This is a genomic window from Streptomyces sp. NRRL S-87 (assembly GCF_000719335.1).
Lineage (GTDB): Bacteria > Actinomycetota > Actinomycetes > Streptomycetales > Streptomycetaceae > Streptomyces.
In genome coordinates this window covers 1-42000 of record NZ_JOGB01000080.1, presented here as the reverse complement: position 1 = coordinate 42000, position 42000 = coordinate 1, and the positions used below count along the sequence as shown (strand labels likewise).

Sequence of the window (42000 nt, the reverse complement as noted above, 5' to 3'; positions counted from 1 at the left end):
GGGCTTCGCCCTGGCCTGCGGCCACCCCTGGCCCGGGCCTGCCTCCGGTCCAGCCTGCCACCCCTGTCAAGCGCCTCCCCCACACACCACGGGACGGCCGACTCCCGTGCACATCGCGACCCGGGTCGGGGCGGTAGATCCAGCCTCGCCGGCGTTTGAGGCGCGGGGTCCGGGGCGGAGCCCCGGATTCGGGAAGGGGCGGGGTGGGGGAAATGCGGAAGCGGCGCCCGCCCCGTGTGGGGGTGGGCGCCGCTTCGGGGCCAGTGGCCGGAAGCCGGAGACCAGGGGCCGGGGGCCGGGGGCCTTACGCCTTGCGGAGGCGGAAGGTCAGGCCGAGGGACTCGTCGGTGAACGGGTCGCCGTAGGAGCCGTCCGCGTCGCCGGAGGCGAAGTCCGTGGCGAGGACCTCGTCGGCGATCAGCGCTGCGTGGTCCGTGAGGGCCGTGGTGACCTCGGCGTCGGAGGAGGACCACCGCAGTGCGATGCGGTCCGCCACGTCGAGACCGGAGTTCTTGCGGGCCTCCTGGATCAGCCGGATCGCGTCGCGGGCGAGGCCCGCCAGCCGCAGCTCCGGGGTGATCTCCAGGTCCAGGGCGACCGTCGCGCCGGAGTCCGAGGCCACGGACCAGCCCTCGCGCGGGGTCTCCGTGATGATGACCTCCTCGGGGGAGAGGTCCACCGGCTCGCCGTTGACCTCCACCGTCGCCGTGCCCGACCGCAGGGCCAGGGAAAGCGCGGCCGCGTCGGCGGCGGCAACGGCCTTGGCGACGTCCTGCACGCCCTTGCCGAAGCGCTTGCCGAGGGCGCGGAAGTTCGCCTTGGCGGTGGTGTCCACCAGCGAGCCGCCGACCTCGGACAGGGAGGCCAGGGAGGAGACGTTCAGCTCCTCCGTGATCTGCGCCTGGAGCTCCGCCGACAGGGCGTCGAAGCCCGTGGCGCCGATCAGGGCGCGGGAGAGCGGCTGGCGGGTCTTGACGCCCGACTCGGCGCGCGTGGCGCGGCCCAGCTCGACGAGGCGGCGTACCAGGACCATCTGCTGGGACAGGGCCGGGTCCACCAGGGACGCGTCCCGCTCCGGCCAGGTCGACAGGTGCACGGACTCGGGGGCCTCCGGGGTGACCGGGACGACCATGTCCTGCCAGACCCGCTCGGTGATGAACGGCGTCAGCGGGGCCAGCAGGCGCGTGACGGTCTCCACGACCTCGTGCAGGGTCCGCAGCGCGGCCTTGTCGCCCTGCCAGAACCGGCGGCGCGAGCGGCGCACGTACCAGTTCGACAGGTCGTCGACGAAAGCGGACAGCAGCTTGCCGGCGCGCTGGGTGTCGTACGCCTCCATCGCCTCGGTGACGTCACCGACCAGCGCGTTCAGCTCGGACAGCAGCCAGCGGTCGAGGACCGTGCGGTCGGCCGGCGCCGGGTCGGCGGCGGACGGCGCCCACTGCGACGTACGGGCGTAGAGGGCCTGGAAGGCCACCGTGTTCCAGTACGTGAGGAGCGTCTTGCGGACGACCTCCTGGATGGTGCCGTGGCCGACGCGGCGGGCCGCCCACGGGGAGCCGCCGGCCGCCATGAACCAGCGCACGGCGTCGGCGCCGTGCTGGTCCATGAGCGGGATCGGCTGCAGGATGTTGCCCAGGTGCTTGGACATCTTGCGGCCGTCCTCGGCGAGGATGTGGCCCAGGCAGACCACGTTCTCGTACGAGGACTTGTCGAAGACCAGCGTGCCGACCGCCATCAGGGTGTAGAACCACCCGCGGGTCTGGTCGATCGCCTCCGAGATGAACTGCGCCGGGTAGCGCTTCTCGAAGAGCTCCTTGTTCTTGTACGGGTAGCCGTACTGCGCGAACGGCATCGAGCCCGAGTCGTACCAGGCGTCGATGACCTCGGGCACGCGGACGGCGGTGCGGTCGCAGCCCTCCGCGGTGCAGGTGAAGGTCACGTCGTCGATGAACGGCCGGTGCGGGTCCAGGCCGGAGTGGTCGGTGCCGGACAGCTCCGACAGCTCCGCGCGCGAGCCGACGCAGGTGAGGTGGCCCTCCTCGCAGCGCCAGATCGGCAGCGGGGTGCCCCAGTAGCGGTTGCGGGAGAGCGCCCAGTCGATGTTGTTGTTCAGCCAGTCGCCGAAGCGGCCCTGCTTGACCGACTCGGGGAACCAGTTGGTCTTCTCGTTCTCCCGCAGCATCGCGTCCTTGACCGCGGTGGTGCGGATGTACCAGGACGGCTGCGCGTAGTAGAGCAGCGCGGTGTGGCAGCGCCAGCAGTGCGGGTAGCTGTGCTCGTACGCGATGTGCTTGAAGAGCAGGCCGCGGGCGTCGAGGTCGGCGGTGAGCTGCTCGTCGGCCTTCTTGAAGAAGACGCCGCCGACCAGCGGGACGTCCTCGGCGAAGGTGCCGTCGGGGCGGACCGGGTTCACGACCGGCAGGCCGTACGCGCGGCAGACCGCGAGGTCGTCGGCGCCGAAGGCCGGGGCCTGGTGGACCAGACCCGTACCGTCCTCGGTGGTGACGTACTCGGCGTTCACGACGAAGTGGGCCGGGGCGTCGAAGGGCACCAGCTCGAACGGGCGCCGGTAGGTCCAGCGCTCCATGTCCTTGCCGGTGAAGGTCTCGCCGGTGGCCTCCCAGCCCTCGCCGAGCGCCTTCTCCAGCAGCGGCTGGGCGACGACCAGCTTCTCGGTGCCGTTCGTGGCGACGACGTACGTGACGTCGGGGTGGGCGGCGACCGCGGTGTTGGACACCAGGGTCCACGGGGTGGTCGTCCACACCAGCAGCGCCGCCTCGCCCGCGAGCGGGCCGGAGGTCAGCGGGAAGCGCACGAAGACGGACGGGTCGACGACCGTCTCGTAGCCCTGGGCCAGCTCGTGGTCGGACAGGCCGGTGCCGCAGCGCGGGCACCAGGGGGCGACGCGGTGGTCCTGGACCAGCAGGCCCTTGTTGAAGATCTCCTTGAGCGACCACCACACGGACTCGACGTACTCGGGGTCCATGGTCCGGTAGGCGTCGTCGAGGTCGACCCAGTAGCCCATGCGGGTGGTGAGCTCGGCGAAGGCGTCGGTGTGGCGGGTCACCGACTCGCGGCACTTGGCGTTGAACTCGGCGATGCCGTACGCCTCGATGTCCTGCTTGCCGTTGAAGCCGAGCTCCTTCTCGACGGCGAGCTCGACCGGCAGGCCGTGGCAGTCCCAGCCGGCCTTGCGGGCCACGTGGTAGCCGCGCATGGTGCGGAAGCGGGGGAAGACGTCCTTGAAGACGCGGGCCTCGATGTGGTGCGCGCCGGGCATGCCGTTCGCGGTCGGCGGCCCCTCGTAGAAGACCCACTCGGGGCGGCCCTCGGACTGGGCGAGGGTCTTGGCGAACGTCTTGTTGTCCTGCCAGAACTCCAGGACTGCGTGCTCGAGGGCGGGCAGGTCGACCTGGGCGGGTACCGGGCGGTACTGCGGCGGTGTGCTCATGAGGCTGGCTCTTCCTCCAACGGCTTGTCACTTCCGTCGGAGGGACGAGAGGCCGCCGATCCGGCGCGGCTCCCGCGGTACCACCCTCCTTGGCCGCCGGGCGCACTGCCGGTGGCCCCCTCATTAGGGGCGCGAGCCGGTTCTACTGACCCGGGCCGTGCGGCCCGGGCGTTCTTCCGGCGGCTCCGGGGTGATCCTTCACGTCGCGCTCGCCCCCGGGCTCGCACCGTCCCCGGGTCGCTCCTGGCTGCGTACGACGCTACTCGTCCCCATCCATGCCTTTCGCTGGGCCCAGTGTACGGGCCGGGGGGCGGCTCGGCAGACCGGTTTCGCGGGGGGTCCGGGGGCGGCGCCGGCATGACCCGGATGGGCCTACGCGCCGGTAGCGGGGCCGCGGGGTCGCGAAGGGCGGATTACCGGGGGCTGAGCGGGGCACAACGGATGCAGGTTGGCCTCGGAGGACGCGTGCCCCGTTGCCGTGGGGTTTGGGGCGATTTATCGTCCCAGCACGATGCGCGCGCAAGATCACAATATGTGAAGGGGCCGCGGCCATGGTGGCGAAGAAGACGGCGTCCGCCGGGAAGAAGGCGGCGGCCACGGCTGCCGGGGCGGCGGCCGGGAAGGCCGTGCCCAAGAGGGCGGACGGGGCGAAGAAGACCGCGGTGGGCGGCGGGACCGCCGCGAGGACCACCGCGACGAAGAGCACGGCGAAGACCGCGACGAAGGCCAGCCCGAAGACCGCCGCCACCAGGACCGCGACTGCCAAGTCCGCCGCCACCAGGACCGCGACTGCCAAGTCCGCCGCCACCAAGACCTCGCCCACCAAGACCTCGACCACCAAGACCTCGACCGCCAAGACCACCGCCACCACCAGGACCACCGCCGTCAAGGCCACCGGAAAGGCCGCGGCCGCGAGGACCACCACAGCGAAGAGGGCCGCCACGAAGACCACCACCGCGAAGACCACCACCGCGAAGACGGCGGTCGGGAAGGCGGCCGCGAAGCCGGCCACCAGGAAGGCGGCCGTCGAGAAGGCCGCCGCGACGGCGCCGGCCAAGAAGGCCGCCGCGAAGAAGGCGAAGCACGAGCACGCCCCGGCCGCACGCGCCGGGGCCCAGGGGGCGGCCCAGGCCGCGGAAGAGACGGGAGCCGGGACAGTGGTTGCCAAGAAGACCAGCGGCAGCGGCAAGGGCAGGACCTCGACGGCCAGGGCGAGCGCCGCCGCGGCCACCAGCGGGCTCCCCAAGACCCGCGCGGTCGCGGCGCCCGGTGAGCTGGCGGTCCGCCCCGGCGAGGAGCCGTGGACCCCCGCCGAGGTGGCTGAGGCACGCACGCTGCTGACGGACGAGGCCGACCGGCTCCGGGCCGAGCTGCACCACTCGGAGGAGGCCATCACCGGCATGATGCGCGACTCCGGTGACGGAGCCGGCGACGACCAGGCCGACACGGGTGCGAAGAACATCACGCGCGAACACGAGCTCTCCCTCGCCGCGAACGCCCGCGAGATGCTGGAGCAGACCGAGCACGCCCTCGAACGGCTCGACGACGGCACCTACGGCATCTGCGAGAACTGCGGCAACGCCATCGGCAAGGCCCGCATGCAGGCCTTCCCCCGCGCCACCCTGTGCGTGGAGTGCAAGCAGAAGCAGGAGCGCCGCCACTGAGGAACCGCCCCTGCAGGTCGCACCGGCGGCGCCCCCGGGGCCACGGGCGCGCCGCCGGTGTGACGTACCCTCGTGTTCTGGTCGGGCAGCTCGTGGCAGGGCGCCCCCGTGGCACCTACATTCGAGGGATTCACGTGGCAGAGGCGGAGGGCGTCATCGGTACGCCAGATGTTGGTCGGGCCGAGCCGGAGGCCGCGCAGCCCAAGGGGCGGCGCCGGATCCTCGCGCTGCTCGTGGTCGCCGTGCTCGTCTACCTGCTCGACCTCGGCAGCAAGATGCTCGTGGTCGCCAGGCTGGAGCACCACGCGCCGATCGAGATCATCGGCGACCTGCTGAAGTTCGAGGCGGTGCGCAACCCGGGAGCCGCCTTCGGCTTCGGCGAGGCCTTCACGATCATCTTCACGCTCATCGCCGCGACCGTCATCGTCGTCATCGTCCGGATCTCCCGGAAGCTCTACAGCCTGCCCTGGGCGATCGCGCTGGGCGGCCTGCTGGGCGGCGCGCTGGGCAACCTCACCGACCGGATCTTCCGCTCGCCGGGCGTGTTCCGCGGCGCGGTGGTGGACTTCATCGCCCCCACCCACTTCGCGGTCTTCAACCTGGCCGACTCCGCGATCGTGTGCGGCGGCATCCTGATCGTGCTGCTGTCCTTCCGGGGCATCGACCCGGACGGCACCGTCCACAAGGACTGAGCCCGGCTTCCGCGCGGTCGGGCGGGTCGGCCGCGTCCGGCATACTCGACGGGTGAGCACGATTCCCGAGATCCGTACCCTGCCCGTCCCCGATGGCCTCGAAGGCGAGCGCGTCGACGCCGCGATCGCCCGCATGTTCGGCTTCTCCCGGACCAAGGCGGCCGAGCTGGCCGCCGCCGGCAAGGTGTCGGTCGACGGCAACGTCGTCGGGAAGTCCGAGCGCGTCAGCGGCGGCGCCTGGCTCGAGGTCGAGATGCCCGCCCCGCCGCGCCCCGTCGAGATCGTCGCCGAGCCCGTCGAGGGCATGGAGATCGTCCACGACGACGACGACATCGTCGTGATCATGAAGCCGGTCGGCGTGGCCGCGCACCCCAGCCCCGGCTGGACCGGCACCACCGTCATCGGCGGCCTGGCCGCGGCCGGCTACCGGATCTCCACCTCCGGTGCCGCCGAGCGCCAGGGCATCGTGCACCGCCTCGACGTCGGCACCTCCGGCCTGATGGTCGTGGCCAAGTCCGAGCGGGCGTACACCTCCCTCAAGAACCAGTTCCGCGAGCGCGTCGTGGACAAGCGCTACCACACGCTCGTCCAGGGCCACCCGGACCCGATGAGCGGCACCATCGACGCGCCCATCGGCCGCCACCCCAGCGCCGACTACAAGTGGGCCGTGACCTCCGACGGCAAGGCCTCGGTCACCCACTACGACCTCATCGAGGCCTTCCGCTCCGCCTCGCTGCTCGACATCAAGCTCGAGACGGGCCGCACGCACCAGATCCGCGTGCACATGTCCGCCCACCGGCACCCGTGCGTCGGCGACCTCACCTACGGCGCCGACCCCACCATCGCCAAGCGGCTGAAGCTCACCCGCCAGTGGCTGCACGCCGTGCGCCTCGGCTTCGAGCACCCGGCCGACGGCCAGTGGGTGGAGTTCGCCAGCACCTACCCGGCCGACCTGCAGCACGCGCTGGACGTGATCCGCGCGGAGAGCGAGTGACCGCCCCCGTCGCGGCCCCGCCCTTCCAGCTGCGGGTCGACGAGGCCGGCATCCCGCACCGGTCGATGCGGCGCCCGCTGCGCTAGTCCGGCGCCCGCCGCGGGTGCGGGGCAATGAGCACGTTCGGCCGGGGCGGCTGCGAGGCTGGGGGAGTGGACCAGCTCGCGCTCCTCTTCGTCCTGCTCCTCGGGGCGATCGTGACCGTGCCGCTCGGCGACCGGCTGGGCCTGCCCGCCCCGGTGCTGATGACCCTCGGCGGGGTCGCGCTCGCGCTCGTGCCGTTCGTGCCGAACGTCGAAGTCCAGCCCGACTACATCCTCCCCCTGGTGCTGCCGCCCCTGCTGTACGCCTCCGTGCAGCGGACCTCCTGGCGGCAGTTCGCCGCCAACGTCCGGCCCATCCTGCTGCTCGCCGTGGCCCTGGTCTTCGTCACCACCGCCGCCGTCGGGGCCGTGGCCCACAGCGTGGTGCCCGGCCTGCCGCTGGCCGCCGCCGTCGCGCTCGGCGCGCTGGTGGCCCCGCCGGACCCGGTGGCCGCCACCGCCGTCGCGGGCTCGCTGGGGCTGCCGCGCCGACTGGTGTCGATCCTGGAGGGCGAGGGGCTCTTCAACGACGTCACCGCCATCGTGCTCTACCACGTGGCCGTGGCCGCCGCGGTCAGCGGCGAATTCTCCTGGGCCGAGGCGGGCCTGGCGTTCGTGGTCTCGGCCGTCGTCGCCGTGGCCGTGGGGCTCGCCCTCGGCTGGCTCGCGCACCGGCTGATGAGCCGGCTCGGCGACGCCACCCTGCAGATCGGGCTCACGCTGCTGGTGCCGTTCGTGTCGTACGTGGTGGCGGAGGAGCTGAAGGGCTCGGGCGTACTCGCCGTCCTGAGCACCGCCCTCTTCCTCGCCGAGTACGCCACGGACGCCGACGACGTGCTCGGCCGGCTGGCCGGCCACACCTTCTGGGAGATCGTGGACACGCTCGTCACCGGCGTGGCCTTCGGCCTCATCGGGTTGGAGCTGCACCAGGTGTTCGGGGTGGCGGCCGGTCGGGCGGCGGACATGGCCGGATGGGCCGCCGCCGTGGTCGCGGTCGTGATCGGCGTACGGCTGCTGTGGCTGCTGCCGGCCGCCTGGGCGGCCAGGAAGCTGCACAACCGGCTGCGCGACTACGACGAGGAGATCCCGGTCAACTGGCGCGAGAGCGTCATCATGTGGTGGGCCGGCATGCGCGGGGTGGCCTCCGTCGCGCTGGCCCTGGCGATCCCGCTGCGGACCGACGACGGAGCGCCCTTCCCGATGCGGGACGAGATCATCTTCATCGCGTTCGCGGTCATCATGACCACCCTCGTCGTCCAAGGGCTCACGCTGCCCGCACTGGTGAGGAAGCTGGGCGTGCAGGCCGACAGCGACGCGGCGCGGGAGTACGAGCGGACCCTCGCCGTCCGGGCCGCGAGGGCCGCCCGGCGCCGGCTCAAGGAGATCGAGGAGGTCGAGGAGCTCCCCGAGGAGCTGCTCGAGCAGCTCCAGCGGCGCGCGTACGACGTGGGCGCGCGCATCAGCCCCGACATGGTCGACGAGGAGCGGCGGGAGGCCTACGCGAAGCGGGTCGAGCGGCTCCGGTCGGTGCAGCGCATCCAGCGGGAGATGATGTCCGCCGCCCGGCACGAGGTGCTGGCGGCGCGCAGCGAACCGGGGGCGGATCCGGAGATCGTCGACCGGGTGCTGCGGCACCTGGACGTCAGGAGCCTGCGGTAGCCGGCTGTCGGCTGCGCTTCGGCGGCCCGTTGTCGGCGGCGGCTGGCACGATGTCCCCATGAACATCATGCTCTTCCACTCGACATACGGACTCCGGCCGGCCGTGCACGCGGCCGCCGAGCGGCTGCGCGCCGCGGGGCACGAGGTGGTCGTGCCCGACCTCTTCGAGGGGCGGGTCTTCGACACCGTCGAGGAGGGCATGGCCTTCAACGAGGAGCTGGGCCGGGACGAGATCCTGAAGCGGGCGATCCTGGCGGCGGCCCCGCACTCCGCGCGCGGACTGGTGTACGCGGGCTTCTCGCTGGGCGCCTCGGTGGCCCAGCAGTTGGCGCTCGGCGACGAGAAGGCCCGCGGGCTGCTGCTCCTGCACGGCACCTCGGACGTGCCCGAGGGCGCTTCCGTGGACGACCTGCCGGTCCAGCTGCACGTGGCGGACCCGGACGCGTTCGAGACCCACGACTGGCTGACGGCCTGGTACCTGCGCATGCAGCGGGCCGGCGCGGACATCGAGGTGCACCGCTACCCGGGCGCCGGGCACCTCTACACCGACCCGGAGCTGCCGGACTACGACGAGGAGTCCGCCGAGCGCACCTGGGCGACGGCGCTGGCCTTCCTGGAGAGCATCTGAGCTGCCGGTTCTTTGGCTCCCGCCGCGGGCGGTCATGACGAGAGGGCCCGGACCGGCATCGTGCCGGTCCGGGCCCTCCCCCCGTTCCCGGGGTGCTACCGGATGCGGTGCATCAGCGGTGCATCAGCGGTGCGTCGCGGTGTTCAGGCGCGGTAGGACGTCCACATGCTCTTCATGCGCGCCACCTGACCAGAGGTGAACTGGTACATGCAGGAGTCGTAGGTGTAGTCCATGAAGTTGTGGATCGGGTCCACACCCGCCTTGCTGGCGCAGGTGTCACGACCGGTCGGGCACTGGTAGGCGGCGCTCTTCTCGGCCGGGGTGTCCGAGACGTAGTCGCCGTTGCCCGTGCAGCCGCCCTGGAAGGTGTGGTAAAGGCCCAGCCAGTGGCCGACCTCGTGCGTGGCGGTGTCACCCTCGTTGTAGTTGGTGGCCGAGCCGCCCGGCAGCGAGGTGTCGAGCAGGACCACGCCGTCCATCTTGGGCGCCGAGGTGTAGTCGCTCGGGAAGGTCGCCCAGCCGAGCAGGCCGCCGCCCAGGTTGGCCGAGTACAGGTTCAGCGCGTTGGCGCCGCCCTTGCGCAGGGCGTTCTTCATGTCCTTCTCGGCCTGGGTGCCGTCGCTGACGTTGTACCAGGTGGCGTTGTCCGTGTAGTCGGTGCTGACCAGCTGGAACTGGAAGCCCGAGTCGACGTTGCCGGTGCCCTGGCCCGCGTAGGCGGCGTTCAGGACGTTGATCTGGTTCTGGATGGACGTCGCGCTCAGCTTGCCCGTCGTACCGCTGTGGATGACGTGGAAGTAGACCGGGATCGTCGCGGTCGCCGCGGCCAGCTGCTGCTGCGTCGACTTCGAGATCTTGGCGAGCTTGGCCTTCATGTCGGCGTCCATGGCCTTGGCCTTGGCGTCCGAAATGGCGCTGGGGTCGTGGGCCTGGCCGGTCTTCGGCTTGGCGACACGGGCGTTGGCGGCCGTCGCGTCCTCGGCACACTTCTCGGCGCCGGTCTTGGGGGCGGCGGCGAGGGTCGTGGGGGCGGAAAGCGGGGAGAGAGCCAGCGCTCCGGCGAGTACGGCGGTACCCAGGATGCGTCGGCGCAGAGTGGGGGATATGCGGGCAGAAGCGCGCACGTGTGCTCCTCGCGAACAAAGTTAACGGAGGGATCTCCTCACGATGGCGTGAAGCTTACGTGTCCATGTCACCGTCTCGTCAAGGATTTCTTGTCGAAACAAAGTTGAGAGGTCCGCGTAACGCGCGGACCCCTCAACTGGCCGAAAAAATGCGACGGATCGTCAGTTCAGGCCGACGATCCTGGTGACGGTCAACGCACCGGCTGGTAGACCCGCTCGACCTTCTGCGTGCCGGTCAGCGTCCGGTACGAGCGCGTCCAGGAGGAGGTCGCGTCCTGACGGCGCTTGTCGGACAGGACGTAGTAGTCCATCTGCGACTGCTGGGCGGTGATGTCCAGCACTCCGTAGCCGTGCGAGTCCATGTCGACCCACTTCACGTGCCGGTTGGCCAGCTTGACGGCGGCGGCAGCGGCCAGCGACAGGGTCTGCGGGGCCACGTGCAGCATCTCGTCGATGTTGTCCGAGGTCACCGACGTGACCACGAACTCGGTGGCGGCCGACTTCGACAGCGGGTACGTCGCGGCGGTCACCGGCACGTCGTTCGCCCAGGCCATGTGGATGTCGCCGGTCAGGAACACCGTGTTGGTGATGTTCCGCTGCGTCAGGTGGTTCAGCAGCTCCTTGCGGTCGTCCGTGTAGCCGTCCCACTGGTCCACGTTGACCGCGAGGCCGCCGCCGGGCAGGCCCAGCAGCTCGGTGAGCGGCTCCAGCAGGTGGGCGGGCAGGGACCCGAAGGCGACCGGCGAGATCATCACCGAGGTGCCGACCAGCTTCCAGGTGGCGTCCGAGGCGGCCAGGCCGGACTTCAGCCAGTCCAGCTGGGCGCGGCCGGTGATGGTGCGCTCGGGGTCGTCGACCTTGCCGCTGCCCACCTTGACCTGCTCCGAGCGGAACGAGCGCAGGTCGAGCAGGTGCAGGTCGGCCAGCGAGCCGAAGCGCAGCCTGCGGTAGGTGGTGCCGGCGATGGAGGGGCGTACCGGCATCCACTCGAAGTAGGCCTGCTTGGCGGCCGCGACGCGGGCCGCCCAGTCGCCCTCGGTGCCCGGGGTGTGGTTCTCCGCGCCGCCGGACCAGGCGTCGTTGGCGAACTCGTGGTCGTCCCAGATCGCCACGACCGGGTGGGCGGCGTGCAGGGCCTGGAGGTCCTGGTCCGTCTTGTACTTGCCGTGCCGGGTGCGGTAGTCCGCGAGCGAGGTGATCTCGTGCTTCGGCTCGTGCTCCCGGACGACGTACTTGGCCTCGGGGTAGCCGCCGGAGGCGTACTCGTAGATGTAGTCGCCGAGGTGGAGGACCGCGTCCAGGTCGGTACGGGCCGCCAGGTGGCGGTAGGCGGAGAAATAGCCCGCCTCCCAGTTGGCGCAGGAGACCACGCCGAAGCGGACGCCGGAGGCGCGCTCGTCGTGGGCGGGCGCGGTGCGGGTACGGCCGACGGGGGAGACCGTGCCACCGGCCGAGAAGCGGAACCAGTAGGCGGTGGCCGGGCGCAGGCCGCGGACGTCGGCCTTGACCGTGTGGTCGGAGGCGGCGCTCGCGGTGGCGGTCCCGGAGGACACGACGGAGGTGAACCCCCTGTCCTCGGCCACCTCCCAGGAGACGTCCGTGTCGGGGCCGAGACCCGAACCGGGGGCGGCGTCGGGGGTGGGGGTGACGCGGGTCCAGAGCAGGACCCCGTCGGGCAGCGGGTCGCCGGAGGCGACGCCGTGCAGGAAGGCGGGGGCGGCCTCGGCCGCACGGGCGGTCGCCGTTCCCAGGGCGGCCGTTCCCGCGAGCGGGGCGAGGGCGGCGCCGGCGGCGACGGTCTTGAGGACCGAGCGGCGGCGCGTGGCCCCGTCAGAAGAAGGGAGAAGACTGGTCACGGCCGGTCATATTACTGGCTGGTATTTGACTCTGGACAGACAAAGGACGGGCCAACTCGGAGAGTTCGCCCGCCCTTTGCCCCTACGTTTCCCGGATGTCGGGTCGCGCGGGTCAGCCCTTGAGGGCCTTGTCGATCGCCGCGTTGAAGGCCTCGACCGTCTGCGGGGTCTCGATCTTCTTGCCGTCCATCTTCAGCGTGGGCGTACCGGTGACGCCGCTCTTGTCGAAGACCGCGGACATCTCCAGCGCCCAGCGGCGGAATGTGCCGTCGTTGACGTCCTTCTTGAACTCGGCGCTGTTCTTCAGCGCCGGCACCTCGTCGGCGATCTTGAGCAGGTAGTCCGTCTTGGCGAACTTGTCCTGCGTCTCCTCCGGGTGGTTCGCCTTGGAGTAGAGGGCGCTCTTGTACTCCAGGAACGCGTCCGGGCTGACGTTCAGCGCGGCGCCCAGCGCGGCCAGCGCCTCCTTCGAGCCGGAGCCGCTGAAGGAGCGGTCGAGGAACGTGGCGCCGAAGTACCGGAGCTTGTACTTGCCGGCGTCGAGGTCCTTCTTGATCTGGGCGCCCGCGGTCTGCTCGAACACGGCGCAGACGGGGCAGCGGCCGTCCTCGTACAGCTCCAGGGTCTTCTTGGCGTCCTTCTTGCCGAGCACGACGGTGGTGCCGTCGGTGCCCTCGGTGTTCTTCGGGGCGACCAGCTTGGCGTCCTTCGCCGCCTCCCACGTGCCGGGCTTGTTGGCCTGCATCACGGCGAAGCCGATGCCGCCGGCGAGGGCGAGGACCGCGACCACGCCCCCGGCGACGAATATCTGGCGGCGGACCTTGTCCTTCTTCGCCTGGCGCTCGCGCTCGGCGCGCATCCGCTCGCGGGCCGCGTCCTTGTTCGCCTTGCTGTTGCGGTTGCTCATGGTGGAACTCCGTGGATGGGAAAGGGTGATGGGGGGTGCCGCGTGGGATCAGGCGCCGCAGGGCGCCGTGCGGGGCGGCCCCCGCCGGCCCACGGAGTGCGCGGGGAAACGGGTACGGGCGACCGCCCGCGACCGCCCGGCCCGGACGGTGCGCAGCGCCGGGGCCGCCACTGTCCGCGCCGCCGCCACGGCCAGCCGGAGCGGCCGGAATGCCGCCGCGGCCGTGGCCTCGACCAGGCCGGCCAGGGCCCGCTCGCCGCGGCGCAGCCACACGGAGGCCAGCAGGCCCACCGAGACGTGGGCGGCCAGCAGCAGCCAGGGCGTCGCCGGGGCCGGGGAGGCCAGCAGCGCCGCGGGGTCGCCCGCGGTGCCGGCGACCCGGGCCAGCGGCGCGCCCACGGGCGGGCCGCCGCACAGCACGTCGAGGCCCATGGCCTTGAGCGGGCCGGAGACCGGGCCGCCGGACGGGCCGTAGCAGACGTCCTGACCGGAGGTCAGGACGGTGTCGGCGGCCAGCTCCAGCGGGACCAGGAGGCCCGCGATGCGCCAGAAGCCGCGTTCGCGCCCGGCGAGCGCGAACGCGATGGCGAAGACGGCGGCGTACGCGCCCCCGACGAGGGCCGGGGGCAGCGGGACGCGGGACACCAGGACGTGGGTGGCCGTCGAGAGCACGACGACGACGGCGCTGAACAGCGCCGCCCGCAGTGCCCGAAGCCGTACTCCTGAAATGTCCATCGCGCCTGAGTGTGCCATGAGTTCCTGTGTGCCGGGCCTCCGGTCAGGGGCGCAGGTTGGCCAGGCTGCCGGGCGGGAGGTGGCGGGCCAGGACCGCCAGGGCCTCGGTGACCTCGTGGAGGCGGGCGGGGTCGTCCGTGCCGAGCGCGGTGGCGAGGGCGGAGTCGATGCGGGTGGCGCGGACCCGGGCGACGCGCTCGGAGACGGCCTCGGCCACGTGCACCAGCAGGCGCCGGCCGTCGGCCGGGTCGGGGGAGGTGACCACGGAGCCGGTCTGCTTCAGGCGCGCGACCGCCGTGGAGACCTGGCTCTGCGGGAGGCCGGTGCGGCGGGAGATCTCGCCGACCGCGCTGCCGGGGTGGGCGGTGACGTCGCTGAGGGTGATGAGCACGGCGCGGGTGCCCTGCGCGGCGGGGCCCCCGGCGGGCTCCTCGGGCGCGGGGAGGGCCTCCTCGCCGATCTTCATCAGCGTCCGGCCGAGGAGGAAGAGCTCGACCGGGGTCATGGCCGGGTCCGGGTCCGAGGTCGGGGCGGAGGTCGAGGCGGGGGCCGGGTCCGAGGTCGGGGCGGGGGTCCAGGCGGGGGCGGGGGTCGAGGCGGGGGCCGGGTCCGGGTCGGCGGCGGTGTGGTGGTCGCTCACGGGGTCACGGTACATCGGGATGGATCCATCGCCCGCGATTCATCCCGACAGATGTATCGCTATTGATGCATCGAGATGGATGGGTTATGGTGAGGGCACCGGGTCGGCAAAGGCTCGGGACGACCTGTGGTGGAGGGGGAGATCACGATGGAGATGCGGGTGACGGCGCACGCGATCGCGACCGGGACGGGTGCAGAGCGGCGGACGGGAGCGCAGGAGGCGCCGTCGGGCGGCGCGCGACGGAGCGGCGTGCTGCCGGTGCCGGGGGCCGAGCTGTACTACGAGGTGCGGGGGGACGGGCCGCTGCTGCTGGTCGCCCAGAGCGGAGAAGGGGGAGCGGGGCGCAGCGTCGACCTCGTCGACCGGCTGGTCCGGGACCACACGGTGGTGACCTACGACCGGCGGGGGCTGTCCCGCAGTGCCCTCGAGCCCGGACGGGGCGTCACGATGGAGCAGCACGCGGACGACGTCCACCGACTGCTCGCCGCCCTGACCGACGAGCCCGCGCGCATGCTGGGGCTCAGCCTCGGGGCCTCCATCGGCCTGCACCTGGCGGTCCGACACCCCGAGCAGCTCTCGGTCCTCGTGGCGCACGAGCCGGTGTCGCCCCGGCTGCTGCCCGTCGCGGAGCGGGAGGCCCACGAGCGGGAGCTCGTGGAGATAGCGGACCTCTACCGCAGGGAGGGGCTCGGGGTCGCGCTCCGGGAGGTGGCGCGCGTGCTCGGCATCGACCCGGCGAGCCCGGACCGCGAGCCCGGGCTGAGCCCGCAGCCGCCCATGGCCGAGCGGACGGCCGACTTCGACTTCTTCATCACCCGCGACTTCACCGCCGTCGTCGAGGACACCCTCGACACGGCGGCCCTGGCGGGACTGCGGGAGGGCGGCCCCCGGATCGTGCCCGTGACCGGGCGTGCCACGCCGCGCACCGTCTTCGACTACCGCTGCGCCGAGGAGCTCGCCGTGCTCCTCGGTACGGACGCGGTGGAGTTCCCCGGCGGGCACAACGGCAACCTCACGCACCCGGCGGCGTACGCCGCGCGGCTGCGCGAGGTGCTCGTGGCGACGGAGGGAGGCCGTTACTAGGGGGCCGTGGTGGGGGGACCCCGTCGACCGGGCCGGATCGGCCCGGCCGGGGCGTCCTGGCGGGGGCGTCCCGGCGGGGGCGTCCCGGCGGGGGCGTCCCGGCGGGTCAGCGGATGAGGCGGCCGTTGCGGAAGAGGTCCACGAAGATCTGGTGGTCGGCCCGGGCCCGGGCGCCGTACACGTGGGCGAACTCCACCAGGAGGTCCGCGAAGCCCTCCTCGTCGGCGGCGATCGCCGCGTCGATGGCCCGCTCGGTGGAGAACGGCACCAGCGACTGGCCGCTCTCGGCCTCGTCCGCGGAGGCGTGCATGGTCGCCGTGGCCCGACCCAGGTCGGCGACCACGCCCGCGATCTCCGCCGGGTCGTCGATGTCGGACCAGTCCAGGTCCACCGCGTACGGGGAGACCTCGGCCACCAGCTGTCCGGCGCCGTCGAGCTCGGTCCAGCCCAGCCACGGGTCGGCGTGCGCCTGCAGTGCGCGCTGCGAGATCACCGTGCGGTGGCCCTCGTGCTGGAAGTACTCGCGCACCGCGCGGTCCGTGACGTGCCGCGAGACCGCCGGGGTCTGGGCCTGCTTGAGGTAGATCACGACGTCGTTCTCCAGGGCGTCGCTGTGGCCCTCCAGCAGGATGTTGTACGAGGGCAGGCCGGCCGAGCCGATGCCCACGCCGCGCCGGCCCACCACGTCCTTGACGCGGTAGGAGTCGGGGCGGACGAGGCTCGACTCGGGCAGGGTCTCCAGGTACCCGTCGAAGGCCGCCAGCACCTTGTAGCGGGTGGCGGCGTCCAGCTCGATGGCGCCGCCGCCGGAGGAGAAGCGCCGCTCGTGGTCCCGGATCTCCGTCATCGAGTCCAGCAGCGCGAAACGGGTGCGCGCGCGGGCGTCGCGCAGCGCGTCCAGCAGCGGGCCCACGGACGTGTCGAGGGTGAACGAAGGCGCCTCGTCGCTCTTCGTCCCCGTGGCCAGCTGGTGGATCCGCTCCCGGTAGGCGTTGGCGTAGATCCGCACCAGCTCGCTGATCTGCTCGTCGCTGAGGGCCTTGGTGTAGCCGATCAGGGCGACCGAGGCGGCGAAGCGCTTGAGGTCCCATGTGAAAGGCCCCACATAGGCCTCGTCGAAGTCGTTGACGTTGAAGACCAGCCGGCCGTTGGCGTCCATGTACGTGCCGAAGTTCTCGGCGTGCAGGTCGCCGTGGATCCACACGCGTCCCGTGCGCTCGTCCACGAACGGGCCGCCGTGCCGCTCGTGCTCCAGGTCGGCGTAGAAGAGGCAGGCCGTGCCCCGGTAGAAGGCGAACGCCGAGGCCGCCATCTTCCGGAACTTGACCTGGAAGGCGGTGGGGTCGGCGGCGAGAAGCTCGCCGAAGGCGGTGTCGAAGACGTCGAGGATCTGCTCGGCGCGCTGCTCGGTCGTCGTCTCGGGGACCGCCATGGGGATGCCTCCTGGTGCAAGGGCTGGTAGGGCTCGATCCGGCAGACGCTCGGACATGTGTTCCTGGTTTCCAACGGTCGGCCGGACCTCCGAGTGCCCGCACCGTGCGGAGCGGGCACACCGGTGGGAGCTTCGCGCGCTCCGCCCTCCCCTGTCACCGGGTCGACGTAGACTTCATCGCTGTCCCCCCAACCCGCCCGTCACCCGACCACCCCCCGTCACCGGGGTGCCGTGCACCGCCCCTTTTGACCCGTTTCCCGGAGGTCCCGCGCCGTGGCCAAGACGCCGTTCACGCACCTGCACGTCCACACCCAGTACTCGCTGCTGGACGGTGCCGCGCGGCTCAAGGACATGTTCGCGGCCTGCAATGAAATGGGCATGTCGCACATCGCCATGTCCGACCACGGCAACCTGCACGGGGCGTACGACTTCTTCCACTCGGCGCAGAAGGCGGGCATCACCCCGATCATCGGCATCGAGGCGTACGTCGCCCCCGAGTCCCGGCGGAACAAGCGCAGGATCCAGTGGGGCCAGCCGCACCAGAAGCGGGACGACGTCTCCGGTTCCGGTGGTTACACCCACAAGACGATCTGGGCGGCGAACAGCACCGGCCTCCACAACCTGTTCCGGCTGTCTTCCGACGCCTACGCCGAGGGCTGGCTGACCAAGTGGCCCCGGATGGACAAGGAGACCATCGCCCAGTGGTCGGAGGGGCTGATCGCGTCCACCGGCTGCCCCTCGGGCGAGGTGCAGACGCGACTGCGCCTGGGCCAGTTCGACGAGGCGATCAAGGCGGCTTCGGACTACAAGGACATCTTCGGGGAGGGCCGCTACTTCCTGGAGCTGATGGACCACGGCATCGAGATCGAGCGCCGGGTCCGCGACGGTCTCCTGGAGATCGGCAAGAAGCTCGGCATCCCGCCGCTGGTCACCAACGACTCCCACTACACGTACGCGCACGAGGCCGGCGCGCACGACGCCCTGCTCTGCATCCAGACCGGCAAGAACCTCTCCGACCCCGACCGCTTCAAGTTCGACGGCACCGGCTACTACCTGAAGTCCACGGACGAGATGTACGCCATCGACTCCTCGGACGCCTGGCAGGAGGGCTGCGCCAACACGCGGCTGGTGGCCGAGCAGGTCGACACCGAGGGCATGTTCACCTTCCGGAACCTGATGCCGAAGTTCGACATCCCCGAGGGCTACACCGAGGTCACGTGGTTCCGCGAGGAGACCATGCGGGGCATGCACCGCCGCTTCCCCGGCGGCATCCCCGAGGACCGCATGAAGCAGGTCGAGTACGAGATGGACACGATCATCTCGATGGGCTTCCCGGGCTACTTCCTCGTGGTCGCCGACTTCATCATGTGGGCCAAGAACCAGGGCATCGCGGTGGGCCCCGGCCGAGGATCCGCGGCTGGCTCGATCGTCGCCTACGCCATGGGCATCACCGACCTCGACCCCATCCCGCACGGCCTGATCTTCGAGCGCTTCCTCAACCCCGAGCGCGTCTCCATGCCCGATGTCGACATCGACTTCGACGAGCGTCGGCGCGTCGAGGTGATCAGGTACGTGACCGAGAAGTACGGCGCCGACAAGGTCGCCATGATCGGCACCTACGGCACCATCAAGGCCAAGAACGCCATCAAGGACTCCGCGCGCGTCCTGGGTTACCCGTACGCCATGGGCGACCGCCTCACCAAGGCCATGCCCGCGGACGTCCTCGGCAAGGGCATCCCGCTCTCCGGCATCCTCGACCCGCAGCACCCCCGGTACAGCGAGGCCGGCGAGATCCGCGCGATGTACGAGAACGAGCCCGACGTGAAGAAGGTCATCGACACCGCCCGCGGTGTCGAGGGCCTGGTGCGCCAGATGGGCGTGCACGCCGCCGGCGTCATCATGTCCAGCGAGAAGATCACCGACCACGTACCGGTCTGGGTCCGGCACACCGACGGCGTGACCATCACCCAGTGGGACTACCCGAGCTGCGAGGCGCTCGGCCTGCTGAAGATGGACTTCCTCGGCCTGCGCAACCTCACGATCATGGACGACGCCGTCAAGATGGTGAAGGCCAACAAGGGGATCGACATCGACCTCCTGGCCCTCCCGCTCGACGACCCCAAGACCTTCGAGCTGCTCCAGCGCGGTGACACCCTCGGCGTCTTCCAGTTCGACGGCGGACCCATGCGGTCGCTGCTGCGCCTGATGAAGCCCGACAACTTCGAAGACATCTCCGCCGTGTCCGCCCTGTACCGGCCGGGCCCGATGGGCATGAACTCGCACACCAACTACGCGCTGCGCAAGAACAAGCAGCAGGAGATCACCCCGATCCACCCCGAGCTGGAAGCCCCGCTCGAAGAGGTGCTCGCGGTCACCTACGGCCTGATCGTCTACCAGGAGCAGGTGCAGAAGGCCGCCCAGATCATCGCCGGCTACTCGCTCGGCGAGGCCGACATCCTCCGTCGCGTCATGGGCAAGAAGAAGCCCGAGGAGCTGGCGAAGAACTTCACGATCTTCCAGGCCGGCGCCCGCAAGAACGGCTACAGCGACGAGGCCATCCAGGCCCTCTGGGACGTGCTGGTGCCGTTCGCCGGCTACGCGTTCAACAAGGCCCACTCCGCCGCGTACGGCCTCGTCTCCTACTGGACCGCCTACCTCAAGGCCAACCACCCCGCCGAGTACATGGCGGGCCTGCTCACCTCGGTCAAGGACGACAAGGACAAGTCCGCGGTCTACCTGAACGAGTGCCGCCGCATGGGCATCAAGGTGCTCCCGCCGAACGTGAACGAGTCCGAGTCGAACTTCGCCGCCCAAGGCGACGACGTGATCCTCTTCGGCCTCACCGCGGTGCGCAACGTCGGCCAGAACGTGGTGGACTCGATCATCAAGACCCGCAAGTCGAAGGGGAAGTACTCCTCCTTCCCCGACTTCCTCGACAAGGTCGAGGCCGTGGTGTGCAACAAGCGCACCGTCGAGTCCCTGATCAAGGCCGGCGCCTTCGACGAGATGGGCCACACCCGCAAGGGCCTGGTCGCCCACCACGAGCCGATGATCGACAACGTGGTGGCGGTCAAGCGCAAGGAGGCCGAGGGGCAGTTCGACCTCTTCGGAGGCATGGGCGACGAGGAGAGCAACGAGCCCGGCTTCGGCCTGGACGTCGAGTTCTCCGACGTGGAGTGGGAGAAGGCCTACCTGCTCGCCCAGGAGCGGGAGATGCTCGGCCTGTACGTCTCCGACCACCCGCTCTTCGGTCTGGAGCACGTGCTGTCGGACAAGACCGACGCCGGCATCTCCCAGCTGACCGGCGGCGAGCACGCCGACGGTGCCGTGGTGACCATCGGCGGCATCATCTCCGGTCTCCAGCGCAAGATGACCAAGCAGGGCAACGCCTGGGCCATCGCCACGGTCGAGGACCTGGCCGGCTCCATCGAGTGCATGTTCTTCCCCGCCACGTACCAGCTCGTCTCCACCCAGCTGGTCGAGGACGCGGTCGTGTTCGTGAAGGGCCGCCTCGACAAGCGCGAGGACGTGCCCCGGCTGGTCGCGATGGAGCTGATGGTCCCGGACCTGTCCTCCGCGGGCACCAACGCCCCGGTGGTCCTCACCATCCCGGCCCTGAAGGTCACCCCGCCCATGGTCACCCGGCTCGGCGAGATCCTCAGGCACCACAAGGGCAACACCGAGGTGCGGATCAAGCTCCAGGGGCCCCGCTCGACCACCGTGCTGCGGTTGGACCGGCACCGGGTGCAGCCCGACCCCGCCCTCTTCGGAGACCTGAAGGTGCTGCTGGGTCCGTCCTGCCTGGCGGGCTGACCGGATCCGGGCGGCGGCCCCGGCCGGGGCCGCCTCCGCCGGGCCGGGCCTCTCCGGTAGGGGCGGCCTAGCCCATCGGTATAGGTTTCGGCCGAGTTGCGCGGCTTATACGAGAAACACCACCGACGCACCCGATAGGACGCTTCCTGTCCCCTCGGGTGCGTCCGGCTGTCCGGCAGTGCGGAGCCCCTCGGTAACGAGCAGGAGGAATCCGCATGATGACGCGCCTCGTCCTGGCCGGCTCCGCCGTGGCGGCAGGCCTCGCCCTGTCGGCCCCGTCGGCGACCGCCGCAGTGCCGGCGACGGCCGCAGTGCCGGCGACGGCCGCCGTGCCGGTGGCGGCCGCCGTGCCGGTGGCGGCCGCCGCGCCGCTGCGGCTGACCGTGCGCTGCGGCGACGTCGCCGGGCTGCGCGACGCCGTCCAGCGGGTCAACCGCCACCCGGGCGGCGGCACGATTGCCCTCGCGGAGCACTGCGCCTACCGCTTCACCCAGGCCTTCGGCACCACCGACGCCGCTCTTCCGCGCATCACCGGTGACCTCACGGTGGTGGGCCACGACGCCACGCTGATCCGCAGCGCCGGTACGGGCGACCGGTTCCGGATCCTCGACGTGCGGGAGCGCGGCCGCCTCACGCTCAGGAACCTCACCGTGGCCGGCGGCAGCACCGCCGGCGACGGCGGGGGAATCGCCGTGCACGGGGGCACCGTGCGCCTGGAGGACACCACGCTCGCCGGCAACCTCGCCCGCGGGCGCGGTGGCGGCCTCGCCAACGACGGCGGCAACGTCACCCTGGCCGACAGCCTCGTCCAGACGAACACCGCCTCGGACCGCAACGGCGAACCCGGCGCCGGCGGCGGCCTCTTCAACAGTTCCTCCGGCACGCTCACACTGCTCAGGACCACCGTCTCGGGCAATGCGGCGGACGCGAACGGCGGCGGCGTGCAGAACCGCGGGACCCTCGTCGTCCGGCACGGACGCCTGGAGAACGACGCCGCCCGCGACGGCGACGGCGGCGCCGTGGACAACCTCGGCACGTTCTTCGCCGAGGACACCGAGTTCACCGAGAACTGGGCCGGCCGGGACGGCGGCGCCGTGAACAACGAGGAGCGGGGCACGCTGCGGGTCACCCGCTCCTCCTTCACGTTCAACAAGGCGGGGCGTGACGGCGGCGCGATCCACAACGAGGGCGAGGCCACGGTCGAGCGGAGCCGGTTCGCGAAGAACCAGGCCGGCCGGGACGGCGGCGCCCTCGACAACCGCCGGTCGGAGAGTGCGGCCCGGGCGGGCGGGAACGACCGCGACACCGCCGAGCTGACGCTGCGCCACAGCTCGGTCCTGGAGAACCGCGCCGCCCGCCGCGGCGGCGGCATCAACAACGGCAGGGACGGCGTCGTCCGCCTCACCGGCGGGGAGATCCAGCGCAACCGGCCCACCAACTGCTCCGGCCGGGTGCCAGGCTGCTCGGACCGCTGACCCGCCGCACCACTGACCCGCCGGATCCGCCGGACCGTCGGCTCGGCGGCGCGCGCGGTCGGCGGTGCGCCCGATCGGTGGCGCGCGCGGTCGCGTTGCGCTCGGTCGGTGGTGCGACCGGTCGGTGGTGCGTTCGTCCGTACGGGACGACGCGCGGCCCAACGCCCAAGGGGCGCGCCCGGATCACCCGGACGCGCCCCTGCGCGCTACAGCACTACCGACCGCGGCGGAGTCAGTTGTGGCCGAACTTCTTCTGCCTGCCCTTGCGCGCCATGTCCATGGGGCTGGGTGCGGAGGAAGCCGGCTCCGACAGCGACTCCTGCGTGCTCCGGCCCGTATCGGACTGGGGGGAGCGGGTCTGCTTGGCCGGCTGCTTCTGGTTCTTGTTCTTGGCCATGGTGAAAGCCTCCTGTGAGGGTCTAGGGGCCAGGGCCGCCTTCACACTCACACACCACCATAACCCGCGCATTTTGGATCATTACTGCGCGTAGTCTCCGGAACGTCAGCTTCCGCCACGCCGATGATCGAGTTCCGGCCGTCAACGCCCGTACGGTCGGGCAGACTCGGGGAAAGGCCGAACCCGACACCCCCGCCCCCGAGCGGGGGACCCCCGAAAGGCGGGTGTTACGCGTGGACCGCTGCGTCGTCCTGGTGGACGCCGGCTACCTGCTGGGTGCCGCCGCGAGCCTCCTGGCGGGGGAGCCGTCCCGCTCCCGCATCACCGTCGACCATGCCGCCCTCATCCAGGGCCTGCGCGAACGGGCCGAGGCCGACACCGAGCGCCCGCTGCTGCGGATCTACTGGTTCGACGGCGCGCCCGACCGGGTTCCGCAGCCCGAGCACCGGCGACTGCGCGTGATGCCCCGGGTCACCGTCCGCCTGGGCGCGCTCACCCGCAGCGACGGCCGCTGGGCCCAGAAGGGGGTCGATGCGGCCATGCACGCCGAGCTCACCGAGCTGGCCAGAAACCGCGCCTGCTCCGACGTGGTCCTGGTGACCGGCGACGGGGACCTGCTGCCCGGCCTGATGTCGGCCAAGGAGCACGGAGTGGCCGTCCACCTGTGGGCCGTACAGGCGGCGGACGGCGACTACAACCAGTCCGAGGACCTGGTCGCCGAGGCCGACGAGCGGCGGGTGCTCGACCGGGCCTGGATCACGGGGGCCGTCCGGGCGAAGGAGATGACGGGGATCTGCGCCCCGGCCCCCGCGCCCCGCCCCGAGATCGCCGCGATCCTCTCCGCCCCCCTGCCCGAGGCCGCGCTGGCCGAAGCCGCCCGCAACGGCACCGCGCCCGCACCCTCCGGGCCCGGCGAGCGACTGGCCGCGGCCGCGGACCGCCTCGGCGCGGCCCGCGTGCCCGGGGACCGGTTGGGCGCCGGGGGACCGGGGGCGGGCCGGTTGGACGCGGACCGGCTGGGGCCGGACCGGCTCGGTGCGGCGGACCTGGGCCCCGCGGGCCTGGGAGCCGGACGCCTCGTCGGCGCGGACCCGGACGGCAATCCGGTCCACGACCAGGACCGGGACCGCGACGGTGGCCACGACCGCGACGGTGGGCACGGGGGTGACGCCGGCCCCGTCCCGGCCGCCGCCGGCAAGGTGCCCACCCCCAAGGACCTCGCCGGTCTGCGCGCCCCGGCCCACGGCCCCGGCCCGCAGGTCGTGCCGCCCGCCCCGGCGCCCGCCGGCGCCACCCTGCGGTGGTCCTCCGACAGGGGCTGGATCGACCGCGGCGGCCCCCTCGGCGAGCCCGCCGAGACCGCCTCCCTGCCCACCCTCGCCCAGCTCACCTCCGCCGAGCAGCGCTGGGCCGACCGGGAAGAGGACATCACCACCGTCGGCGGCGACCCGTTCGAGGTGGGCCAGGTCTTCGCCCGGCGCTGGATGGACCGGCTCCCGGAGCAGGTCCACCTGCACAAGCTGTCCGGTCTCTACCCGCGCATCCCGCACCGCATCGACGGCGAGTTGTTGAGGTACGCGGCCCGGTTCGGCCTCCTCGCCCACAAGGACGACCAGATCGACGAGCACGACCGGTACGCCATCCGGGCCGGCTTCTGGCGCGAGATCGACGTCCGCGCCGCCGACCCCGTCCCCCCGACCCCGGCCCCGCCCGCACCGGTCCCCGAGGGGCACGGGTCATGACCGCGTAAAGCCTCCCCCTCCGGGTTCGGGCCGCTGCGAGCATGCGGAGTCCGGAGCACAAGGGGTCCGGTCCGGTCGGGACCCAGGGGAGGCGCACGCATGACGCAAGTTCCGGACCACGGCTTACCGGCGACGGCCGGACGGGGGTCCGCCCCCTCGTCGGGTGGGGCCACCGCCCCTACCGGTAGCACCGGCCCGGCGCGGCCGCAGTCGGCCGCCGCCCCTTCCGGACAACGCCCCACCTCCCCGCCCGCCGTCCCTGCGCCCGAACAGCCGCCCCCGGTGGTCGCGCCGGGGGCGGCGGTTCCGGCCGCTGGGCCCGGTTCTCCGCCCGGGCCGCCGCCGCCCACGGCGTGGTCGACGTTCGTGGACAACACGGCGCCGGGCGCGGGGCAGCTGGCGAGAGGGCAGAGGTGGCGGTACCTGGTGATCGTCGCGATCGCAGCCCTGGTCGGCGCGACGGGGGCGTACTTCCTGCCCCTCGTGCTGGACCTGGCGACGGCCGAGACCACGACGCGGGCGCAGAAGCACGCGGAGGACGTGGTCGACCACGAGGAGAAGCCGTTCACCGCCACGGTCACCTACCCGTTCCGCGGAGCTTGGGGCGCGGACTTTCCCTACTTCTGGACGATCGTTCTGGACCGGGTGCTCACGGCGGACGAGCAGGACCACCTGACCCGCATTCGCAACACGCGGGACAAGGACGAGAGCAGGGAGTTCCACAGGGAGGTGTGGGAGTTCCTGCGGCCGCTGGGTGCGCGCATGATCGAGTTCGAGCCGGACGGCGTGTCCTACCACCCCAACGGCGGGGGAGTCCAGGAACTGCGACTGACCCTGTTCAGCGACCGGCAGGCCGGCCTCAGCATCACGGACATGAGGGCCAAGGTCGACTCGTGTGCGCCCTCGCGGGCGCAGACGGTCGTCGGCAACCAGACCGCCGGTAATTCGCAGGTCACCGGGATCCTCTGGGACCTCATCCAGCGGGACGAAGCGCCGACGCTCATGAATCCGGGTCAGGAGGGCCACGGCCCGCCGTTCTTCAGTCGCTTCCAGATCGACCTCGGCAACGGCCAGTCGCCGTCCGGGCTCAAGGTCACCTCGCTCGTCCCCGAGGGCCAGGTCTGCCGGTGGCACATCGACGCGTACTTCGAGGACACGCAGGGAGCGCACCCGCCGGTCCGGGTCCAGGACGGTGACCAGCCGCTGGTCACCGAGGCCGAACCGGCGCGGCCGCTGCTGCGCTTCACGGACGGCGTCGACCGGGCCTGGCACTGCGAGGGCGAGGTCAGAACGGGGGGCTGCCTTCGGACGAAGAGCTAGGCGGCCTGCCCCGAGGCCGACGCCGGGGCCGGGACCCCGTAGGCTGCTCCTTCGTGAGCACGGGCACGGCACAAACGGAATCGGACGTTCAGGACTCTCCTGGGGGGACCGTCCAGCCCCTCGAGACCGTCTGCGTCGTGCGGGACCTGGTCAAGACGTACCCCGCGCTGCGGGGTGGGCGCGGTGTGCCGGCGATGCCGGCCGTACGGGCCTCCGACGGGATCTCGCTCGAGGTCCTGCGGGGCGAGATCTTCGGGCTGCTCGGACCCAACGGGGCCGGGAAGTCCACGCTGGTGCGCCAGCTGACCGGTCTGCTCCGGCCCGATTCCGGCAGCGTGCAGCTGCTCGGCCACGACCTCGTGCGCCACCCCGAGCGCGCCGCCCGCCTGCTGGCGTACCTGGGGCAGGAGTCCACCGCCCTCGACGAGCTGACCGTCTCCCTGGCCGTGGAGACCACGGCCCGGCTGCGCGGGCTGGCCGCCCGCGAGGCGCGGGCCGAGCGGGACGCGGTGGTGGAGGAGCTCGACCTCGGCGCGATCGCCGGGCGCCCCCTGAAGAAGCTGTCCGGCGGCCAGCGGCGGCTGGCCTGCTTCGGCGCGGCGCTGGCCGGCGAGCGGCCCGTGCTCGTGCTCGACGAGCCGACCACCGGCATGGACCCGGTGGCCCGGCGGGCCGTGTGGTCCGCCGTGGACCGGCGTCGCGCCGAGCGCGGCACGACCGTGCTGCTGGTCACCCACAACGTCATCGAGGCCGAGACCGTCCTCGACCGGGTCGCCGTCGTCGACCGCGGCCGCGTCATCGCCTGCGACACGCCCGCCGGGCTCAAGGCGCGGGTCGCCGACGAGGTCCGGCTGGAACTGGTCTGGCGGGACCGACCGCCGGTCGAGGTCGCGGAGGTGGCCGCGCTGCGGCCGCTGGCCGCCGAGGCCGGGCGGCGCTGGGTCCTGCGGATGGGTCCCGACGAGGCGCGGGCGGCCGTGGCCGCCGTGACCGGCGGACCGGCCTTCGCGGCGCTGGACGACTTCTCGCTGGCCACGCCGAGCCTGGAGGACGTGTACCTGGCCCTTGGCGGGCGGACGAAGGGGCTGGTGAAGTCGTGACCGACGGGACCGTGGAGGCGGCAGTGGCGGAAGCCGCACCGCTGGCCGCACCGCTGGCCGCACCGCTGGCCGCACCGCTGGCCCCCAGGGCGCGGCTGTGGCCCGCGCTCGCGGCCGTGTACCGGGCCCAGCTGTCGCGGGCCCGGGTGGCGCGTATCCCGCTGCTCTTCGTGGCGACGTTCCAGTCCGTCGGCATCATGATCCTCATGCGCGGCGTGGTCGACGGCGGCGGGTCAACCGAGGCGCAGGCCGTGGTGGCCGGCTCGTCGGTGCTGGTCGTGGCCTTCGTCGCACTCAACCTCCTCGCCCAGTACTTCGGCCAGCTGCGCGCCGGCGGTGGCCTCGACCACTACGCCACGCTGCCGGTGCCGCCCGCCTCGGTGGTGCTCGGCGCGGCCGCGGCGTACGCCTCCTTCACCGTGCCCGGCACCTTCGTCACGGCGGTCTTCGGCTGCCTGCTGTTCGGGCTGCCGATGAGCGGGCTGTGGGTGCTGTTGGCGGTCGTCCCGCTGGCCGGGGCTGCCCTGTCCGGGCTCGGCGCGGCCCTGGGGCTGCTGGCTCCGCGGCAGGAGCTGGCCACCCTCGCCGGGCAGCTCGGCATGTCGGCGGCGCTGCTGCTCGGCGTGCTGCCGCCGGAGCGGATGCCGGACGTGATCGTGTGGGCGCGGGGCCTGCTGCCGTCCACGTACGGGGTCGAGGCGTTCGCCCGTACGTTCGCCCCGCATCCCGACTGGCCGGTGGTCGCCCTCGACCTGGCCGTCTGCGCCGGGGTCGGCGTCGTCTCGCTGGCCGCGGCCACCTGGGCCTACCGGCGCGCGGCGGTCCGCTGACCGCGTGCCGGGGGCGGTGGCTGCGGCTGGGGTGGCGGCTGCGGTGGCGGGTGGGTGTCGGCGGTGGTGGGTGGATGGCTGTCTGCTGTCTGCTGTCTGCTGTCTGCTGTCTGCTGTCTGCTGTCTGCTGTCAGCCGTCCGCTGTACCCCGCCGCCTGCCGTGCGGTGTGGTGCGCCGATCCGCCGCCGGTTCGGGCGGGCCGCTGGTCGGTGCGCGGCGGTGGGGTGGCCTGGACCGGGCTCTGCGGAGTGCTGGGGTGGGCCGTGGTCGCGGCCCGGGGACACTCCGGCGGCGCGGGGCGGCGGACCACCTGGCACGATGTCTGGGTGACCGAAGCCAACACCGCTCCCGTGACCCCCGCGCCGCACGACGGGGACCCCGAGTCCTCCCTCGCCCAGGACCTCAAGGACGGGGCGGCGGTCATGCTGGCCGTCACCGTCGCGGGCGTCGTGCTGGCACTGCTGTGGGTCTGGCTCGCGCCGCGCGTGCAGTACGTCTCGAACGGCGAGGCCGTGTTCCTCTCGGACACCGAGAACGAGGGTCGGGCCGGGGCCGACGGAACCTTCTTCCTGATCTCGCTGGGGCTGGGCCTGCTGTCCGGCCTGGCCGCCTTCCTGTTCCGCCGGCGCGGCGGGGCCGCAGTGGTGGTGGGCCTGGCCTTCGGATCCCTGCTCGCCGCGCTGCTCGGCTGGCGGCTCGGGGTGTGGCTCGGGCCGACGCGCGACGTGATCGCGGCGGCGAGGGCGGCGGGCAAGGGCGTGCCGTTCGACGCACCGCTGCAGTTGTTGGCCTTCGGGGTGGTGCTGGTGTGGCCGATGGCGGCCGTCGCCACCCACCTGGGCTGCGTGGCCCTGTGGGGACCGCGCGACCCGGCGCCCGAGTGGGAGTCCGGTGCGTACCCGCCGCCCCACGTCCACGCCGCTCCGTCCGACGCCGCTCCGTCAGACGCCGCCGGGGCTGACCGCCACGCCCCCCGCGACACGGCTCGCTCCGATGCGATGCCCCGGCACGCCGTCCCCGGCGACCAGCAGCCGCCGGTCCTCTGACCCCTGAGCCGGGTGGGGCCTGACCGCAGGCCCTGCGGCAGGCCCACCCCGAGGGCTTTGGGGCTTCGCCCTGGCCTTCGGCCACCCTCGGCCCGGGCCTGCCTCCGGTCCAGCCTGCCACCCCAGTCAAGCGCCTCCCCCACACACCACGGGGCGGCACTCTCGTGAGGCGGTGACCCGGGTCGCGGCGGCAGGCCCGTGAGGCAGCGCCTGGGGTGGCTCTGGACTCCCGTGAGGGGCTCCCGCAGCGCCCCTCCCGTGCGCCGGCCCGAAGGGTCAGGGGCGGGCGATGGGTGCCAGCGTGGCGTCGGTGAGGGTGGCCAGGTCGGTGGGGGCCAGTTCGACCTCCAGGCCGCGGCGGCCGGCCGAGACGCAGATCGTGGCGTGGCCGGAGGCGGAGGTGTCGAGGACCGTGGGGAGGCGGCGGCGCTGCCCCAGGGGGGAGATGCCGCCGCGGACGTAACCGGAGGACCGCTCCGCCGCGGCCGGGTCGGCCATGACCGCCCGCTTCGCCCCCACCGCGGCCGCCAGGGCCTTGAGGTCGAGGGAGCCCGCGACCGGCACCACCGCGACCGTCAGGGCGCCGTCGACCTCCGCGACCAGGGTCTTGAAGACCCGGTCCGGGGACACCCCCATGGCCGCCGCGGCCTCCTCGCCGTACGAGGTCACGGCGGGGTCGTGCTCGTACGCGTGCACCGTGAACGGCACGCCCGCGCCCGTCAGGGCCACCGTGGCCGGGGTGCCCCCGGGCCCGCCGGCGTTCTGCTTCGCCTTCTTCGCCATCCCTCGGAACCCCTCAGTTCGGGCTCGTGGGAGCCCGCGTCAGCTCGACCGCCGGCAGCGACGGCAGGTGCCGGATCACCGCGGTCTCCGCACGCAGCAGCTTCAGCTCCTCCGACAGCCGCGTCGCCGTGTCCGGCGCCTGCAGCAGCCGCTGCTTGGCCGGGATGTCCAGCACGGCGGCCGCCGCGACCAGGTACGAGACCACGGACGGCTCGTCCGGCAGCTCCGCCGCCGTCGCCAGCGACCGCTCGCGCGCCCCGGCCAGCCGCTTCTGGTACGCGCGGAACGCCCGCAGCACGCCCTCCGCCAGCGCCCCCGCGCCCTCGCCCGGGTCCTCCGGCAGCTCCTCCAGCTCCGCCGTCAGGAACGGACCGCTCGCGTCCACCGACACCAGCCGCACCCGCGTCGTGCCGGTGGCCAGTACCTCGAAGCTGCCGTCCGACCGCTCCCGGATCGTGGCCGCGTCGGCGATGCAGCCCACCCGGTGGAAGGCCTGGATCGGGTCGGGCCCGAAGCCCGCTGCCGGGCCCTTCTCGGGCAGTGCGGTCGGATCGGGCATGCCCGGCGCGGTGGGGGCAACTTCGCGGCCGTCGCGGATGGCGACGACGGCGAACCGGCGCGGCTCGTCCTCGCCGTGCTTCAACAGCTCGCGCATCATGGCGCGATAGCGCTCCTCGAAGACGTTCAGGGGCAGGACGAGCCCCGGGAACAGCACCGAGTTCAGCGGGAAGAGCGGCAGGCGAACGGAGGTCACGACGGAAGCGTAATGGGCCCGACGGCGCGCCGTGCCATCCCGGTCGGAACCATCGCCGGCACCCCCGTACGCGGACCCGGCCGCCCGGCGTCCCGCCACTGCTCCCGCTTCACACCCACCCCCGCCTGCCCATCAGCCCCGCCGGAGAAGTCGCGAGGCCCCCGCCGCGACGGTCGTCGCGAGGACCCAGCCCATCAGGATCAGGGCCGCGGCCACCCATTGCCAGACGCCCTCCAGCCTCCAGTACCCGTCCTGACCCAGGTCGACCACGGGCACCAGGAGGTCGAGGGAGTACAGCACCGGGTTCCAGTCCGGGTGCTCGTCCGGCTTGATCGCGGGCGGCTGATGGCCGGAAAACGCCACCGCCCCGGCCGCCCACAGCACCAGCATCCAGACCGCGGCCCGGCCCGGGCGGTAGCCGTAGGCCACCGTCCAGTCCTGCAGGACGCCCCACGCCTTGGCGGCCAGCGGCAGGGTCTCGCGCCGCCTGCGCTGCTTGGCCAGCAGCACCTGCCGTGCGTCCGCGTCCTCGCCGCTGTTGCGCAGCACCGCGGCCAGCCGCTCGTACGGCTCCGGCGAGTACTCCGGGGTCGCCGCCTCGACCCACTCCAGGCGCCGCACCAGCGGGAAGTGGCCCCGCGGGGCGAGGATCTCGTACGAGAACCCCTCCATCGCGAACCCGCCGGGCCCGGGCCAGCTCATCGAGGTGTCCACCAGCTTGACCACCTTCGCGCCCGACAGCACCACCCGGCCCTGCTCCGGCCGCTCCCCGACGAACCGCAGCTCGGGGGTCTGGATGCGGCGCAGCGACACCTCCTGGTCGGAGGCGAGGGTGAAGCGGGCCCCGTAGAAGTCCACCGCGTCCCCGAACCGGCCGTCGTCCAGCCGCAGCCCGCCCCGGCAGTCGAAGCGCCGGACCCGCGCCCCGCGCGAGGGCGTCTGGCTGATCCCGTACGGGGGAGTGGAGCCGCTCTCGCCGTCCAGCGCGACGGCCGTGAGGTACAGGGTGCGCTCGACCGTCAGCTGCGGGGCGTTCAGCGCCCGGCGCCCGTAGGGGTTGCGCAGCTTCGCGCCGCGCAGGCTCATCGACACGCCGATCTTCGCGCCGCGCAGGCTGACCTCCCCGTACGCCTCCAGCATCTCGGCCTGGAAGTCCTGCGCGACCGACATGCCGTCGGCGGCGATCGCCCGGCCCTTGCGGTCGCGCTGCACCACCAGCTCGCTGATCAGCAGGTCGGTCCCGATCTGGGCGTCGGTCAGCCGGATCCCGCGGGCCACCCGGCAGCGCGGCAGGTGCAGGTCGCCCTCGGTGTGCAGGCGGGCGCCCTCGATCCGCGGGATGGCGCAGCGCACCAGCCGCAGGGTCGAGAAGCGCGCCTCGGGCAGCAGCAGCTCGCTGTCGAAGCGGCAGGACTGGATCTCGACGTACGGCTCGACGGTGCCGCCGGACAGGTCCAGGCGGCCGGTCACGCGGACACCGCGCAGCTTGAACGAGTTCACCCGGCCCGGTACCGGCGGGGGGCCGCTGAGCAGCAGCAGCGCTACGACCCAGGCCCGGACGCTGCGCTCGGGTCCCCACGGCCGGTCGGAGAACGGGTCGTCCACGTCCGCCGCGCGCGCCGACAGGTCGCAGACCGAGCCGGTGCGGAAGGCGCGCCACATGCGCAGCTCGGCTTCGGTGAGCTCCGGCGGCGCGCCCGCCTCCAGGTCCTCCGCCGACAGCCGGCCCGGCCCCACGCCCGCCCCCGGGTCCGGATCCGGACCCGGCGCGCCCGGGGCCTCCCACCGTCCCTCGGCACCCCGGGGCGCCGACGCGGGCGCCGGCGGCGGGGCGGGTGGCTGCGCCGGCCCCGAAGAGCGCGGCGGCGCGGGCGGCCGCCCGGGTCCCGAAGGACGCGGCGCCGCAGGTGGTGCCGGCGCAGGTGACGGCCCCGGTGCCGGGGCGGCCGGCGGCCCCCCGCCCGGGGCCCGCTGCTCCCGGGCCCGCTCCTGCTGCGGGACCCGCGGGTCCTCCTCGGCCCGTTCGGCCCTGGCGTGCTCCACGACGGCCTCCCCCTTCCCCCTCGTCCCCCGTCATCCCCCTCGTCTGCGCACCGTAGTCGCGGCCTGTGACACCCGGGGCGTGTATCAGCCAGTGATACGGACGTCCAGTGGCGGGAGCAGGTCTGAGAGAATCGGACTGTGATCTCTCGTATCGACCTGCGCGGCGACGCCCTCCCCGAGGGTGCCGCCCTGCGCGATCTGCTGCCCCGTGCCGAGTTCGACGTGGAAGCCGCCCTGGACAAGGTCCGGCCCATCTGCGAGGACGTGCATCATCGCGGCACCGCGGCGCTGATCGAGTACGCGCAGCGGTTCGACGGGGTCACGCTGGACCGCATCCGGGTCCCCGCGGAGGCCCTCCGCAAGGCCCTCGACGACCTCGACCCGGCCGTCCGCGCCGCGCTGGTGGAGTCCATCCGGCGCGCCCGCATCGTGCACGCCGAGCAGCGCCGCACCCCGCACACCACCCAGGTCGTCCCCGGCGGCACGGTCACCGAGAAGTGGGTGCCCGTCGAGCGCGTGGGCCTCTACGCGCCCGGCGGCCGGTCGGTGTACCCGTCGTCCGTGGTCATGAACGTGGTCCCGGCCCAGGAGGCGGGCGTCGAGTCCATCGCGCTCGCGTCCCCGCCGCAGGTGGAGTTCGGCGGCCTGCCGCACCCCACCATCCTGGCCGCCTGCGCGCTGCTCGGGGTCGACGAGGTGTACGCGGCCGGCGGCGCCCAGGCCGTCGCGATGTTCGCGTACGGCACCGAGGAGTGCGCCCCCGCGAACATGGTCACCGGCCCCGGCAACATCTGGGTCGCCGCGGCCAAGCGCTACTTCACCGGGAAGATCGGCATCGACACCGAGGCCGGCCCGACCGAGATCGCCGTCCTCGCCGACGCCACCGCCGACCCGGTGCACGTCGCCGCCGACCTGATCAGCCAGGCCGAGCACGACCCGCTGGCCGCCGCCGTCCTCGTCACCGACTCCGAGGAGCTCGCGGCCGCCGTCGAGCGCGAGCTGGAGCCGCAGGTCGCCGCCACCAAGCACGTCGAGGACCGGATCAGGCCCGCCCTCGCCGGCAAGCAGTCCGCCGTCGTGCTGGTGCGCGACCTGGAGGACGGCCTGAAGGTCGTCGACGCGTACGGCGCCGAGCACCTGGAGATCCAGACGGCCGACGCCGCCGCCCTGGCCGCCCGGGTCCGCAACGCCGGCGCGATCTTCGTCGGCCCCTGGGCCCCGGTCTCCCTCGGCGACTACTGCGCCGGCTCCAACCACGTCCTGCCCACGGGCGGCTGCGCCTGCCACTCCTCGGGCCTGTCCGTGCAGTCGTTCCTGCGCGGCATCCACATCGTCGACTACACGCGCGACGCGCTCGCCGAGGTCACCCACCACGTGGTCACCCTGGCCGAGGCCGAGGACCTGCCCGCGCACGGCGCCGCCCTGAAGGCGCGCTTCGGATGGAAGGTTCCCGACGCATGACCTCGTACGACACGGTCGGCATCGACGACCTGCCCATCCGCGACGAGCTCCGCGGCAAGTCGCCGTACGGCGCCCCCCAGCTCGACGTCCCCGTCCAGCTGAACACCAACGAGAACCCGTACGAGCTCCCCGAGCCCCTGGTCCGCCGGATCGCCGAGCGGGTCGCCGAGGCCGCCCGCACCCTCAACCGCTACCCCGACCGGGACGCGGTCGAGCTGCGCACCGAGCTCGCGAAGTACCTCACCCGCACCGGCAAGCACCCGGTCGGCAAGGAGAACGTCTGGGCCGCCAACGGCTCCAACGAGGTGATCCAGCAGCTCCTGCAGACCTTCGGCGGACCCGGCCGCACCGCGATCGGCTTCGAGCCCTCGTACTCGATGCACGCCCTGATCGCCCGCGGCACCGGCACCGGCTGGATCTCCGGCCCGCGCCGCGAGGACTTCACCATCGACGTGGACGCCGCCCGCGAGGCCATCGCGGCGAACGCCCCCGACGTCGTGTTCATCACCTCCCCCAACAACCCCACCGGCACCGCGGTCGAGGCCGACACCGTCCTCGCCCTCTACGAGGCGGCCCAGGCCGCCAAGCCCTCGCTGGTGATCGTGGACGAGGCGTACGTCGAGTTCAGCCACCGGGACTCGCTGCTGCCCCTCCTCGCGGGCCGCCCGAACCTGGTGGTCTCGCGCACCATGTCCAAGGCCTTCGGGGCCGCCGGCCTGCGCCTGGGCTACCTCGCCGCGCACCCCGCCGTCGTCGACGCCGTCCAGCTGGTGCGCCTGCCGTACCACCTGTCGGCCGTCACCCAGGCCACCGCGCTGGCGGCCCTGGAGCACACCGACACGCTGCTCGGCTACGTCGAGCAGCTCAAGGCCGAGCGGGACCGCCTGGTCGACGAGCTCCGCGCCATGGGCTACGCAGTCACCGAGTCGGACGCGAACTTCGTGCAGTTCGGGACGTTCGACGACTCCCACACCGCCTGGCAGCAGATCCTCGACCGGGGCGTCCTGGTCCGGGACAACGGAGTACCCGGGTGGCTGCGGGTCACCGCCGGCACCCCGGCCGAGAACGACGCGTTCCTGGAAGCGGTTCGCGCACTGAAGAAGGAGCAGCAGGCATGAGCCGCATCGGACGGGTGGAGCGCACCACCAAGGAGACTTCGGTCCTGGTCGAGATAGACCTCGACGGCACCGGCAAGGTCGACGTGTCGACGGGCGTGGGCTTCTACGACCACATGCTCGACCAGCTCGGCCGCCACGGCCTGTTCGACCTCACCGTCAAGACCGACGGCGACCTGCACATCGACTCGCACCACACCATCGAGGACACCGCCCTCGCGCTCGGTGCCGCCTTCAAGCAGGCCCTCGGCGACAAGGTCGGCATCTACCGCTTCGGCAACTGCACCGTGCCGCTGGACGAGTCCCTCGCCCAGGTCACCGTCGACCTCTCCGGCCGCCCGTACCTCGTGCACACCGAGCCCGAGAACATGGCGCCGATGATCGGTGCGTACGACACCACCATGACCCGGCACATCCTGGAGTCCTTCGTGGCCCAGGCGCAGATCGCCCTGCACGTGCACGTGCCGTACGGCCGCAACGCCCACCACATCGTGGAGTGCCAGTTCAAGGCCCTCGCCCGCGCCCTGCGCTACGCCTCCGAGCGCGACCCGCGCGCGGCCGGCATCCTGCCCTCGACGAAGGGCGCCCTCTAACCGTGAACGGCTTGTCCACCGTCCTGATCCTCGTCGGCCTCTTCCTGGCCGGCGGGGTCTACTCCTTCCACAAGCAGCAGATGCCCAGGAGCGTCGTCGTGCTGCTCGCCATCGGCTCCGTGCTGGCCCTGGCCGCCGGAGTCCTGCGCATCGAGGGAATCTGGGAATGAGCGCAGCACAGACCGCCAAGAAGGTCGTCGTCTTCGACTACGGCTTCGGCAACGTCCGCTCTGCCGAGCGGGCGCTGGCCCGGGTCGGCGCCGACGTCGAGATCACCCGCGACTTCGACCGCGCCATGAACGCCGACGGACTCCTCGTCCCCGGCGTCGGCGCCTTCTCCGCCTGCATGCAGGGCCTCAAGCAGGCCCGCGGCGACTGGGTCATCGGCCGCCGGCTGTCCGGCGGCCGCCCCGTCATGGGCATCTGCGTCGGCATGCAGATCCTCTTCGAGAAGGGCATCGAGCACGGCGTGGAGACCGAGGGCCTCGACGAGTGGCCCGGTACGGTCGAACCGCTCGAGGCCCCGGTCGTGCCCCACATGGGCTGGAACACCGTAGACGCGGCCGCCGACAGCGAGCTGTTCGCCGGCCTGGACGCCGACGCCCGGTACTACTTCGTGCACTCGTACGGCGTACGCGAGTGGAACCTGGAGCTCCACAACCCCCGGATCTCGCCCCCCAAGGTCACCTGGGCCACCCACGGCGAGCCGTTCGTGGCGGCCGTGGAGAACGGCGCACTGTGGGCCACGCAGTTCCACCCCGAGAAGTCGGGCGACGCCGGAGCACAGCTCCTCACCAACTGGATCGGTACCCTCTGATGGACGAGAAGAAGGCCGCAGCCGTGAAGCAGCTCGAACTCCTCCCCGCCGTCGACGTCCGCGACGGCCAGGCCGTCCGCCTCGTCCACGGCGAGTCCGGCACGGAGACCTCGTACGGCTCCCCGCTCCAGGCGGCCCTCGCCTGGCAGGCCGCCGGCGCCGAATGGCTGCACCTCGTCGACCTCGACGCCGCCTTCGGCACCGGTGACAACCGCGACCTGGTCGCCGAGATCACCCGCGCCATGGACATCAAGGTCGAGCTCTCCGGAGGCATCCGCGACGACGCCTCCCTCGCCAAGGCCCTGGCCACCGGCTGCACGCGTGTCAACCTCGGCACCGCCGCCCTGGAGGCCCCCGAGTGGGTCGCCAAGGTCATCGCCGAGCACGGTGACAAGATCGCCGTCGGCCTCGACGTGCGCGGCACCACCCTCAAGGGCCGCGGCTGGACCAGCGACGGCGGCGACCTGTACGAGACCCTCGCCCGCCTCGACTCCGAGGGCTGCGCCCGGTACGTCGTCACCGACATCGCCAAGGACGGCACGCTCACCGGCCCCAACCTGGAGCTGCTGCGCAACGTGTGCGCCGCCACCGACAAGCCGGTGGTCGCCTCCGGCGGCGTCTCCTCGCTCGCCGACCTGCGCGCCATCGCCGAGCTCGTCCCGCTCGGCGTCGAGGGCTCCATCGTCGGAAAGGCCCTGTACGCCAAGGCCTTCACGCTCGAGGAGGCCCTCGCCGCGGTCGCGGAGGCGGTCGCCTCATGAGCGGCGTCCGGCACGTGCAGAGCGGCAGCCCCTGGGAGGAGGTCTTCGGCTTCGCGCGCGCCGTCGCGGCCGGGGACCGCGTCCTCGTCGGGGGCACCACGTCCTTCAAGGGCCCGGTGCTGCACGGCGAGGGCGACCCGTACGAGCAGGCCAAGGTCGCCTTCGGCACCGCCTTCGAGGCGCTGGCGGAGTTCGGCCTCGGGCCGAAGGACGTCGTCCGTACCCGTCTGTACCTGACCCACGTGCGCGACATCGACGAGGTCGGCCGGGCCCACAAGGAGCTGTTCGACTCCGTCCGGCCGGTCTGCACCCTCATGGTCGTCGAGGGCTTCGTCGACCCGCGCATCCTGGTCGAAGTAGAGGTAGAGGCCCTCCGGGGCCCCGAAGGAGCACCGTCATGACGCTGGCCGTACGGGTCATCCCCTGCCTGGACGTGGACAACGGCCGGGTCGTCAAGGGCGTCAACTTCCAGAACCTGCGCGACGCGGGCGACCCCGTCGAGATGGCCAAGCTCTACGACGCCGAGGGCGCCGACGAGCTGACCTTCCTCGACATCACCGCCTCCTCCGGCAACCGCGAGACCACCTACGACGTGGTGCGCCGCACCGCCGAGCAGGTCTTCATCCCGCTGACGGTCGGAGGCGGCGTGCGCACCGCCGAGGACGTGGACAAGCTGCTGCGCGCCGGCGCCGACAAGGTCGGCGTCAACACCGCGGCCATCGCCCGCCCCGAGCTCATCCAGGAGATCGCGGAACGGTTCGGCCGCCAGGTGCTGGTGCTCTCGGTCGACGCCCGCCGCACGGCCGGCGGCTCCTTCGAGGTCACCACGCACGGCGGCCGCCAGGGCACCGGCATGGACGCCGTCGAGTGGGCGCACCGGGCGGCCGAGCTGGGCGCCGGCGAGATCCTGCTCAACTCGATGGACGCCGACGGCACCAAGGACGGCTACGACATCGAGATGATCGCGGCGGTGCGCAAGCACGTCACCGTCCCGGTGATCGCCTCCGGAGGCGCGGGCAAGCTGGCGGACTTCCCGCCGGCCGTCGCGGCGGGCGCCGACGCGGTCCTGGCCGCGTCCGTGTTCCACTTCGGCGACCTGCGGATCTCCCAGGTCAAGGACGCCCTGCGGACGGCCGGCCACCCGGTCCGCTGAGTTCCGGGGACGCGCGAGGCCCCGGCCCCTGAGGGCCGGGGCCTCGCGCGTCTTGCCGGACCCCGGGATGGAACGGGCGGGCCCTCACCGCCGCCCGCACCCCGCGTGCGGCGGCGTGGACCGCTCAGATGCCCAGCTGGGCCTGGGTGAGGCGGGCGACGGCGGTCTTGTCGCCGTCCAGCTCCACGTGCGCCGCCTCCTGCCGCCCGAAGCAGAACAGCGTCAGCTCGCCCGGCTCACCGGTGACGGTGACGACCGGCGTGCCCTTGTGGGCCACCGCCGTCTGCCCGTTCGGGCGGCGCAGGACCAGGCCCACCGGGGACTTCCGCCCCGTCAGCCGGGCGAGCTTCTCCAGGCGCGCCCACAGCGAGTCCGAGAACACCGGGTCCAGCTCCCGCGGGCTCCAGTCCGGCTGCGCCCGCCGCACGTCCTCGGCGTGCACGTAGAACTCCACCGCGTTCGCGGCCTCGTCGACCGGCTTCAGCGCGTACACCGACAACCTCGGCGGACCCGTCCTGATGAGCTGGAGCAGCTCCTCGTACGGCTTCGCGGCGTACTCCGCCATCGCCTGGTCCAGCCGCGCCTTCAGCACGTTCAGCAGCAGGCCGCCCGCCGCGTCCGGGCGCCGCTCGCGCACCACCACGTGCGCGGCCAGGTCCCGGGTCCGCCAGCCCTCGCACAGGGTCGGCGCATCCGGTCCGGCCTGCTCCAACAGATCGGCCAGCAGTAGTCGTTCACGCTTCGCATGGGTAGACATGGCGGCCAGCCTAGGCGGTCCCCCTCCTCGGCGTAGCCGCAGTCGTCCGCCCGCGCGGCCGGGTCTCATGCCGACGGCGGAGCCGTGGTGGTCACGGCGAAGCGCACCTGCAGGAAGCCGGCGCCCCCCTACGGGGCCGCACGGGCGGCGCGGCCGCTCCCGCACCTGACCACCAGTCGGACGACGGCGGGACGGGCCCCCGCCAGGCGGCAGAATGGCCCCATGAGCACCCCCCGCGTGACCAGCGACCTCGATCCGGCCATCGCCGCCCGCCTCAAGAGGTCCGCCGACGGCCTCGTCCCCGCCATCGCCCAGCAGTACGACACCGGCGAGGTGCTGATGCTCGGCTGGATGGACGACGAGGCGCTGCACCGCACCCTGACCACGGGGCGGTGCACCTACTGGTCGCGCAGCCGGAACGAGTACTGGGTCAAGGGAGACACCTCCGGCCACGTCCAGCACGTGAAGTCCGTCGCGCTCGACTGCGACGCCGACACCGTCCTGGTCAAGGTCGACCAGGTGGGCGCCGCCTGCCACACCGGCGCCCGCACCTGCTTCGACGCCGACGTGCTGCCGCTGGCCGCCCCCGCAGAGTAGAGACAGGACCACCCGCCATGGATCTCGAGACGTTCCGCAAGCTGGCCGCCGACCGCCGCGTCATCCCCGTCACCCGCAAGCTGCTCGTCGACGGCGACACCCCGGTCGCCCTGTACCGCAAGCTCGCCGCCGAGCGCACGGGCACGTTCCTCCTGGAGTCCGCCGAGAACGGCCGCTCCTGGTCCCGCTACTCCTTCGTCGGCGTCCGCAGCTCCGCCACCCTCAGCGCCCGCGACGGCCAGGCCCACTGGACCGGGACCGCCCCCGTCGGCGTCCCCACCGCAGGCGACCCGCTGGAGGCCCTGCGCGCCACCGTCGAGGCCCTCCACACCCCCCGCGACCTCGCGCAGGGACTGCCGCCGTTCACCGGCGGCATGGTGGGCTACCTCGGCTACGACATCGTCCGCCGGTTGGAGCGCATCGGCGAGCACGGCCGCGACGACCTGCGGCTGCCCGAGCTGACCATGCTCCTCACCTCCGACCTCGCGGTCCTCGACCACTGGGACGGCACGGTCCTGCTGATCGCCAACGCGATCAACCACAACGACCTCGACACCGGCGTGGACGAGGCGTACGCCGACGCCGTCGCCCGCCTCGACGCCATGGAGGCGGACCTCGCCCGCCCCGCCCCCTACACCCCGGCGCCGCTGCCGGCCGCCGAGCTGCCCGAGTACTCGGCGCTGTGGGGCGGGCCGGCGTACCAGGAGGCCGTCGAGGACGTGAAGGAGCGGATCCGCGCCGGCGAGGCCTTCCAGGTCGTGCCCTCGCAGCGGTTCGAGACCCCCTGCCACGCCTCCGCGCTCGACGTCTACCGGGTGCTGCGCGCCACCAACCCGTCCCCGTACATGTACCTCTTCCGCTTCGAGGGCTTCGACGTCGTCGGCTCCAGCCCCGAGGCGCTGGTCAAGGTCGAGGACGGCCGCGCGATGGTCCACCCCATCGCCGGCACCCGGCACCGGGGCGCCACCCCGCAGGAGGACCAGGCCCTCGCCGAGGAGCTGCTGGCCGACCCCAAGGAGCGCGCCGAGCACCTCATGCTCGTCGACCTCGGCCGCAACGACCTGGGCCGGGTCTGCGAGCCGGGCTCCGTCGAGGTCGTCGACTTCATGTCGATCGAGCGGTACTCGCACGTCATGCACATCGTCTCCACCGTCACCGGCCAGGTGGCGGAGGGCCGGACCGCCTTCGACGTGCTCACCGCCTGCTTCCCGGCCGGCACCCTGTCCGGCGCCCCCAAGCCGCGCGCCATGCAGATCATCGAGGAGCTGGAGCCCTCGCGGCGCGGCCTGTACGGCGGCTGCGTCGGCTACCTCGACTTCGCCGGCGACTCCGACACCGCCATCGCCATCCGCACCGCCCTGCTGCGCGACGGCACGGCGTACGTCCAGGCCGGCGCGGGCGTCGTGGCCGACTCGGACCCGGTCGCCGAGGACACCGAGTGCCGCAACAAGGCCGCGGCCGTGCTGCGCGCGGTGGCCGCCGCCAACCGGCTGAGCCGCTGACCGCTGACCGCTGCCCACTGAGCGGCTGATCCGGCGGGCCCGGCCGGGACGCCGGACCGGGCCCGAGCCGGACGTCCCGGCCGGTGCGCCGGCCGAGCCCCCCGCCCGGCCGCGCGGGCGGTAGGGGATAGTGGGGTACGTGAGTGCCGTACCCCACCCCCGAACCGCCCCGCGCAGCACCCCGCCGAGCAGCCGCCGCAGCGTCGCCGTCGCCCTGCTCCTGGGTGCCCTCGGCGCCACCGTCGTCCTCCTCGCCTCCGGCCGGACCTGGGCCCGCGGTACGGCCGCGATCGGTGGCGGAACGCTCCCGCTGACCGCCGACGGCCAGACGGTCACCGGTGTCCCCGCGGCCCTGGCGATCGTGGGCCTGGCCGCCCTCGTGGCCGTGTTCGCGGTACGGGGCGCCGGCCGGGCCCTGGTCTCGGGGCTGTTGGCGCTCTCCGGAGCCGGGGCCGCGCTGGCGGCGTTCCTCGGCGCCTCCGACCGGTCCGCGCTGGACCACGAGGCCGCCCGGACCACCGCCGACACCGCCGCCACCGTCGCCGGGCTCACCCACACCGCCTGGCCGTACGTGACCGCGGCCGGCGCGGTGCTGATCCTGCTCGCGGGCCTGCTGGCGCTGCGCTACGGCCGCCACTGGCCGGCCATGGGCGGCCGCTACGAGCGCGACGGCGGCCCGCGCGGGCCCCGCAAGGCCCCGGTCGTGGACCCGGACCGTCCCGAGGACCTCTGGAAGGCCCTGGACCGCGGCGAGGACCCCACCGGCGCCTGATCCGTTCCCCGAGCCGTCCGCCCCACCGGCGCCTGATCCGTTCACGAGCCGTCCGCCGCCCGGCCCCCGTCACGGGCCCGGGTCACCACCTCACCCGGGTCACCACCTCAAGGGAGCAGGTCGTCCCGTGGTGTGTGGGGGAGCCTCTTGAGGCGTCATGGCAGGCTGGTCCGGAGGCAGGCCCGGGCCTGGGGTGGCCGCAGGCCAGGGCGAAGCCCCA

36 protein-coding genes are annotated in these 42000 nt (G+C 72.8%); 24 read left to right on the top strand and 12 right to left on the bottom strand.

Annotated elements, in window-relative coordinates; genetic code table 11:
• Positions 1 to 304: 304 nt before the first annotated feature.
• A complete protein-coding gene (gene ileS, locus IF43_RS0132730) occupies positions 305 to 3451 on the bottom strand; it encodes an isoleucine--tRNA ligase (protein WP_030209474.1) in 3147 nt (1048 codons plus the stop codon).
• 551 nt (positions 3452 to 4002) lie between these two features.
• Between ileS and IF43_RS0132725 the strand changes: the two genes are divergently transcribed.
• From IF43_RS0132725 to IF43_RS0132700, 5 genes are all read left to right on the top strand, one after another.
• A complete protein-coding gene (locus IF43_RS0132725; RefSeq protein ID WP_030209472.1) occupies positions 4003 to 5115 on the top strand; it encodes a TraR/DksA family transcriptional regulator in 1113 nt (370 codons plus the stop codon).
• Positions 5116 to 5249: 134 nt separating this feature from the next.
• The gene (lspA, locus tag IF43_RS0132720) at positions 5250 to 5807 is read left to right on the top strand and encodes a signal peptidase II (RefSeq protein ID WP_030209469.1); all 558 of its coding nucleotides are present in this window, start codon (positions 5250 to 5252) and stop codon (positions 5805 to 5807) included.
• 52 nt (positions 5808 to 5859) lie between these two features.
• The gene (locus tag IF43_RS0132715) at positions 5860 to 6801 is read left to right on the top strand and encodes an RluA family pseudouridine synthase (RefSeq protein WP_030209468.1); all 942 of its coding nucleotides are present in this window, start codon (positions 5860 to 5862) and stop codon (positions 6799 to 6801) included.
• A 152-nt stretch (positions 6802 to 6953) separates the two neighbouring features.
• Entirely contained in the window at positions 6954 to 8543 is a 1590-nt protein-coding gene (locus IF43_RS0132705; protein ID WP_030209465.1) for a Na+/H+ antiporter, read from the top strand.
• Between the two features lie 58 nt (positions 8544 to 8601).
• Positions 8602 to 9171 (top strand): dienelactone hydrolase family protein, encoded by a 570-nt coding sequence (locus tag IF43_RS0132700; protein WP_030209462.1) that lies wholly within the window; start codon positions 8602 to 8604, stop codon positions 9169 to 9171.
• Positions 9172 to 9314: 143 nt separating this feature from the next.
• On the opposite strand, the gene IF43_RS0132695 is transcribed toward IF43_RS0132700, so the two are convergent.
• The 5 genes from IF43_RS0132695 to IF43_RS0132675 all read right to left on the bottom strand — a co-directional run bounded on the left by IF43_RS0132695 (position 9315) and on the right by IF43_RS0132675 (position 14298).
• A complete protein-coding gene (locus IF43_RS0132695; protein ID WP_051796643.1) occupies positions 9315 to 10295 on the bottom strand; it encodes a zinc metalloprotease in 981 nt (326 codons plus the stop codon).
• Positions 10296 to 10486: 191 nt separating this feature from the next.
• Positions 10487 to 12151 (bottom strand): alkaline phosphatase, encoded by a 1665-nt coding sequence (locus IF43_RS0132690; protein ID WP_030209455.1) that lies wholly within the window; start codon positions 12149 to 12151, stop codon positions 10487 to 10489.
• A gap of 112 nt (positions 12152 to 12263) precedes the next feature.
• Complete coding sequence (locus IF43_RS0132685; RefSeq protein WP_030209454.1) at positions 12264 to 13058, bottom strand: thioredoxin domain-containing protein; 795 nt, start codon at positions 13056 to 13058, stop codon at positions 12264 to 12266.
• 48 nt (positions 13059 to 13106) lie between these two features.
• On the bottom strand, positions 13107 to 13793 hold the full coding sequence (locus IF43_RS0132680; protein WP_030209453.1) for a hypothetical protein: 687 nt from the start codon (positions 13791 to 13793) through the stop codon (positions 13107 to 13109).
• A 43-nt stretch (positions 13794 to 13836) separates the two neighbouring features.
• The gene (locus IF43_RS0132675) at positions 13837 to 14298 is read right to left on the bottom strand and encodes a helix-turn-helix domain-containing protein (RefSeq protein ID WP_030209452.1); all 462 of its coding nucleotides are present in this window, start codon (positions 14296 to 14298) and stop codon (positions 13837 to 13839) included.
• A gap of 282 nt (positions 14299 to 14580) precedes the next feature.
• On the opposite strand from IF43_RS0132675, the gene IF43_RS0132670 reads away from it, so the two are divergent.
• Positions 14581 to 15516: an alpha/beta fold hydrolase gene (locus IF43_RS0132670; RefSeq protein WP_078910637.1), complete on the top strand. Its 936-nt coding sequence runs from the start codon at positions 14581 to 14583 to the stop codon at positions 15514 to 15516.
• 106 nt (positions 15517 to 15622) lie between these two features.
• Here IF43_RS0132670 and IF43_RS0132665 read toward each other — a convergent pair whose 3' ends face one another.
• Positions 15623 to 16948, bottom strand: coding sequence for a DUF2252 domain-containing protein (locus IF43_RS0132665; RefSeq protein ID WP_030209450.1), 1326 nt, complete (start codon positions 16946 to 16948; stop codon positions 15623 to 15625).
• A 273-nt stretch (positions 16949 to 17221) separates the two neighbouring features.
• Here IF43_RS0132665 and dnaE point away from each other — a divergent pair, with 273 nt between their 5' ends.
• Positions 17222 to 20761: a DNA polymerase III subunit alpha gene (dnaE, locus tag IF43_RS0132660; protein WP_030209442.1), complete on the top strand. Its 3540-nt coding sequence runs from the start codon at positions 17222 to 17224 to the stop codon at positions 20759 to 20761.
• Positions 20762 to 20976: 215 nt separating this feature from the next.
• Positions 20977 to 22236: a hypothetical protein gene (locus IF43_RS0132655; RefSeq protein ID WP_030209431.1), complete on the top strand. Its 1260-nt coding sequence runs from the start codon at positions 20977 to 20979 to the stop codon at positions 22234 to 22236.
• A 232-nt stretch (positions 22237 to 22468) separates the two neighbouring features.
• Here IF43_RS0132655 and IF43_RS40080 read toward each other — a convergent pair whose 3' ends face one another.
• Positions 22469 to 22633: a hypothetical protein gene (locus tag IF43_RS40080; RefSeq protein WP_234332615.1), complete on the bottom strand. Its 165-nt coding sequence runs from the start codon at positions 22631 to 22633 to the stop codon at positions 22469 to 22471.
• Positions 22634 to 22857: 224 nt separating this feature from the next.
• Here IF43_RS40080 and IF43_RS0132645 point away from each other — a divergent pair, with 224 nt between their 5' ends.
• From IF43_RS0132645 to IF43_RS0132625, 5 genes are all read left to right on the top strand, one after another.
• On the top strand, positions 22858 to 24375 hold the full coding sequence (locus IF43_RS0132645; protein WP_078910635.1) for an NYN domain-containing protein: 1518 nt from the start codon (positions 22858 to 22860) through the stop codon (positions 24373 to 24375).
• 426 nt (positions 24376 to 24801) lie between these two features.
• Positions 24802 to 25695 (top strand): hypothetical protein, encoded by an 894-nt coding sequence (locus tag IF43_RS0132640; protein WP_030209425.1) that lies wholly within the window; start codon positions 24802 to 24804, stop codon positions 25693 to 25695.
• A 194-nt stretch (positions 25696 to 25889) separates the two neighbouring features.
• Positions 25890 to 26795: an ABC transporter ATP-binding protein gene (locus IF43_RS0132635; RefSeq protein ID WP_234332616.1), complete on the top strand. Its 906-nt coding sequence runs from the start codon at positions 25890 to 25892 to the stop codon at positions 26793 to 26795.
• 23 nt (positions 26796 to 26818) lie between these two features.
• Positions 26819 to 27625 carry an ABC transporter permease gene (locus IF43_RS0132630; protein ID WP_030209418.1) on the top strand — a complete coding sequence of 269 codons (807 nt, stop codon included), beginning with the start codon at positions 26819 to 26821 and terminating at the stop codon, positions 27623 to 27625.
• Between the two features lie 327 nt (positions 27626 to 27952).
• Positions 27953 to 28672: a hypothetical protein gene (locus tag IF43_RS0132625; protein WP_199922820.1), complete on the top strand. Its 720-nt coding sequence runs from the start codon at positions 27953 to 27955 to the stop codon at positions 28670 to 28672.
• A 276-nt stretch (positions 28673 to 28948) separates the two neighbouring features.
• Here IF43_RS0132625 and ybaK read toward each other — a convergent pair whose 3' ends face one another.
• The 3 genes from ybaK to IF43_RS0132610 all read right to left on the bottom strand — a co-directional run bounded on the left by ybaK (position 28949) and on the right by IF43_RS0132610 (position 31871).
• Complete coding sequence (ybaK, locus tag IF43_RS0132620) at positions 28949 to 29455, bottom strand: Cys-tRNA(Pro) deacylase (protein WP_030209412.1); 507 nt, start codon at positions 29453 to 29455, stop codon at positions 28949 to 28951.
• Positions 29456 to 29468: 13 nt separating this feature from the next.
• Positions 29469 to 30209 carry an LON peptidase substrate-binding domain-containing protein gene (locus tag IF43_RS0132615; protein WP_030209410.1) on the bottom strand — a complete coding sequence of 247 codons (741 nt, stop codon included), beginning with the start codon at positions 30207 to 30209 and terminating at the stop codon, positions 29469 to 29471.
• A gap of 132 nt (positions 30210 to 30341) precedes the next feature.
• Positions 30342 to 31871, bottom strand: coding sequence for a hypothetical protein (locus tag IF43_RS0132610; RefSeq protein ID WP_051796646.1), 1530 nt, complete (start codon positions 31869 to 31871; stop codon positions 30342 to 30344).
• A gap of 519 nt (positions 31872 to 32390) precedes the next feature.
• Between IF43_RS0132610 and hisD the strand changes: the two genes are divergently transcribed.
• The 8 genes from hisD to hisF are packed head-to-tail and all read left to right on the top strand — an operon-like array spanning position 32391 to position 38152.
• Positions 32391 to 33713 carry a histidinol dehydrogenase gene (gene hisD / locus IF43_RS0132605; protein ID WP_030209401.1) on the top strand — a complete coding sequence of 441 codons (1323 nt, stop codon included), beginning with the start codon at positions 32391 to 32393 and terminating at the stop codon, positions 33711 to 33713.
• The gene (locus IF43_RS0132600; protein ID WP_030209398.1) at positions 33710 to 34831 is read left to right on the top strand and encodes a histidinol-phosphate transaminase; all 1122 of its coding nucleotides are present in this window, start codon (positions 33710 to 33712) and stop codon (positions 34829 to 34831) included. The genes hisD and IF43_RS0132600 overlap by 4 nt, the downstream gene beginning before the upstream one ends.
• On the top strand, positions 34828 to 35421 hold the full coding sequence (gene hisB, locus IF43_RS0132595; RefSeq protein WP_030209395.1) for an imidazoleglycerol-phosphate dehydratase HisB: 594 nt from the start codon (positions 34828 to 34830) through the stop codon (positions 35419 to 35421). Before IF43_RS0132600 ends, hisB begins: the two co-directional genes overlap by 4 nt.
• A gap of 11 nt (positions 35422 to 35432) precedes the next feature.
• Complete coding sequence (locus tag IF43_RS42275; protein ID WP_199922821.1) at positions 35433 to 35591, top strand: hypothetical protein; 159 nt, start codon at positions 35433 to 35435, stop codon at positions 35589 to 35591.
• Positions 35588 to 36238, top strand: coding sequence for an imidazole glycerol phosphate synthase subunit HisH (hisH, locus tag IF43_RS0132585; RefSeq protein ID WP_030209393.1), 651 nt, complete (start codon positions 35588 to 35590; stop codon positions 36236 to 36238). The genes IF43_RS42275 and hisH overlap by 4 nt, the downstream gene beginning before the upstream one ends.
• Positions 36239 to 36261: 23 nt before the next feature.
• Complete coding sequence (gene priA / locus IF43_RS0132580; RefSeq protein ID WP_030209389.1) at positions 36262 to 36999, top strand: bifunctional 1-(5-phosphoribosyl)-5-((5-phosphoribosylamino)methylideneamino)imidazole-4-carboxamide isomerase/phosphoribosylanthranilate isomerase PriA; 738 nt, start codon at positions 36262 to 36264, stop codon at positions 36997 to 36999.
• Positions 36996 to 37400, top strand: coding sequence for a RidA family protein (locus IF43_RS0132575; RefSeq protein WP_030209386.1), 405 nt, complete (start codon positions 36996 to 36998; stop codon positions 37398 to 37400). The genes priA and IF43_RS0132575 overlap by 4 nt, the downstream gene beginning before the upstream one ends.
• Complete coding sequence (hisF, locus tag IF43_RS0132570; RefSeq protein WP_030209384.1) at positions 37397 to 38152, top strand: imidazole glycerol phosphate synthase subunit HisF; 756 nt, start codon at positions 37397 to 37399, stop codon at positions 38150 to 38152. Before IF43_RS0132575 ends, hisF begins: the two co-directional genes overlap by 4 nt.
• A 124-nt stretch (positions 38153 to 38276) precedes the next feature.
• Here hisF and IF43_RS0132565 read toward each other — a convergent pair whose 3' ends face one another.
• Positions 38277 to 38909 carry a TIGR03085 family metal-binding protein gene (locus IF43_RS0132565; RefSeq protein WP_030209381.1) on the bottom strand — a complete coding sequence of 211 codons (633 nt, stop codon included), beginning with the start codon at positions 38907 to 38909 and terminating at the stop codon, positions 38277 to 38279.
• Between the two features lie 222 nt (positions 38910 to 39131).
• On the opposite strand from IF43_RS0132565, the gene hisI reads away from it, so the two are divergent.
• From hisI to IF43_RS0132550, 3 genes are all read left to right on the top strand, one after another.
• Entirely contained in the window at positions 39132 to 39506 is a 375-nt protein-coding gene (gene hisI, locus IF43_RS0132560; protein ID WP_030209379.1) for a phosphoribosyl-AMP cyclohydrolase, read from the top strand.
• Between the two features lie 17 nt (positions 39507 to 39523).
• Entirely contained in the window at positions 39524 to 41008 is a 1485-nt protein-coding gene (locus IF43_RS0132555; RefSeq protein WP_030209378.1) for an anthranilate synthase component I, read from the top strand.
• Between the two features lie 130 nt (positions 41009 to 41138).
• The gene (locus tag IF43_RS0132550) at positions 41139 to 41780 is read left to right on the top strand and encodes a TIGR02234 family membrane protein (RefSeq protein ID WP_030209377.1); all 642 of its coding nucleotides are present in this window, start codon (positions 41139 to 41141) and stop codon (positions 41778 to 41780) included.
• Positions 41781 to 42000: the final 220 nt, after the last annotated feature.

Bases quoted from the DNA above. Each gene is read 5' to 3' on its own strand.
- IF43_RS0132725 (WP_030209472.1), top strand. From the start codon at position 4,003: ATGGTGGCGAAGAAGACGGCGTCCGCCGGGAAGAAGGCGGCGGCCACG.
- IF43_RS0132680 (WP_030209453.1), bottom strand. From the start codon at position 13,793: ATGGACATTTCAGGAGTACGGCTTCGGGCACTGCGGGCGGCGCTGTTC.
- IF43_RS0132685 (WP_030209454.1), bottom strand. From the start codon at position 13,058: ATGAGCAACCGCAACAGCAAGGCGAACAAGGACGCGGCCCGCGAGCGG.
- IF43_RS0132600 (WP_030209398.1), top strand. From the start codon at position 33,710: ATGACCTCGTACGACACGGTCGGCATCGACGACCTGCCCATCCGCGAC.
- IF43_RS0132565 (WP_030209381.1), bottom strand. From the start codon at position 38,909: ATGTCTACCCATGCGAAGCGTGAACGACTACTGCTGGCCGATCTGTTG.
- IF43_RS0132675 (WP_030209452.1), bottom strand. From the start codon at position 14,298: ATGACCCCGGTCGAGCTCTTCCTCCTCGGCCGGACGCTGATGAAGATC.
- IF43_RS0132655 (WP_030209431.1), top strand. From the start codon at position 20,977: ATGATGACGCGCCTCGTCCTGGCCGGCTCCGCCGTGGCGGCAGGCCTC.
- IF43_RS0132555 (WP_030209378.1), top strand. From the start codon at position 39,524: ATGGATCTCGAGACGTTCCGCAAGCTGGCCGCCGACCGCCGCGTCATC.
- hisH (WP_030209393.1), top strand. From the start codon at position 35,588: ATGAGCGCAGCACAGACCGCCAAGAAGGTCGTCGTCTTCGACTACGGC.
- ileS (WP_030209474.1), bottom strand. From the start codon at position 3,451: ATGAGCACACCGCCGCAGTACCGCCCGGTACCCGCCCAGGTCGACCTG.
- ybaK (WP_030209412.1), bottom strand. From the start codon at position 29,455: ATGGCGAAGAAGGCGAAGCAGAACGCCGGCGGGCCCGGGGGCACCCCG.
- IF43_RS0132670 (WP_078910637.1), top strand. From the start codon at position 14,581: ATGGAGATGCGGGTGACGGCGCACGCGATCGCGACCGGGACGGGTGCA.
- IF43_RS0132700 (WP_030209462.1), top strand. From the start codon at position 8,602: ATGAACATCATGCTCTTCCACTCGACATACGGACTCCGGCCGGCCGTG.
- IF43_RS0132635 (WP_234332616.1), top strand. From the start codon at position 25,890: ATGCCGGCCGTACGGGCCTCCGACGGGATCTCGCTCGAGGTCCTGCGG.
- IF43_RS40080 (WP_234332615.1), bottom strand. From the start codon at position 22,633: ATGGCCAAGAACAAGAACCAGAAGCAGCCGGCCAAGCAGACCCGCTCC.
- hisB (WP_030209395.1), top strand. From the start codon at position 34,828: ATGAGCCGCATCGGACGGGTGGAGCGCACCACCAAGGAGACTTCGGTC.
- IF43_RS0132610 (WP_051796646.1), bottom strand. From the start codon at position 31,871: ATGTGGCGCGCCTTCCGCACCGGCTCGGTCTGCGACCTGTCGGCGCGC.
- IF43_RS0132665 (WP_030209450.1), bottom strand. From the start codon at position 16,948: ATGGCGGTCCCCGAGACGACGACCGAGCAGCGCGCCGAGCAGATCCTC.
- hisF (WP_030209384.1), top strand. From the start codon at position 37,397: ATGACGCTGGCCGTACGGGTCATCCCCTGCCTGGACGTGGACAACGGC.
- IF43_RS0132575 (WP_030209386.1), top strand. From the start codon at position 36,996: ATGAGCGGCGTCCGGCACGTGCAGAGCGGCAGCCCCTGGGAGGAGGTC.
- hisI (WP_030209379.1), top strand. From the start codon at position 39,132: ATGAGCACCCCCCGCGTGACCAGCGACCTCGATCCGGCCATCGCCGCC.